This is a genomic window from Rhodococcus oryzae (assembly GCF_005049235.1).
In the GTDB taxonomy this organism is placed as follows: Bacteria; Actinomycetota; Actinomycetes; order Mycobacteriales; family Mycobacteriaceae; genus Rhodococcus_G; species Rhodococcus_G oryzae.
Genome location: NZ_SUMD01000001.1, coordinates 1 through 57,671 on the forward strand (window position 1 = coordinate 1; position 57,671 = coordinate 57,671).

The 57,671-nt window shown below is 69.1% G+C and carries 36 protein-coding genes and 1 pseudogene (1 of these 37 running past the window's edge); 10 read left to right on the forward strand and 27 right to left on the reverse strand.

Translation table 11 applies throughout. The features are described 5' to 3' along the window. The 4 genes from FCG67_RS00005 to rimP form a co-directional block, all read right to left on the reverse strand. On the reverse strand, nucleotides 1-352 hold a 352-nt coding region (locus FCG67_RS00005), incomplete at its 3' end, for a translation initiation factor IF-2 N-terminal domain-containing protein (protein ID WP_211243075.1). Nucleotides 353-487: 135 nt separating this feature from the next. Next, nucleotides 488-796, reverse strand: coding sequence for a YlxR family protein (locus FCG67_RS00010; protein ID WP_136906078.1), 309 nt, complete (start codon nucleotides 794-796; stop codon nucleotides 488-490). Between the two features lie 44 nt (nucleotides 797-840). Next, complete coding sequence (nusA, locus tag FCG67_RS00015) at nucleotides 841-1,872, reverse strand: transcription termination factor NusA (protein ID WP_136906080.1); 1,032 nt, start codon at nucleotides 1,870-1,872, stop codon at nucleotides 841-843. Between the two features lie 4 nt (nucleotides 1,873-1,876). After that, the gene (gene rimP / locus FCG67_RS00020; protein WP_136906083.1) at nucleotides 1,877-2,455 is read right to left on the reverse strand and encodes a ribosome maturation factor RimP; all 579 of its coding nucleotides are present in this window, start codon (nucleotides 2,453-2,455) and stop codon (nucleotides 1,877-1,879) included. A 163-nt stretch (nucleotides 2,456-2,618) separates the two neighbouring features. Here rimP and FCG67_RS00025 point away from each other — a divergent pair, with 163 nt between their 5' ends. Both FCG67_RS00025 and FCG67_RS00030 read left to right on the forward strand, forming a co-directional pair. After that, the gene (locus tag FCG67_RS00025; RefSeq protein WP_136906085.1) at nucleotides 2,619-3,134 is read left to right on the forward strand and encodes a hypothetical protein; all 516 of its coding nucleotides are present in this window, start codon (nucleotides 2,619-2,621) and stop codon (nucleotides 3,132-3,134) included. Beyond that, complete coding sequence (locus FCG67_RS00030; protein ID WP_136906086.1) at nucleotides 3,131-3,589, forward strand: ferritin-like domain-containing protein; 459 nt, start codon at nucleotides 3,131-3,133, stop codon at nucleotides 3,587-3,589. Before FCG67_RS00025 ends, FCG67_RS00030 begins: the two co-directional genes overlap by 4 nt. Nucleotides 3,590-3,600: 11 nt before the next feature. Here the strand turns inward: FCG67_RS00030 and FCG67_RS00035 are convergent, their stop codons facing one another. Beyond that, nucleotides 3,601-5,034, reverse strand: coding sequence for a DHA2 family efflux MFS transporter permease subunit (locus FCG67_RS00035; protein WP_136906088.1), 1,434 nt, complete (start codon nucleotides 5,032-5,034; stop codon nucleotides 3,601-3,603). A 146-nt stretch (nucleotides 5,035-5,180) separates the two neighbouring features. Here FCG67_RS00035 and FCG67_RS00040 point away from each other — a divergent pair, with 146 nt between their 5' ends. The 4 genes from FCG67_RS00040 to FCG67_RS00055 all read left to right on the forward strand — a co-directional run bounded on the left by FCG67_RS00040 (nucleotide 5,181) and on the right by FCG67_RS00055 (nucleotide 8,724). Beyond that, nucleotides 5,181-5,804 carry a TetR/AcrR family transcriptional regulator gene (locus FCG67_RS00040; protein WP_136907064.1) on the forward strand — a complete coding sequence of 208 codons (624 nt, stop codon included), beginning with the start codon at nucleotides 5,181-5,183 and terminating at the stop codon, nucleotides 5,802-5,804. Between the two features lie 115 nt (nucleotides 5,805-5,919). Next, the gene (locus tag FCG67_RS00045) at nucleotides 5,920-6,420 is read left to right on the forward strand and encodes a nuclear transport factor 2 family protein (RefSeq protein WP_136906090.1); all 501 of its coding nucleotides are present in this window, start codon (nucleotides 5,920-5,922) and stop codon (nucleotides 6,418-6,420) included. Continuing rightward, a complete protein-coding gene (locus FCG67_RS00050) occupies nucleotides 6,417-7,265 on the forward strand; it encodes an SDR family NAD(P)-dependent oxidoreductase (protein ID WP_425467775.1) in 849 nt (282 codons plus the stop codon). The genes FCG67_RS00045 and FCG67_RS00050 overlap by 4 nt, the downstream gene beginning before the upstream one ends. Nucleotides 7,266-7,413: 148 nt before the next feature. Next, the gene (locus FCG67_RS00055) at nucleotides 7,414-8,724 is read left to right on the forward strand and encodes a condensation domain-containing protein (RefSeq protein WP_136906092.1); all 1,311 of its coding nucleotides are present in this window, start codon (nucleotides 7,414-7,416) and stop codon (nucleotides 8,722-8,724) included. A 65-nt stretch (nucleotides 8,725-8,789) separates the two neighbouring features. Here FCG67_RS00055 and FCG67_RS00060 read toward each other — a convergent pair whose 3' ends face one another. From FCG67_RS00060 to FCG67_RS24850, 3 genes are read right to left on the reverse strand one after another with little or no spacing between them, the layout of a single operon-like run. After that, complete coding sequence (locus tag FCG67_RS00060) at nucleotides 8,790-35,564, reverse strand: non-ribosomal peptide synthase/polyketide synthase (protein WP_281282306.1); 26,775 nt, start codon at nucleotides 35,562-35,564, stop codon at nucleotides 8,790-8,792. A gap of 12 nt (nucleotides 35,565-35,576) precedes the next feature. Beyond that, a complete protein-coding gene (locus FCG67_RS00065; protein ID WP_246044686.1) occupies nucleotides 35,577-36,017 on the reverse strand; it encodes a tail fiber domain-containing protein in 441 nt (146 codons plus the stop codon). 14 nt (nucleotides 36,018-36,031) lie between these two features. Next, nucleotides 36,032-36,172: a hypothetical protein gene (locus FCG67_RS24850; protein WP_169310410.1), complete on the reverse strand. Its 141-nt coding sequence runs from the start codon at nucleotides 36,170-36,172 to the stop codon at nucleotides 36,032-36,034. A gap of 576 nt (nucleotides 36,173-36,748) precedes the next feature. On the opposite strand from FCG67_RS24850, the gene FCG67_RS00070 reads away from it, so the two are divergent. After that, entirely contained in the window at nucleotides 36,749-37,393 is a 645-nt protein-coding gene (locus tag FCG67_RS00070) for an FHA domain-containing protein (RefSeq protein ID WP_136907072.1), read from the forward strand. Here the strand turns inward: FCG67_RS00070 and FCG67_RS00075 are convergent, their stop codons facing one another. The 5 genes and pseudogenes from FCG67_RS00075 to FCG67_RS25125 all read right to left on the reverse strand — a co-directional run bounded on the left by FCG67_RS00075 (nucleotide 37,394) and on the right by FCG67_RS25125 (nucleotide 41,103). Further along, nucleotides 37,394-38,362 carry an alpha/beta fold hydrolase gene (locus FCG67_RS00075; RefSeq protein ID WP_136906094.1) on the reverse strand — a complete coding sequence of 323 codons (969 nt, stop codon included), beginning with the start codon at nucleotides 38,360-38,362 and terminating at the stop codon, nucleotides 37,394-37,396. 1,237 nt (nucleotides 38,363-39,599) lie between these two features. Beyond that, nucleotides 39,600-40,010, reverse strand: coding sequence for a hypothetical protein (locus FCG67_RS25520; protein ID WP_136906096.1), 411 nt, complete (start codon nucleotides 40,008-40,010; stop codon nucleotides 39,600-39,602). Nucleotides 40,011-40,093: 83 nt separating this feature from the next. After that, a pseudogene (locus FCG67_RS25650) lies at nucleotides 40,094-40,243 on the reverse strand (hypothetical protein); the annotation flags it as partial. 26 nt (nucleotides 40,244-40,269) lie between these two features. Beyond that, entirely contained in the window at nucleotides 40,270-40,734 is a 465-nt protein-coding gene (locus FCG67_RS25525; RefSeq protein ID WP_136906098.1) for a DUF222 domain-containing protein, read from the reverse strand. A 33-nt stretch (nucleotides 40,735-40,767) separates the two neighbouring features. Continuing rightward, nucleotides 40,768-41,103, reverse strand: coding sequence for a dihydrofolate reductase family protein (locus tag FCG67_RS25125; RefSeq protein WP_246044690.1), 336 nt, complete (start codon nucleotides 41,101-41,103; stop codon nucleotides 40,768-40,770). A gap of 282 nt (nucleotides 41,104-41,385) precedes the next feature. Between FCG67_RS25125 and FCG67_RS00100 the strand changes: the two genes are divergently transcribed. Then, entirely contained in the window at nucleotides 41,386-41,880 is a 495-nt protein-coding gene (locus tag FCG67_RS00100; protein WP_136906100.1) for a DUF1877 family protein, read from the forward strand. Nucleotides 41,881-41,988: 108 nt separating this feature from the next. Here FCG67_RS00100 and FCG67_RS00105 read toward each other — a convergent pair whose 3' ends face one another. Next, nucleotides 41,989-42,309, reverse strand: a complete 321-nt coding sequence (locus FCG67_RS00105) for a hypothetical protein (RefSeq protein WP_136906102.1) — start codon at nucleotides 42,307-42,309, stop codon at nucleotides 41,989-41,991. A 973-nt stretch (nucleotides 42,310-43,282) separates the two neighbouring features. Here FCG67_RS00105 and FCG67_RS00115 point away from each other — a divergent pair. Further along, complete coding sequence (locus tag FCG67_RS00115) at nucleotides 43,283-43,855, forward strand: carboxymuconolactone decarboxylase family protein (protein ID WP_136906106.1); 573 nt, start codon at nucleotides 43,283-43,285, stop codon at nucleotides 43,853-43,855. After that, complete coding sequence (locus tag FCG67_RS00120; RefSeq protein ID WP_136906107.1) at nucleotides 43,852-44,715, forward strand: RNA polymerase sigma-70 factor; 864 nt, start codon at nucleotides 43,852-43,854, stop codon at nucleotides 44,713-44,715. The genes FCG67_RS00115 and FCG67_RS00120 overlap by 4 nt, the downstream gene beginning before the upstream one ends. A gap of 10 nt (nucleotides 44,716-44,725) precedes the next feature. Here the strand turns inward: FCG67_RS00120 and FCG67_RS00125 are convergent, their stop codons facing one another. The 13 genes in view from FCG67_RS00125 to FCG67_RS00185 are tightly spaced (at most 51 nt apart) and all read right to left on the reverse strand, a layout consistent with a single transcriptional unit that may run on beyond the window. Continuing rightward, nucleotides 44,726-45,574, reverse strand: a complete 849-nt coding sequence (locus FCG67_RS00125) for a hypothetical protein (protein ID WP_136906109.1) — start codon at nucleotides 45,572-45,574, stop codon at nucleotides 44,726-44,728. A gap of 47 nt (nucleotides 45,575-45,621) precedes the next feature. Continuing rightward, nucleotides 45,622-46,110, reverse strand: a complete 489-nt coding sequence (locus tag FCG67_RS00130; protein WP_246044691.1) for a hypothetical protein — start codon at nucleotides 46,108-46,110, stop codon at nucleotides 45,622-45,624. Further along, nucleotides 46,107-46,685, reverse strand: coding sequence for a hypothetical protein (locus tag FCG67_RS00135; RefSeq protein WP_246044692.1), 579 nt, complete (start codon nucleotides 46,683-46,685; stop codon nucleotides 46,107-46,109). Before FCG67_RS00135 ends, FCG67_RS00130 begins: the two co-directional genes overlap by 4 nt. Next, nucleotides 46,652-47,977, reverse strand: coding sequence for an MCE family protein (locus FCG67_RS00140; RefSeq protein ID WP_136906111.1), 1,326 nt, complete (start codon nucleotides 47,975-47,977; stop codon nucleotides 46,652-46,654). Before FCG67_RS00140 ends, FCG67_RS00135 begins: the two co-directional genes overlap by 34 nt. Further along, on the reverse strand, nucleotides 47,974-49,080 hold the full coding sequence (locus tag FCG67_RS00145; protein ID WP_136906113.1) for an MCE family protein: 1,107 nt from the start codon (nucleotides 49,078-49,080) through the stop codon (nucleotides 47,974-47,976). The genes FCG67_RS00140 and FCG67_RS00145 overlap by 4 nt, the downstream gene beginning before the upstream one ends. Continuing rightward, entirely contained in the window at nucleotides 49,077-50,336 is a 1,260-nt protein-coding gene (locus tag FCG67_RS00150) for an MCE family protein (RefSeq protein ID WP_136906114.1), read from the reverse strand. The genes FCG67_RS00145 and FCG67_RS00150 overlap by 4 nt, the downstream gene beginning before the upstream one ends. Continuing rightward, entirely contained in the window at nucleotides 50,336-51,358 is a 1,023-nt protein-coding gene (locus FCG67_RS00155; protein WP_246044693.1) for an MCE family protein, read from the reverse strand. The genes FCG67_RS00150 and FCG67_RS00155 overlap by 1 nt, the downstream gene beginning before the upstream one ends. Next, a complete protein-coding gene (locus FCG67_RS00160; protein ID WP_136906116.1) occupies nucleotides 51,355-52,377 on the reverse strand; it encodes an MCE family protein in 1,023 nt (340 codons plus the stop codon). The genes FCG67_RS00155 and FCG67_RS00160 overlap by 4 nt, the downstream gene beginning before the upstream one ends. Beyond that, the gene (locus FCG67_RS00165; RefSeq protein WP_136906117.1) at nucleotides 52,374-53,543 is read right to left on the reverse strand and encodes an MCE family protein; all 1,170 of its coding nucleotides are present in this window, start codon (nucleotides 53,541-53,543) and stop codon (nucleotides 52,374-52,376) included. Before FCG67_RS00165 ends, FCG67_RS00160 begins: the two co-directional genes overlap by 4 nt. A gap of 8 nt (nucleotides 53,544-53,551) precedes the next feature. Beyond that, nucleotides 53,552-54,403, reverse strand: coding sequence for an MlaE family ABC transporter permease (locus FCG67_RS00170; RefSeq protein ID WP_097212777.1), 852 nt, complete (start codon nucleotides 54,401-54,403; stop codon nucleotides 53,552-53,554). Nucleotides 54,404-54,407: 4 nt separating this feature from the next. Next, nucleotides 54,408-55,148 (reverse strand): MlaE family ABC transporter permease, encoded by a 741-nt coding sequence (locus FCG67_RS00175; protein ID WP_037175188.1) that lies wholly within the window; start codon nucleotides 55,146-55,148, stop codon nucleotides 54,408-54,410. A 51-nt stretch (nucleotides 55,149-55,199) separates the two neighbouring features. Continuing rightward, nucleotides 55,200-56,471: a cytochrome P450 gene (locus FCG67_RS00180; protein WP_136906119.1), complete on the reverse strand. Its 1,272-nt coding sequence runs from the start codon at nucleotides 56,469-56,471 to the stop codon at nucleotides 55,200-55,202. A 20-nt stretch (nucleotides 56,472-56,491) separates the two neighbouring features. Next, nucleotides 56,492-57,671, reverse strand: partial view of an acyl-CoA synthetase gene (locus FCG67_RS00185; protein ID WP_136906121.1) — the 3' portion only. The gene runs 479 nt beyond the window's last position; 1,180 of the gene's 1,659 nt are visible here — the last part of the coding sequence; its start codon lies beyond the right edge, outside the window; its stop codon occupies nucleotides 56,492-56,494.

Below are 57,671 nucleotides of genomic sequence, written 5' to 3' on the forward strand. Positions count from 1 at the left end.
CGGCCGGACGCGGTGCCGGCTGCTGGGCGACGGGGGCCGGGGTCGGCGCGGCCGGGGCCGCGGGGGCGACCGGCTGAGCCGGAGCTGCCGGTGCGGGTGCAGCCGGCTTCGGGCCGGGGCGCGGGGCACCGGGCTTCGCCGCGCTGGGCGACGGGGTCTTGGGCTTTGCTGCCTCGGCATCCGCCGACTGTGCGCCGGGGAATGACTCCCTGACACGCCGTGCAACCGGGGCCTCCACGGTGGAGGACGCCGACTTCACGAACTCGCCTTGCTCCTTGAGCCTCGCGAGTAGTTCCTTGCTTGTGACACCGAGTTCTTTAGCCAACTCGTGCACGCGGGCCTTGCCTGCCACTGCTCTCCTCACTGAGAGGTCGAGCGCGGCTGGGTGCCCGCACGACCTCGGGTTATCTCCGATGGACGATCATCGCTGGTGCTTCACGGTGTGCTCATGATGTGTTTGCCTGACTTCTCGAGAGGTACTGCTCTGTTATGGGAGCGATTCGATCATGTGATCGAGGGCCGCCGTGTCCAGGCTTCCGGACACTCGCAGTGCTCTGCCGAATGCTCGGCGCTTCTCGGCCTGACTCAGACACTGCGGGTCGGGGTGCAACCAGGCACCTCGCCCCGGGAGTCTGCGTCGCGGGTCGGGCACCAGCGTCCAGCCTTCAGGCTGCACCTCTTGCGCAACGATCCTCAGCAGATCAGCGGCCAACGCTTGTCTACGGCATCCGATGCATGTGCGGACCGGTTTCCCGGGTTTCGCACGCGCCTGTACCGAAAGCTCACGCTGAGCCATTGACCACTCTACCGCTGTTCGGGCCAGTTTCCCGCATGCCGCCCCTAGACACGCGAGGAAGCGGGTCCGGCAGGCCGATCCTGGGAGGGTTCGGCGTCACTGCGGATGTCGATTCGCCACCCGGTCAACCGCGCTGCCAGGCGGGCATTTTGCCCTTCCTTGCCGATGGCAAGGGACAACTGGAAATCGGGGACGACCACCCGGGCAGCACGCGCATCCGCGTCCACGACTGTGACCGACACCACTTTCGACGGGGAGAGTGCGTTTCCGACGAACCGGGCCGGATCCGGGTCGTAATCGATGATGTCGATCTTCTCGCCTGCGAGTTCGCTCATCACATTGCGCACCCGCTGACCCATCGGACCGATGCACGCACCCTTGGCGTTGAGACCCTGGACGCGCGACTGCACCGCGATCTTCGACCGGTGACCGGCCTCGCGGGCGACGGCGATGATCTCGACCGAGCCGTCCGCGATCTCCGGGACCTCGAGCGCGAACAGCTTGCGGACGAGGTTCGGATGCGTCCGGGACAGGGTGATCTGCGGGCCACGCTGGCCGCGGGTGACGCCGACCACGTAGCACTTGATCCGCTCGCCGTGCTCGTAGGTCTCCCCCGGCACCTGCTCGGCGGCCGGGATGATGCCCTCGGCGCCGCTGGTCTCGCTGCCGATGTGCACGACGACCATGCCGCGGGCGTTGGCCCTGGTGTCGCGCTGGATGACGCCGCCGACGATTTCGCCTTCGTGCGTGGAGAATTCACCGAAGCTGCGCTCGTGCTCGGCGTCGCGCAGACGCTGCAGGATCACCTGGCGAGCGGTGGTCGCGGCGATCCGCCCGAAGCCCTCAGGGGTGTCGTCGATCTCTTCGCCGATCATGTTCCCGTCGGCGTCGACGTCATGGGTCATGACCCGGACGACACCGGTCTTGGTGTCCACGTCGATCCGCGCGTGCGCGTGGTGGCCCTCGGTGTGCCGGTACGCGGTCAGCAGCGCGGTCTGGATCGCCGCGATGATGGTGCCTGCGGAGATTCCCTTCTCCACCTCGATCGCGCGCAGCGCGGCAATGTCGATATTCACTTGTCTACCCCTCTACCTCTTCATCAACTTCATCAACCTGAAAATCTGTCTCATCGATCTGCGCCGAGGCCACCCGACCCTCGGCCACGCCACCGGCCAGTTCGAGCTCGCGCTCGTTCGGGGGCGAGAACTCCACCTGCACGACCGCCTTGTCGATGTCAGCGAGCGCGATCTCGCGCACCGACGGACCGCCCTTGCCGGGCAGCACGATCGCGATCACGCCGTCACCGAGCAGACCGATGCGACCGGTCACGCTCTCGTCGGCGAGGTCGATCTTGACCTTGCGGCCCCGCGCCCGGCGCCAGTGCCGGTCCTCGGTCAAAGGCCGGTCGATCCCGGGCGAGGTGACCTCTAGCGTGTAGGGAGCCTCCCCGAATTCGGGTGTCGCGTCGAAGGTCTCGGAGATCGTCCGACTGAGCTCCGCGACGTCGTCGAGGTCGAGTCCGGTGTCGCTGTCGATCATCACCCGGACCACACTGTGCTTGCCCGCGAGAGTGACCGCCACATCCTCCAGGTCGTATCCCTGGCGATGAACCAGATCGGAGAGAAGCTCGATCACCCTCTCCTTCGGCGGAACCGGCATCAGTGGAGCTCCCTCGTTCAGTTGTGGTCGGCAGGCCTCGTGTGCACAAGTCGGGCGCGCCCGAAATGGTTTCCGGCGCGATGATCAAGGATATCGCGCATTTGACCGCTCCGTGACCAGCCTCGGTCGTCGCGATCGACGGGGCACCTGCCAAGATGGTCGAGTGCCTGTAGCCGTCACCCCGTCACCGATCTCCCGGCGTTCGGCCTTCCGGATCGCGGGCGCCGCGTCGGTCGGACTGACCGCGCTCGCGCTGTCCACCGGGTGCACATCCGACTCCTCAGACCGGGACTCCGCCGAACCCGATCCGTTGATCTCCGCGGCGGAATCGGCGCGCAGGGACGCCGCGACCGCGACCGCCGCGACCGCCCTCGCGCCCGAGCGAGCCGGGGCACTGAGCGTCATCGCGAGCGAGCGCGGCGCGCACGCCGACGCGCTCTCGGCCGAGGTCGCGCGCGCGGCCGGGGTCGATCCGACCGCGATGCCCTCACCCAGCCCGACGGGCTCCCCCACGGAACCGGCACCGCCCCCACCGACCGTCGACGAGTTGCGCACCCAGCTGGCCACTTCCCAGCGCGATGCCGCGGGCCTGGCCCGTCGCCTGTCCGGTTACCGGGCCGGCCTACTCGGTTCGATCAGCGCCGCCATCGCGGCAGAGCAGGCGGTGTTGCTGCTATGACCTCACCCAGCCCCACATCGTCACTCGGGCCGGAGCAGCAGGCCCTGTCCGATGCGCTGCGCGCCGAGCACGCCGCCGTCTACGCCTACGGCCTGATCGCCGCCTTCTCGAACCCCGCCCGGATCGGCGACATCACGACCGATGCAGCGGCCCACCGGGCCAGGCGCGACGCCACCATCGATGCGCTCACCGCCGCCGGGGTCCGTGCGCCCGCGGCCGACTCGGGCTACACCATGCCCTTCCCTGTCGTCGATCCGATCTCCGCGATCCAGTTGGCGGCGGCAGTCGAGGCCGATACCGCGGTCGCGTGGCGATCGGTGATCGAGCGGGCCGAGTCCGAGCACACCCGGCAGGCGGCGGTCGACGCACTGACGGAAACGGCTCTGCGCACGGCGAATTGGCGCGCGATCCTGGGAACGGCACCGCCGACGGTGCCGTTCCCTGGCCAGCCCTGACCGTCCTCCGGCTAGACCTGCTGCGCCTGCCGGCTCGGCATGAACAGTGCCGCGATGATGGCGACCCCGACGGCGCCCGCGCCGACGAGCAGCGCCGGCTGCAGTCCCTCCGCGTAGCCTGCCGGGGTGAGGCTGCCGCCGTTGCCGAGGAACACCGCCGTGAGGATCGCGATGCCGAGCGCCACGCCGATCTCCCGGATGGTGGAGTTCGCGGAGCTGGCGGTCGCGTGGTCCACCTCCGCCATGTCCGCCAGCACCGCGGTGGCGCTCGGGGCGAAGGTCAGCCCCATGCCGACGCCTGCCATCACGAACGCGGGCACCATCTCGCCGTAGGCGGCGCCCGGCTCGAGCAGCTGGGACATCCACACCAGTGACGCCGCCTGCAGGGCGAGACCGGCGATCAGCAGGGGCCGCAGGCCCACCCGCGGCGCCAGGATGCCCGCGATGGGCGCCACCACCATCGGCGCGGCCGTCCACGGCAGGGTTCGCAGTCCCGCCTCGAAGGGGCTGTACCCCATCACGATCTGGAGGTACTGGGCCAGCAGGAACACCGCCCCGAACATGCCTAGCGTGAACGCGAGACCGATGATGTTGGCCATCGAGAAGCTGCGCGAACGGAACAGCCGCAGCGGCATCACCGGGTTCGACGTCCGCGCCTCGCGGAACACGAACGCGGCGAGCGTGACCACGGAGCCTGCCAGCGCGCCCAGAACGCTAACGGAGGTCCAGCCGTCGTCGTTGCCGTGCACGATTCCCCAGACACCGAGGAAGACGCCCGCGCCCGCCAGCACAACGCCGAGGACGTCGAGTCGCTCACGCCTGCCGCGGGATTCGCTGAGCGCGTAGAGCGCGAGCGGCACCGCGACCAGCGCGACCGGGACGTTGAGCCAGAAGATCGCCTGCCAGGAGACGCCGTCGACCACGGCCCCACCGACCACCGGGCCGAGCGCGACGCCGAGGCCGGACACCCCGCCCCAGACACCGATGGCGAGCGCTCGCTTGGAGGCGGGCACCGCACCCGCGAGCAGGGTCAGCGACAGCGGCATGATCGCGGCCGCGCCTGCTCCTTGCAGGGCGCGCGAGGCGATCAGCAGCTCCGGCGTGGTGGACAGCGCGGAGGCGATCGAGGCGACCGTGAACAGCCCGATGCCGAACAGGAACATGCGCCGCCTGCCCCACCGGTCCCCGAGCGTCGCTGCCGAGAGCATCAGCGTCGCGAAGCACAGCGTGTACGCGTTCATGAACCACTGCAACTGCCCGACCGAGGCACCGAGATCCGCCTGGATCACGGGCAGCGCGCTGGTCATCACCAGGTTGTCCAGGGTCGCCATGAACATCGGCAGCGAGGCCGCGAGCATCGCCAGCCAGATCGGCACCCGGCGCCCGGCCTGCGTTCGAGGCGGGCTCTCGATCAGGACATCGAGTTCATCGGTCGTTGCGGTCATCACCACTCCTCGAAGCGAACATCAGACTTGTAAGCATCGAATGATTACTTAAATGAGAACGCTAAGGCATCGAGTGATAACCTGTCAACATGGCAGTGCAAGGCGGCTCCGCTGAGTCGACGAAGTCCCCCCGTCCCGCGACCAGGATGAGCGCACCGGAGCGCCGCGAGCTCGTGCTGGCCGCGGCCTCGCGGGCCTTCGCGCGCGGCGGCTACGCCGGCACCAGCACGGACGCGGTCGCCAAGGAGGCAGGCGTGTCGCAGCCCTACGTGGTCCGGATGTTCGGCTCCAAGGCCGAACTCTTCCGCGAGGTGTTCGCCCGCGCGCTGACGAGCATCGTGGCGGCCTTCGACGAGGAACTGGACCGGATCGCGGCCGAGCCGGGCGGCATCGATCCCCAGAGCGAGGATTTCTGGTCCCGGCTCGGGGCCTCGTACGGCGAGCTCGTGTCCGACGGCGACCTGCTGCTGGTGATGATGCACGGGTTCTCCGCGGGCGGAACCCCCGAGATCGGCGCGCAGGCGCGGGCCGCGATGTCGGAGATCTACACCCAGATCCGGACCCGCACCGGGTGCACCCCGGAGGAGGCGCGGGAGTTCATCGCGAAGGGGATGCTGCTCAACGTCCTGCTCGCCATGCAGGCCCCCGAGCATTTCGACGAGGACCCGGCGCTCGCCGAGCTCTCCGAGTGCGCCTTCGGCCAGACCCTGGACGCCGCGATCTCGGGGACGGCGGCCATCCTGAAAGCCGCCGCGGCCGCTCGGGAGTAGCTCCCGCGCACGCTCAGCTTTTGCCCGCAGTGTGGGAAGGGTTGCTGCGCGGTGTGACCAGGGCCACCTATCGTCCAGGTCACAGAAGATCAGTGACCAGAGAACGGGACACACCTTGGACCTCGCGCAACGGATCGCCGCCCTCGAAGAGATCGAAGCGATCAAGAACCTCAAGCACCGATACTGGCGGGCGTGCGACGGCAAGGACCCGAAGTCCTTCCGCGCCTGCTTCATCCGCTCCGGCGCGAACATCGACTACGGCCGGCTCGGCGCGTTCGACGACATCGAGCCGATGGCCGAGATCTTCGAGAAGATCGCCCTGCACCGGGTCGGCGGCAAGCACGTCATCCTCGACATGCACCACGGCATGCACCCCGACATCACCATCACGGGCGAGGGCACCGCGACGGGGCGGTGGACTCTGCGCTTTCGTCAGTTGAACCTGCTCGAGAACACCGAGACCGTCTCGACCGGCGAATACGACGACGAGTACGTGCTCGAGGACGGCGAGTGGCGCATGTCGAAGTGCCACTTCACCGAGACCTGGTCGCTGACCCGCCCGCTCTCCCCCGACGCCGTGGTGTCCGAGGGCCAGTTCGCGGGGGTGTCGCAGTGAATATTCATGAAGCAACGAGTGAGCGGCGGGTCGCCGTCGTCACCGGTGCCAGCCGCAGCGTCGGCAAGGGCATCGCGCTCGCCCTCGGCTCGGACGGCTGGACGGTCTATGTCACGGCCCGTGGCGAGGTCGGGACCGACGGCCCGCTCGACGCGACGGCGGCCGAGGTCACCGCGCGCGGCGGCACCGGGATCGCCGTGCAGTGCGACCACACCGACGACGCGCAGATCGAGGCGCTGTTCGCCCGCATCGCCAACGAGCAGTCCGGACGACTGGACCTGCTGGTCAACAACGTCTGGGCGCACCCAAAGGGCTTCGCCGGCTTCTCCGACCCGTTCTGGAAGCGTCCCATCAGCGACTGGGACACGCTCATCGGTGTCGGACTGCGCGCGCACTACGTCGCCAGCGTCGAGGCCGCCAAGCTCATGGTCCCGCGCGGTTCCGGACTCATCGGCAACATCTCATCCTTCGGCACCCGCGGCTACCTGCACTCGGTGCTGTACGGGATGTCCAAGGCCGGCCTCGACAAGATGGCGGCGGACATGGCGGTCGAACTCAAGGGCACCGGCGTCTCGGCTCTGTCCTTCTGGCCGGGACTGGTGCGCAACGAGGCGATGCTGGCGAGCGGGATGGAGAGCTTCGCCGGGTTCCCCCTCTCCGAGGCGGAGACCCCCGAGTTCATCGGCCGGGTGATCGTCGCCCTCGCCAACGACCCTGAGGTCGGCAAGCTCAGCGGGAGCACCCAGATCACCGCGGAGACCGCGCTCGAGTACGGGATCACCGACGTGGACGGCGCCCAGCCGGCCTCGCACCGCGCCGCGTTCGGTGGCGGTCCCCTGTTCTGACACCGACGCCACCCAGGGGTGGTGAATCCATCACCCTGGGTGGCGCCCGCCCCACCGCTTGGGGGCCTGTCCGCACCCTCCCCCTCCGACGAGACTTTGAGACCAGAGCAGTTCCCGGTCACCGAAGTCCGAGTCGAGGGAGAGTTTCGTGAACCAGCCAGTGCAGCCCACCAGCATCTCCGGTTGTGGTACCCCGGCGCGGGTCCTCGCGCTCTCCGCCGCCGCGCACTCGGTCTGGTTCTCCCAGCGCGTCTCCTGTGACGCGCCGATCTCCGTCGCGCAGTACGTCGACATCCGCGGCGCGCTCGACGTCGACCTGCTCATGGACTCGGTCCGGTGGGCGGGAAGGGAATTCGGGGCTGGGCGCCTGCACGTCGTCGAGGTCGACGGATTCCCCTATCAGACCCTCGCCGCAGCCGACGACGACTTCGTCGCCGCGATCGACTTCCGCGGCCGGATGAACCCGGTTGCCGCCGCACAGGAATGGATGCGCGACGAACAGTCCCGACCGGTCGACATGTCGGCCGACCAGCTCATCGTCGCTGCCGTGCTGCGGATCAGCGAGGAGCACACCTACTGGTACGTGCGGGCACACCAGGTTGCCCTCGACGCGTACGGACTGCGAACGCTGATCGAACGTTCCGCCGAGCTCTATACCCATGCGTTCGTCGGCGCCGCCGTCAGCCCGTCCGAGGCCCTCGACCTCGAGGCGGTGGTGGCATCCGACGCGACCTACCGGGCATCCGACCGTTTCGAGCGCGACCGCGACTCCTGGGTGGAGCATCTCGTCGGCGTCGCGGACCCGGTCACGTTCGCAGGCGCGGCGGCACCGGCACAGTCCGAGCCCCTGGTGATCGGCGGCGAGCTGGCGCCCGCCGGCCCCGACGCCGCCCTGTCGGCGCCGACGGTGATCGCCGCGTTCGGGGCCTTCCTCGCGCAGCACACCGGACGGGACGAGGTCACCGTCACGCTCCCGACCCCCGCCAGGGGCACCGCGGCACTGCGTCGCTCGGGTGGATCGCTCGCCAATGTGATCCCGCTGCGCCTGTCCTCGGGCGCGGGGATGACGGTCGGTGACGCGAGCATGGCGGCAGGCCGGGAGCTAGCGGGAGCACTGAGCCGTCAGCGGTACCGCCAGGAGGACATCGCACGCGAGGTCGGCGTGATCGGCGACCGCGCGGCCTCCTTCGGCCCCACCATCGAGCTGATGCTCGCCGACAGCGAGGTCCCGCTCGGACCGCTGGACGGCGCGCTCCACGTCCTGACCACGGGCCGGGTCGACGACCTGACCGTCCGGGTCCGCCCGGGCGCGGTCGAGGGCGCCACCCGGATCGACTTCCTGGCGAACCGGGACCTGTACTCGGAGACCGAACTCCGCCGGCTGCACCAGCGGTTCCTGGTCTTCGTCGAGGGCTTCCTCGCCGCGGACGCGGACAGCCCGCTGTCGACGATCGCCTGACCTGACGCACCGGGAGTGCGGTCGGCGCCGGCGGATCAGGCCGCGAGTTCACCGGAAGACCTTCCTCAGAATACGCCCCCCACCGGCACATCGAGGTGCTCCGCCAGCACCGGACCGATCACCGCGACCGCCTCGGGCTCGATCATCTGATTGTGTTCGCAGTCCACCTCGATCTCCCGGAGCTCGCCGGTGATCGCCTGCCGCCATTCCTGGGCGGAGTGCCCACTCTCCGACCTCACCGCGGAGAAGAACAGCAGGTCGCCGTCGAAGAGAGCCGGGCTGAACCGGGACATGTTCTCAGCGGAATCGGCGAAGCCGTCGGCGATCCGCTCGAGGTGCGCCGCGGTCAGTCCCAGGTCCTGGCCCAGCGAATCGCCCAGCAGCTCGGCGGCGCGCTCGTAGGTCAGGCCGCCGTCGCCCGTTTCCTCGACCTCGAGGCCGAGGCCGGCGAGCAGGTCCTCGGCACTGAGCCGCGGTTGGACCGGCTCCCCGGCCACCGCGTAACTGTCCATGAGGGCGAGGGTCGCCACCTCATTGCCTGCGCCGCGCAGTTCGACCGCCATCGCGTGCGCCACACACCCGCCCAGTGACCAGCCCAGCAGGTGGTACGGGCCCTGCGGCTGGATCGAGCGCAATTCCTCGACGTAGCGATGCGCGAGCTGCTCGACCGAATCGAAGTGCACGCCTTCGCTGATGGTCGGCAGCTGCAGTCCGTAAACGGGCCGGTCCGCGGCGAGCTGCGCGGCCAGGCCGGCATACCCCCAGGACAGACCGATTCCGGGGTGCACGCAGAACAGCGGCGCCTTGCTACCGGTCGCGCGTAGGGAGATCACCACCGACAGCGCCTCCTCGAGGCCCGAGGCCCCGACCCCGGTGACCTCACCGTCCAGGTCCGCGATGCGCCGGGCGAGACCTGCGGGTGTCGGATCGAAGAACATCAGTTGCAGCGGGATCCGCCTGCCGAGCCGCTCGTGCAGCTCCGCCATCACCCGGGTGGCGACCAGAGAATTCCCGCCGAGGTCGAAGAAGCTGTCGTCGACACCGACCCGCTCGAGGCCGAGGATCGCCTCGAAGGCGCCGACGACGGCCTCCTCGAGCGGATTGCCCGGCGCCCGGAATCCCTCCGCCCGCGCACCGAATTCGGGTGCGGGCAACGCATTTCGGTCGAGCTTTCCGACCGGCGTCAACGGGACCTCGCTCAGCACGCGGATGGACGAGGGCACCATGTACGCGGGGAGGAACGCCGCCGCATGGGCCTTGACCTCCCCCGGCTCGAGGGTGACGCCCTCGTGTGGCAGCACGTACGACACCAGGACGGTGTCGCCGGTGGGACCGGCGTGCCCGATCGTGGTCGCGAAGCTGACCCCCTGGTGACCCATCAGCACGGCGTCGATCTCGCCCAGCTCGATCCGGAACCCGCGCACCTTGACCTGGAAGTCGCTGCGACCGAGGTAGTCGAGAGTGTGGTCGGGCAGCCATCGCACGAGATCCCCGGTCCGGTACATCCTCGACCCGTTCGGTGCGAACGGATTGGCCACGAATCGCTGTGCGGTCAGGCCTCCCTTGCCGTTGTAGCCGCGAGCGAGGGCGGGACCGAACACGTACAACTCGCCGGACACCCCCATCGGCACGGGCCGCAGCCGGGAGTCGAGCACCGCCACACCGAAACCGATTGCGGGCCCACCGATGTCCACCGGCTTCCCCGAGATCATCGGCCCGCCGACGGCCGCCTGCACCGTCGTCTCGGTGGGGCCGTACCCGTTGTACATCCGGCGTCCCGGCGCCCAGCGCGCGACGAGTTCCGGCGGGCATGCCTCCCCGGCGACGACGAGGACCTCCACGTCGTCGAGTCCGCGGTGGTCGATCGACGAGAGCGCGGTCGGGGTGACCAGCGCGTGGGTGACGCCCTCGTCGCGCAGCAGGTCGGCGAGCTCGGCGCCGCCGAAGACGGTGGGCGGGACGATCACCAGGCGCGCGGCCGCCCCGAACGCCATCAGCAGCTCGTACACCGACGCATCGAAACTGGGCGACGCCAGGTGCGAGACCCGCGACTCGTGCGTCACCTCGAAGAGCTCGCGCTCCTGCCGCGCGAGGTTCGCCAGCCCGCCGTGGGTGACAACGACGCCCTTGGGCACGCCGGTCGAGCCCGAGGTGTAGATCAGGTAGGCGGGGTGCACGTGCCGCAGCGGGGAGATCCGGTCGTGGTCGGTCAGTGGCGCGGCCGAGTACCCCTGAACCCAGGCCTGCACCTCGGCCGCATCGAGCGCCAGCCACGGCACGAGGTCCGGCAGGTTCGCCCTGCTGCCGCTCGCCGTCAGGCCCAGCAGCGCCCCGGAATCGGTCAGCATGTGGCCGATTCGCATCGCGGGATGGTTCGGGTCCACCGGCACGAAGGCGGCGCCCGCCTTGGTCACGGCCCACACCGAGAGCACCGATTCGACGGATCTCGGCAGCCCGAGCGCCACCACGGACTCGGGTCCGACGCCCCGATCGACCAGGGCACGCGCCAACCGGTTCGAGCGCTCGTCCAGCTCGCGGTAGGTCATCGAGGATCCTCGGTAGGTCAGCGCCACCGAGTCGGGCCTGGCGGCCACCGAGTCGGCGAGCAACTCCGGCCAGGTCCGCGGCGGCTCGCCCGGCAGTCCCATCGCGGGCGCCAGCGCGGTCCGTTCCCTGCCGTCGAGGATCTCGATGTCACCGACCGGCCGGGCCGGGTCCATCGTGACGGACTCGAGGATGCGCAGGAACCGCTCGGCGAAGCCGCGCACCGTGCCGGGGTCGAACAGGTCCGTCGCGAAGTCGAAGCCTGCCGTCATCCCCGCGGGCGTGCCGTCGGCGCCGAACTCCTCGGACAGCAGCAGTTCCAGATCCTCCTTCGCCACGTTCACCTCGAGGTCGACGCCGGACACGGTCAGTCCGGGCAGTTCCAGCCGGGGACGGAGGTTGTTCTGGAACTCCAGCGACACCTGGAAGATCGGCGAGTAGGAGGTGGACCGGATCGGGTTGAGCGCCTCGACGATCCGCTCGAACGGGACGTCGGCATTACCGAACGCCGCCAGGTCGATCTCGCGCGCCCCGGCGAGCAGTTCGGTGAACGACGCGGCCCCGTCGACGCGGCTGCGGAGCACCAGCGTGTTGACGAACATCCCGACGAGGTCGTCGAGTTCCTCCTCCCCCCGGCCCGCGACCGGCGTGCCGATCGCGACGTCATCGGTGCCGCCGAGCCTGCTGAGCAGCACGGCCAGCGCGGCGTGGACGACCATGAACACGCTCGTGTTGTTCTCCCGCGCCAGTGCGACCAGCCGGCGGTGCAGGTCGGGTTCGACTGTGAAGTCGACCCGGTCGCCGTGGAAGGACTGCTGAACGGGCCGGGGCCGATCGGCCGGCAGCTGCAACACGTCGGGCAGTCCCGCCAGCGTCTCCGTCCAGAAGTCGAGCTGGCGCGACGCCAGGCTGCCCGGATCGTCCGTGGAGCCGAGCAGTTCATGCTGCCAGAGCGCGTAGTCGGCGTACTGGATCTCCAGCGGCGCCCAGTCCGGCGCTCGGCCGTCGATCCGGCAGGTGTATGCGGTCATCACGTCGCGGGCCAACGGCGCCATCGAGAACCCGTCGGCGCAGATGTGGTGGACCACCATCGCAAGCACGTGCTCGTCCGGCGCCAGCCGGAACAGGGCGATGCGGTGCGGGATGGCGGTGGTCACATCGAATCCGGTGGCCATGAAGCGGCCGAGGCGATCCGGCAGATCGGTCTCGTCGCCGAGATCGATGGGGGTGAGATCGGGCACGACCCCGGTCACCGGATGGATCACCTGGCGCGGTCCCTCTGTCGACTCCGGGAAGGTGGTCCGCAACGACTCGTGCCGGGCCACGACATCGGCGAGCGCTGTCTGCAGCGCAGGCAGGTCGAGGTCGCCGGAGAGACGGACCGCGAGCGGGATGTTGTACGCGGCCGAGGACGGGTCGAACTGGTTGATGAACCACATCCGCTGCTGGGCAAGGGAGAGCGGGATGTCCGCGGGGCGCGGTCCAGCGGTCAGCGCGGGCCGTGTGGTGCCGACCCCCGCGTGCCGCTCGACACGGTTGGCCAGCTCCCACACGGTGGGGGCCTCGAACAGCGCGCGCACACCGATCTCGGTGTGCAGCGCCGCATTCAGGCGGGCCATCACCCGGGTGGCGGTCAGCGAATTGCCGCCCAGATCGAAGAAGTTGTCGTCGAGGCCCGCGCGATCGCAACCGATGACCGCGGTGAAGACGTCCGCGACGGTCTCCTCGATCGGCGTCGTCGGGGCGCGGAACTCGGTGGTGGCGAAGACGAAGTCGGGTTCCGGCAACGCTTTTCGGTCGAGCTTGCCGACCGGGTTCAACGGGATCTCGTCGAGCACGGTGATCGCCGATGGCACCATGTGCGCGGGCAGCCGGCTCGCGAGGTGCTCGGTGAGCTCGCGGGTGGCCACCGGCGCGCCGCCTGCAGGCAGCACGTACGAGACCAGCACGGTGTCGCCCGATCGTCCCGTGTGCCCGAGGGTCGCGGCGAAGGCGACGTCGGGATGATCGGTGAGCGCCGTGTCGATCTCGCCGAGCTCGACACGGAACCCGCGGACCTTGACCTGGAAGTCGCTGCGGCCCACATACTCGATCGCCAGGTCGCCGCTCTCGGTATCCCTCGTCCAGCGGACGATGTCCCCGGTCCGGTACATCCGGGCGCCCGGCTCGAACGGGTTGGCCACGAAGCGGCCCGCGGTCAGCGCCGCCCGCCGGTGGTACCCGCGCGCCAGCCCGACGCCTGCGAGGTACAGCTCCCCCGCGACGCCGACCGGCACCGGTTGCAGCCTGGAGTCCAGCACCAACTCCGCGACGCCGCGGAGCGGACCGCCGATGGTGATCGGCTCCCCCGAGGTCATCGCCGCGCTGATGTTCGACATGACGGTGGTCTCGGTCGGGCCGTACGCGTTGAACAGCCGGCGCCCCGGCGCCCACCTCGCAACCAGGTCCGGCGGGCAGGCCTCGCCGCCGAAGACCACGAACTGGAAGTCGTCGAGGCCGGCGGGATCCATGGTGGAGAACGCCGCGGTGGTGATGAACCCGTGCGTGACGCGTTCCGCCGCCAGCAGCCGGGTCAGCTCGACGCCGCCGTAGACGGTCGGCGGAACCACCACCATGGTCGCGCCCGCCCCACAGGCCTGCAGGTATTCGTAGATCGACCCGTCGAAACTCGGCGACGAGAAGTGCAGTGTCCGCGACGCGGGCGTGGCGTGGAACCGCTCGGTCTGCATGGCCGCGAAGTTGTCGAGCCCGCGGTGGGTGACGACGACGCCCTTGGGCACGCCGGTCGACCCCGAGGTGTAGACGATGTACGCGGCGGAGTCGAGCGTGATCGGCGAGGTCCGGTCGGTGTCGGTCAGGTCCGCGCAGGAGGTTCCGGCACAGTCCGACTCGAACGCGGGGTCGTCGAGCGCGATCCAGTGCGCAGCGGCGGGGAGTCGATCCCGCTCGGCCGCCGTCGTCAGACCGAGGGTGGCGCCTGCGTCGGTGAGCATGTGCTCGATCCGCTCGGCCGGGTAGTTCGGGTCGACCGGCACGAAGGCGGCCCCGGTCTTGGCCACCGCCCAGACCCCGAGTACCGACTCCACCGATCGTGGGATGCCCAGCGCGACAAAGGTCTCCGGCCCGGCGCCCCGTGCGATCAGCTGTCGGGCGATCCGGTTCGAGCGCTCGTCGAGTTCGCGGTAGCTGACCTGCCTGCCCTGGAAGCTCAGCGCGATCGCCTCGGGGTCCGTCGCCGCGGCGTCCGAGAAGATCTGCGGCAGTGTGCGGATCGACCCGCCGGGGTGCCCGCGCACCGGTGCCAGCTCGCGGCGCTCGCGCTCGTCGAGCACCTGTATCCGGGCCACCGGCAGGTCGAGGTCTAGGAGGTCGAGCACGCGCTCGACCCGCCGGGCGATGGACTCGACGCTGTCGCGGTCGAACAGATCGGGGAGGTACTCGAGCTTGAGGTGCATGCGGGAGTCGACGGATACGACGAGGCACAGCGGGTAGTGCGCGGAGTCCGAACCCTCCACGTCGACCACCCGCATGCCCGCGATGTCCGTCTCCTCGGACAGTCCGGAGCGGTCGACGGGGTAGGACTCGAACACGGCGAGCGTGTCGAAACCGAGCCCCTCCCCGACCGCGCGCTTGATCTCGGGCAGGCCCATGTAGTGGTGATCGAGCACGGCGGCCTGTTCGGTCTGGACCCGGTCCAGCAGTTCGCCGAGGGTCTCCCCCGGCACCAACCGGACCCGCACCGGGATCGTGTTGATGAACAGCCCGATCATCGATTCGATCCCGGAGATCTGCGGCGGGCGGCCGGACACCGTTGCGCCGAAGACGATATCGTCGCGGCCGGTCATGGCGCCGAGCACGATGGCCCACACGGCCTGCACGACGGTGTTGAGAGTCAATCCGCGTTCGCGGGCCAACGCCCGCAGGCGGTCGGTCTGCTGCTCGGTGAGCGAGAGCTGCACCTCGTTCGAGACCGTGGACACCTCCCGGCCCGGATCGGCGGGGACGAGCAGGGTCGGATCGGTGACCCCGGCGAGGGCGGTCGTCCACGCCGCGGTGGACTCGGCGGCATCGCGCTCCGACAGCCATTCGAGGTAGTCGCGGTACGAGCGGACCCGCGGCAGGACCTCCGGGTCGCCGTCCGTCGCGTAGAGGACCAGCAGTTCGCGCAGCAGCAGCGGGGTGGACCAGCCGTCGAGCAGGACGTGGTGGTTGGTCATCACCAGGCGGTAGTGCTCCGGCGCCGTCCTGATCATCGTGAACCGCAGCAGTGGCGCCCGCGCCATGTCGAAGCTGGTGACCCGGTCCGCGGCGAGTCGCGCCGTCAGCTCGGCCTCGCGCACCACCGGATCCAGGGCCGAGAGGTCGACCTCGGTCCACGGCAGTGTCACCCGGTCCTGGATGACCTGTACCGACCGGCCCTCCTCGTCCTGGACGAAGGCCGCCCGCAGGTTCGCGTGCCGGTCCAGCAGCGCCTGCCCCGCCCGGCGCATCCGCTGTGGGTCGACGGCACCGCGCAGTTCCAGCCCGAGCTGGACCAGATAGGAGTCGACGCTCTCGTCGGACAGCAAGGCGTGGAACAGCATTCCGGATTGGAGCGGCGACATCGACCAGACGTCGGTCAGGTCGGGGTACCGGCTCTCGAGGCGATCGATCGCGGACTGGTCGAGGTCCACGAGGTCCAGGTCCGAGGGGGTCAGCCCGCCCGCGCGGGGACCGGCGGCGTGTGTCGCCAGTGCCCGGAGTGCGCGGATCCACATCGCCGCGACGTCCTCCACCTCGGCCACGGTGAGCACGCCGCCGGGGAACGACCACGTCGCCCGCAGCTGCGGACCGTTCTCGGTGGTCCTCGTCATGGCGTTGATGTCCAGTACCGCCGCGACCGGCATCTCCGGGTTGTGTGGGTCGCCCAGACCCGCGTAGTCGACCGGCAGCCATGCCGCCTCACCGGAACCGCCCGCTGTGGCCGTCGCGAACCGGCCCAGGTAGTTGAAGCTGACCTGCGGCACCGGCAGCTCCCGGAGCACGGCCGCCGACGCGTCGTCGAGATACCTCAGCATGCCGAAACCGATGCCGTGGTCCGGGATCGCCAGCAGCTGCTCCTTGACTGCCTTCACCGCCGCGCCCGCCGCAGGCCCGCCCGCGAACGCATCGTCGAGATCAATGCCCGAGAGATCAAGGCGGACAGGGAATATCGTGGTGAACCAACCGAGGGTCCGGGCGAGGTCGGCGCCGGGAACGACCTGTTCCTCGCGACCGTGACCCTCGAGGTTGACCAGCGCACTGTCGGCCCACACTCCCCGCTCCCGCCGCCACCGGGTGATCGCCATCGCCAGCGCCGCGAGCAGCGCGTCGTTGACGCTGCCGTGGAACGCCTGCGGCAAGGAGGTCAGGACTGCCTCGGTCACGTCGGTCGGCACCGAGACCTGAACCTTCTGCACGGTCGCGTTGAGATCGAGGGCACGGTCCCGCGGCCTGCTGCCCAGCACCGGGTCCTCGCCCGCCAGCATCTCCCGCCACAGGTCCAGCTCCGCGATGCGCTCCTCAAGGTGCACCGCCTCGGTCAGGCCGTGCGACCACCGCCGCAGGGATGTCCCGATCGGCGCGAGCACGGGCTCGGCACCGGAGGCGACCTGCGCCCAGGCGGCGGCCAGATCCGGGACCAGGATGCGCCAGGACACCCCGTCGATCGCGACGTGGTGCGCGAGCACCAGCAGCCGGCCCTGCCCCTCGGGCGGGTCGAACCAGACGGCCTGCAGCATGATCCCGGCCGCGGGGTCCAGCCGGTCGGCCGCCGCGTCCAGCTCGGCCGCGGCGATCGCGGTGAACTCCTCGCCCACCACGGACGGCACGGCGACCCGGCGGACCATCCGGTCCCCGTGCTCCGAGCCGACGGGCTGCACCTCCAGGAACCAGTCGCCCCGGTCCGACCGCAACCGCGCGCGCAGCGCGTCGTGCTGGTCGACGACGGCCTGCACGGTCCGCCGCAACGAGATCTCGTCGATGTCGGGCGGCAGGGCCAGCACCGCCGCCTGTGCGTAGCGGTGGAACTCGCCGCCGCGTTCGAGCATCCAGCGCACGATCGGAGTGAGCGGAACCGTCCCGACGCCACCGTCCGGGAGCTCCTCCAGTACCGCGGCCCCGGCGGCCTCCGCGACGCGGGCCACCTCGGCGAGCGCGGCGACTGTCTTGCGCTCGAAGACATCCCGGGGCGTGATGACGACCCCGGCGGACTTCGCCCTCGCCACCAGCTGGATCGACATGATGCTGTCGCCGCCGAGCGCGAAGAACGAGTCATCGACGCCGACCGACTCGAGCCCGAGCGCCTCCGCGAACAGTCCGGCCAGCACCCGTTCCGCCTCGCTGACCGGCGCCCGGCTCGCCGTCACCCGCGCCCCGAAGTCCGGCGCGGGCAGCGCCTTCCGGTCCAGCTTGCCGTTCGCGGTCAGCGGCAACTCGTCGAGGACCACCAGCGCGGCGGGCACCATGTGCGCGGCCAGCACCTCCGCCGCGAAATCGGAGGCGGCGCCGACGTCGAGGACCGTGCCCGCCTCCGGCACGAGGTACCCGACGAGGCGGACTCCACCGCTGCCGTCGTCGCGGGCCAGCACCACGGTCTGTGCGACGCCCGGGCAGCGCAGCAGCGCGGATTCGATCTCGCCGAGCTCGATCCGGAACCCGCGGACCTTCACCTGGAAGTCGCTGCGGCCCAAATACTCCAGCTCGCCATCGGTGTTCCACCTGGCCACGTCGCCGGACCGGTACATCCGCGCGCCGTCGGCACGGAACGGATCGGCCACGAAACGACCGGAGGTGAGCGCGGCCCGGCCGAGGTAGCCGCGGGCGGCCTGGGCACCCGAGACGTACATCTCGCCCGAGACGCCGGGCGGGACCGGGTGCAGTCGCTCGTCGAGCACGTACACCCGGAGGCCGGGCAGACCCCGGCCGATGACGGACGCGGACGCCTCGGCCGCGAACTCCCGGTCCAGGGGGATGTGGCTGACGTGCACCGTGGTCTCGGTGATGCCGTACATGTTGACCAGAGCGGGGGCCCGGTCGCTGTGTCTGCCGTACCAGCGGCCGAGCTGACCGAGGTCGAGCGCCTCGCCGCCGAAGATCACGTACCGCAGGCTGAGTCCGGCCGGGTCTCCGCGCTCCGCCGCCACCCGGTCGGCCTCGGCCAACTGGTAGAACGCGGTCGGCGTCTGGTTGAGCACCGTCACCCGCTCGCGCCGCAACAGCTCCAGGAACATCTCCGGCGCTCGGGCGGTGAAGTAGTCGACGACCACCAGCGTGCCGCCGTACACGAGCGGGCCCCACAGCTCCCACACCGAGAAATCGAAGGCGTAGGAGTGGAACATCGTCCACACGTCCGTGTGGTCGAATCCGAACCTGTCCTCGGTGTTGGCCATCAGTGTCGCCACGTTCCGATGCGAGACGACGACGCCCTTGGGCCTGCCGGTGGACCCCGAGGTGTAGATCACGTACGCCAACGACGCCGGTTCCAGCACAGCGCGACGATCCGCGTCGGTGATCGGGGCGGAGGGCAGGGCGTCGAGCCGGCTGACGACCGCCGGCTCGTCGAGCCGGACGGTCGGGATCGCCGACCCGGGAACCGACTCGGCGTCGGCCACCGTGGTCAGGACGCACACGGGCCGTGAGTCCTCGAGCATGAACACAAGCCGTTCCGCGGGATAGGTCACGTCGACCGGCAGATAGCCGCCGCCCGCCTTGATCACCGCGAGGAGCGCGACGACCAGCTCGGCGGAGCGCGGCATCGCCACGGCCACCAGGTCCTCCGGCCCCACGCCCAGGGAGATCAGGTGCCGCGCCAGGCGGTTGGCGCGGTCGTCGAGTTCCGCATAGGTCAGGGAGGTGTTCTCGTAGGTGACCGCGACGGCTCCGGGATGCTCCGCGGCGCTGCGCGCGAACAGGTCCGCGAGCGTGACAGAGGGGACGGCGACGCCCTCCTCGCCTACGAGCATCCGATCCCGCTCCGCGGGGTCCACGATGTCGATGTCGCCGATGGTGCGGTCCGGGTCGGCGGTGACCGCTTCGAGGATGCGCAGGTACCGCTGGGCGAAGGTCGCGGCGGTGCCCCGGTTGAAAAGGTCGGTGGCGAAGGTGAACCCGGCGCTCATGCCAGCGGGCTCGCCGTGGTCGTCGTGTCGTTCGCCGAGGGTGAGCTGCAGATCGAACTTCGACACGCCCAGGTCGTGGTCGACCGCGTCGACGGCGAGTCCGGGCAGCTCGAGGTGGGCGGACAGGTTGTTCTGGTACTCGATCAACACCTGGAACAGCGGCGAGTGGGCGGTGGAGCGTTCGGGCGCAAGCACGTCGACCAGTCGCTCGAACGGCAGGTCCGCGTTCCCGAACGCCGCCAGGTCGGTCTCGCGAACCTGGGTCAGCAGGTCGGCGAAGGTCGCCGCCGCCTCGACGTCGCTGCGCAGGACGAGGGTGTTGACGAACATCCCGACCATGTCGTCGAGCTCCGCCTCGCCCCGTCCGGCGACCGGGGTGCCGATGGCGATGTCGGCGGTCCCGGACAGGCGGGCGAGCAGCACCGCGAGGGCGGCGTGCGCCACCATGAACATCGTCGAGTTGTGCTGCCGGGCAATCGTTGCCAGCTCCCGGTGGACACGCGGGCCGATGTCGAAATCGACCACCTCGCCGCGGAAGGAGCGGGCGAGCGGGCGCGGGCGGTCCGCCGGTAGCTGCAGCAGATCGGGCAGCCCGGCGAGGTTCGACGTCCAGTAGGCCAGTTGCTGGGAGATCACCGAGTCGGGGTCGTCCTCCGATCCGAGCAGTTCGTGCTGCCAGAGTGTGAAGTCGGCGTACTGCACGGCCAGCGGGGCCCACTCGGGTTCCCGCCCCTCCACCCGGGAGCTGTACGCGGTCATGACGTCTCGGGCCAACGGCGCCATCGAGAAGCCGTCCGCGGCGATGTGGTGCACGACGACCGTGAGGACGTGCTCGGCCTCACCGAGTTCGAAAAGGCCCGCGCGCAACGGGACCTCACGCGTGACATCGAATCCGGCCGAGACGAAGGAGGCGATCCGGTCCGCCAGGTCCGCCTCGGCCACCTCCACCGGAACCAGATCCGGCCCGGCCTCCGCGGCGTCCACGATCCGCTGGACCGGCTGCCCGTCGATGGTCGGGAACTCGGTGCGCAGCGACTCGTGCCTGGTCAGCACGTCGCGGATCGCGGCGCGCAGGGCGACCACGTCCAGGCGGCCGGTGAGCCGGATGGCGAGGGGGATGTTGTACGCCGACGAGGCGGTGTCGAACTGGTTGATGAACCACATCCGCTGCTGCGCCAGCGAGAGCGGGATGCGGTCGGGGCGAGGGACCGGACGCAGCACGGGGCGGTCCCGCCGGTCGGCGGTGTGGTGCTCGATGGAGGTCGCCAGGCGGTGCACGGTGGGCGCCTCGAACAGCACGCGCACGCCGATGTCCGAGCCGAGCGCCTCGTTGACCCGGGCGATGACGCGCGTGGCGGTCAGCGAGTTGCCGCCGAGATCGAAGAAGTCGTCGTCGACACCGATCCGATCGGCGCCGAGGACCGCGACGAACACGTCCGCGATGGCTTCCTCCGCCGGGGTCGCCGGCGCCCGGAACTCCGCGGTGGACAGCACGTACTCCGGTGCGGGCAGCGCCTTTCGATCGAGCTTCCCGACCGGGGTCAGGGGGATCTCCTCGATCATCACGATCGAGGACGGCACCATGTGCCCGGGCAGCCGGGTGGCGGCGTGCGCGGTGAGCCGGGCCGCGAGGTCGGCCGCGGATCCGTTCGCGGCGGCGGCATCGAGGACGGGCAGCACGTAGGCGACCAGCCTGGTGTCCCCGGACGGACCGGTGTGACCGACCGTCGTCGCGAAGTCGACCTCCGGGTGATCGGTGAGAACGGCGTCGATCTCGCCGAGCTCGATCCGGAACCCGCGGACCTTCACCTGAGAGTCGGCGCGCCCCAGGTACTCGAGCCTGCCGTCGTCCGTCCACCGGGCGAGGTCGCCGGTTCGGTACATCCGCGAACCGGGCTCACCGTGCGGGCTCGCGACGAACCGCTCCGCGGTCAGCGGACCGCGGCGGTGATAGCCCCTGGCCAGGCCGGCTCCGGCGACGTACAACTCGCCCGGCACACCCACCGGCACCGGCTGCAGCCGGGAGTCGAGGACGACCTCGGCGACGCCACGGATCGGGCCACCGATGGTGACGGACTCACCCGCCGACATCGCGTCGCTCATGTTCGTCGCGACGGTGGCCTCGGTGGGGCCGTACGCGTTGAACAGCCGTCGCGGCGGTGTCGCCCACTCGCCGACCAGCTCCCGCGGGACGGCCTCGCCGCCGACGACAACGGAGGTGAACTCGTCCAGGCCGTCGGGTTCGATCGAGGCCAGGGCGGACGGGGTGAGGAAGCCGTGCGTGACGCGATGGGCGCGCAGCAGTTCCGCGAGTTCGGCGCCGCCGTAGACGGTCGGCGGCGCGATCACCATCGTCGCGCCCGGCCCGAACACCAGCAGGTACTCGAGGACCGAGGCGTCGAAGCTGGGCGAGGAGAAGTGCAGCACCCGTGAGGTCGCCTCGGTCCGGCAGCGGGCCCGCTCCTCGGCGGCGAAGTTGTCCAGCCCCCGATGCGTGACCACGACGCCCTTCGGCATGCCCGTCGATCCCGAGGTGTAGATCAGGTAGGCCGGATGGTCGAAGCGCAGCGCGGTGCGCCGGTCGGCATCGGTGACGGGGGCCGAGGACATGCGCGCACAGTCGCGCTCGAGATCGGGATCGTCGATCGCCATCCAGTCGACCCGGCCCGGCAACGAGTCGCGTTCGGTCGTGACCGTCAGCCCCTCGGTCACGCCGGCGTCGGTGAGCATGTGCACGATGCGCTCCGACGGGTAGTTCGGGTCGACCGGCACGAAGGCCGCACCGCTCTTGGCAACCGCCCACACGGCGAGCACGGACTCGATCGATCGGGAGATCGCCACCGCCACAAAGGTCTCGGCACATGCTCCGCGTTCGATCAGGACGCGGGCCATCCGATTGGAGCGTTCGTCGAGTTCACGGTATGTCACCGAGTCGTGGGCGCAGATCACCGCGATCGCGTCGGCCCGGCGGGCCGCCGCGTCGGCGAGCAACTGTGGCAGCAGCCGGATGGACAGTCCCCTCGGCCCGTACACGGGCGCGAGGCGATCACGCTCGGCGGTGCTGAGCAGGTCGAGACCGGCCAGCGCCGTGCCTGGATCGGCGGCGACCGCCGCCAGTACCCGGACCACCCGATCCGCGATGGATTCCACCGCGGCTCGATCCAGCAGGTCCGGCAGGTACGTGAGCCGCAGCCGCAGTTCCGCATCGGCGGAGGCGATGACGGTCAGCGGATAGTGCGTCGCGTCGCCACCCTCGATCACATCCGCGATCCGCATCCCGGCGATGTCGGTGACCTGGGACAGCCCGGCCCGGTCGACGGGATACGACTCGAACACGGTGAGGGTGTCGAAGCCGAGCCCGGATCCGACCGCCTGGGCGATCTCCGGCAGCCCGAGGTGGTGGTGGTCGAGCAGGGCGGCCTGTTCGGTCTGGACGCGGCTCAACAACTCACCGAGAGTCTCGTTGGGGTCCAGGGTGATTCGAACCGGCAGTGTGTTGATGAACAATCCGACCATCGTCTCGACGCCCGCGATCTGCGGTGGCCTGCCGGAGACCGTTGCCCCGAACACCACGTCGTCGCGGCCGGTCAGCATCCCGAGCACGATGCCCCAGGCCGCCTGCACCATGGTGTTCAGCGTGACCCCGTGCGTCCGGGCCACCTCGCGCAACGCGTCGGTCTGCTCCTCGCTGACCGAGGCGTACACCTCCCCCGGGATGGTGCTGACCTCGCGTCCCGGCTCTGCCGGGACGAGCAGCGTCGGGTCCTCGACGTCCGCGAACGCGCGCACCCACACGTCCGTCGACTCCGCAATATCTTGGCGCGCAAGCCATTCCAGATAGTTCCGGTAGGGCGCCACCCGCGGGAGCACGCCGGCATCGCCATCGGTGGCGTACAGGACGAGCAGCTCCTTGAGCAGCAACGGTGTCGACCAGCCGTCGAGCAGGATGTGATGGTTGGTCATGTAGATCCGGTGCCGATTCGGTGCCGTCTTGATCAGCATGAACCGCATCAGCGGCGGCGTCGCCATGTCGAAGCTGGTGGCGCGGTCCGCCGCGAGGATCGTCGCGAGCCGTGCCTCGAGCACCGCCGGAACCTCCTCGGACAGGTCCAGTTCGACCCACGGCACCTCGACGCGCTCGGCGATCAGCTGGACGGGCTCGGCGTCGCCGTCCTGATGGAAGGCGGCACGCAGATTGGGGTGCCGATCAAGCAGTGCCTGCGCGGCACGACGCATCCGCTCCGCGTCGACGACGCCGTCCAGCTCCAGTCCGAGCTGGACGAGGTAGGCGTCGACCGACCGATCCGACAGCAGCGCGTGGAACAGCAGACCCTTCTGCAGCGGGGCCATCGTCCACACGTCGGTCAGGTCCGGGTACCGGATCTCGAGCCGGTCGATCGCGGCCTGGTCCAGCGACACCAATCCGAGGTCCGAGGGCGTCAGGCCACCCGCTCCGGGGGATTGGGCGTACCCGGCGAGCGCCGTGAGCGCCGTGACCCACAGCTCGGCGAGCTCCTCGACCTCGTCCTCGGCGAGCACTCCGGTGGGGAACGCCCAGGTGGCCCGCAGCTGGGGGCCTGCGGCGGTCGTCGCGGTCACCGCGTTGACGTCGACGGCCGCCGCGACGGGCAGCCGAGGATCCGTGACGCCGCCGAGGTCCCCCGCGTCCTCGACCGGAAGCCAGGCGGTGTCACCGTGATCGGATGTGGCCGTGGCGAACCGGCCGAGGTAGTTGAAGCTGATCTGGGGTGTGGCCAGCTCGCCGAGCACCGAGGAGGCGGCGTGGTCGAGGTGGCGCAGCATCCCGTACCCGATGCCGTGGTCCGGGATCGCCAGCAGTTGCTCCTTCACGGACTTGATCGCCGCACCGGCGGCCGGTCCGCCTGCGAACGCGTCGTCGAGGTCGATGCCGGACAGGTCGAGGCGCACCGGGAACACCGCGGTGAACCAGCCGACCGTGCGGGTCAGGTCCGCGCCCGGCACCACCTGCGCCTCACGACCGTGGCCCTCGAGGGTGACGAGCGCGCCGTTCGCGCGCACGCCCCTGTTCTGACGCCACCGGGTCAACGCCAGAGCCAGGGCGGTGAGCAGGCCGTCGTTCACGCTGCCGTGGAACGCCGAAGGCAGCGCGGTGAGCACCGCCTCGGTCACCGCGGGCGGGAGCTCGATCTCGACCCTGGCCACCGTGGCATTGACGTCGACGGCCGGATCGAGCGGCCGCGACCCGAGCAGCGGGTCCGGTTCGGCGAGCATCCGGGTCCAGGTGTCCAGCTCATCGGAGCGGTCGCGCGCGGCGTCGACCAGCGCGTGCGCCCAGCGGCGCATCGAGGTACCGACGGCGGCGAGGTCCGGCCGCTCGCCCGCCTCCAGCTGTGCCCATGCGGTCGCGAGGTCGGGTATCAGGACCCGCCAGGACACCCCGTCCACCACGAGGTGATGCGCGACCACGAGCAGCCGTCCGACCCCGGCGGGGGTCTCGAACCACACCGCCTGCACCATGTTCCCCACGGAAGGGTCGAGTCGGCCCTGTGTCTGCGCGAGGGTGTCTGCCACCACGGCCGCGAACTCCTGGCCGGTGACCGCGTCGACCGGGATCCGGCGCAGCACTGTCTCCGACGACACCGATCCGGTCGGCAGTACCTCGAGCCCCCAGCCTCCTGGCCCGCCGTGCAATCGGGAACGGAGCATGTCGTGGCGGTCCAGCACCGCTTGCAACGCGCGTTCGAGCACGTCGCGGTCCATGCCAGGCGGGAGTGTGAGCAGCACGGACTGGGAGTAGCGGTCGAAGTCGCCCCCGCGATCGAGCAGCCAGCGCACGATCGGCGTGAGCGGGACCTCGCCCACCCCGCCGCCGGGGAGCTCGTCGAGGGCCGGCACCTCGGCCGTCTCGCCGACCACTGCCACCTCGGCGAGCGCGGCGACGGTCTTGTGCTCGAAGACATCCCGCGGCGACAGGAACACCCCGGCGGTCTTGGCCCGCGAGACCAGCTGGATCGACATGATGCTGTCGCCGCCAAGGGCGAAGAAGGAATCGTCGACGCCGATCGACTCCACCCCGAGCACCTCGGCGAACAGCTCGGCCAGCAGGCGTTCGGTCTCGGTGACCGGAGCCCGGCTCTCGGTCGTGCGGGCGCCGAAGTCGGGCGCGGGCAGCACCTTCCGATCGATCTTGCCCGCGGGCGTCAGCGGCAGCTCGTCGAGCATCACCAGCGCGGCAGGCACCATGTGCGGCGCCAGCACCTCCCCGACCGAGGCCAGGATCTCCGTGGCAGCGAGCTCGGCGCCCTCCTCGGGCACCACGTAGCCGACCAGTCGCCCGACGCCGCGGCCGTCATCCCGGACGGTGGCTACCGCGTCGGCCACCCCCGCGCAGCCCCGCAAGGCGGATTCGACCTCGCCGAGTTCGATCCGGAATCCGCGAACCTTGACCTGGAAGTCGCTGCGGCCCAGGTAGGCCAGTTGGCCGTCGGGACGCCAGCGGACCACGTCGCCGGTGCGGTACATCCGGGATCCGGGGTCACCGAAGGGATTCGCCAGGAACCGGTCCGCGGTCGCCCTCGCCCTGCGGTGGTACCCGCGGGCAAGCCCGGGTCCCATGACATAGAGCTCACCCGCGACACCCACCGGAACCGGGTGCAGGCGCTCGTCGAGGACCGCAACGCCGCACCCGACCGGGGGCCGCCCGATCGCGACCGCCGTGCCAGGGACCATCGGGTCGCTGACGGCGGCGACGACGGTGGCCTCGGTCGGGCCGTAGGCGTTGAACATCGTCACAGCGGCCCACTGGCGCACCAGTTCCGGCGGGCAGGTGTCGCCACCGGTCACCACGCACTCGAGGGCATCGAGCCCGGCCGGGTCAACGGAGGCCAGCGCGGCGGGGGTGACGAAGGCGTGGGTGACCCGCTCGCGGGCGAGCAGTTCGGCCAGTTCCGCGCCGCCGTAGATGGTGGGCGGCGCGATCACCATCGCGGCACCCGCGCCGAAGGCCAGCAGCAACTCCAGCACGGATGCGTCGAAGCTCGGCGAGGAGAAGTGCAGTGTCCGCGCGGACGGGCCGACGCCGAACCGGATTCGCTCGTCGGCAGCGAAGTTCGCGAGGCCGCGGTGCGTCAGCACCACGCCCTTGGGGACCCCGGTCGAGCCGGAGGTGTAGATCAGGTAGGCGGGGTGCCCGAGCAGCAGCGGCGCACGCCGGTCGGCGTCGGTGACCGCCGTTCCCGGCTGCCCGTCGATCTCGGCGGCGAATCCCGGGTCGTCGAGGACCAGCCACTCCGTCGTGTCCGGTAGGTGCGTACGCGACCGCGAGACCGTGAGTCCCAGCGCGGTCCCGGAATCGGTCAGCATGTGCTCGATGCGCTCGGCCGGATAGCTCGGATCCACCGGCACATAGGCGGCCCCCGCTTTCGCCACGGCCCACACCGACAGCACCGACTCGATCGACCGCGCCATCCCGAGCGCCACGATCGATTCCGGGCCGACGTCCCGGCCGATGAGCACCCGCGCCAACCTGTTCGCGCGTTCGTCCAGCTCGCGGTACGTCAGACTGTTGCCCTCGCATATCACCGCGACGGCATCGGGATCGCTGGCGGCGGCGTCCGAGAGCAATTCGGGCAGGGTGCGCGGCGCCGCCCCTGCGGGTCCGGTGACCGGCGTCAGCGACCGGCGCTCGCTCGGATCGAGCAGCTCGATGTCCCCCACCGCGATCGACGGATCTGCGGTCGCGGTCTCGAGGACCCGGACGAACCGCGCGGCGAGGCCGTCGATCGTCGCCGCGTCGAAGAGGTCGGTGGCGAAGGTGAACGCGGCCGCCACCCCCGCGGGGGCGCCGTCCCCGTCATAGCGCTCGTCGAGGGTCAGCTGCAGATCGAAGTTCGCTGTGACGGAATCGAGTTCGACGGGCTCGATGACGAGCCCTGGCAGCTCCAGCCGCGCCCGTTCGGTGTTCTTGAACTCGAGCATCACCTGGAACAACGGGGAGTGCGCGGTCGACCGTTGCGGGGCCAGGACGTCCACCAGGCGCTCGAACGGGAGGTCGGCGTGACCGAACGCGCCGAGATCCGTCTCGCGCACGGAGTCGAGCAACTCGGCGAAGGTGGTCGAGCGATCGACGCGGGTGCGCAGGACGAGGGTGTTGACGAACATGCCGACGAGGTCGTCGAGTGCGGCCTCGCCGCGGCCTGCGATCGGCGTGCCGACCGCGACATCGTCGGTGTCCGCCAGTCTGCTCAGCAGCACAGCCAGGACGGCGTGCATCGCCATGAACACGCTCGAGCTGCGCTCCCTCGCGGTCGCGACGAGCCTGCGATGGGTATCGGCGTCGATCGAGAACTCCACCCGGTCGCCGCGCAGCGAGCGTTCCGCGGGCCGCTGCCGGTCGACCGGCAGGGCCAGCGCCTCGGGCAGGCCGGACAGTGTCCGCGTCCAGTAGTCCAGCTGCCGCGCGATCAGGGACTCGGGGTCATCCTCGGAGCCGAGCATCTCGCGCTGCCAGAGTGCGTAGTCGGCATACTGCACCGGCAGCGGTGCCCACTGCGGTGACTCGCCCGCCATCCGGGAGCTGTACGCCGCCATGACATCCCGGGCCAGCGGGACCAGCGAGAAGCCGTCGGCCGAGATGTGGTGGACGACGACGACCAGGACGTGCTCGGTCTCGCTCAGTCCGAACAGCGCCGCCCGCAGCGGAGCCCACGCGGTCACGTCGAAGCCGGCGGCGACGAACCGGGCGAGTTCCCCTGACATCGCTTCCGGTGGCACCGCGATCGGTGACAGGTCCCCCACCACGTCGTCGGCGTCGACGATCACCTGCATGGGTTCCCCGTCGACGAGCGGGAACATCGTGCGCAGTGCCTCGTGCCGGTCGACGACGTCGAGGATCGCCTTGGCCATGGCGTCCGCGTCGAGCGCACCGGAGAGCCGGACCGGCAGTGCCACGTTGTAGGCGGCGGAGGACGTGTCGAACTGGTTCATGAACCACATCCGTCGCTGCGCGAGCGAGACGGACACCCGCGGCGCACGAGCGGCCGCCAGCAACGCGGGGCGCGGAACCGCCCGTGAACTCTCGGTCTCGGCGCACACGGCGAGCGCGGCCACCGTCGGGGAGTCGAAGAGTTCGCGCACCCCGATCCGGGTGTCGACCGCCGCGTTCACCCTGGCCACCAGCCTGGTTGCCACCAGCGAGTTCCCACCGAGGTCGAAGAAGTTGTCGTACACGCCGATCCGGCCGAGGCCGAGCAGGTCCCCGAAGATCGACGCGATGATCTCCTCGATCGGGTTCCGCGGCGCCACGAACTCGGAGGTCTTGGCCGCGAACACCGGTTCCGGCAGCGCGGAACGGTTGAGCTTGCCGGTCGAACCGAGGGGGAATTCCTCCAGCACCATCAGCTGCGCGGGAACCATGTAGCCGGGCAGCCGCGAGGCGACGCCCTCGAGCACGCCGTCGGTGTCGATCTCCTGGCCGCGCTCGGCGACCAGGTAGCCGATCAGCGAGTCGCCCGTGAGCGCGTCGCTGTGCATCGTCACCGCCGCCTGCGCCACCGCCGGGTGTTCGAGCAATGCCAGCTCGATCTCGGACAGCTCGATGCGCAGGCCCCGCAGCTTGACCTGGAAGTCGGTGCGGCCGATGTACTCGATGTTCCCGGTCTCGTTCCACCGCACCAGGTCACCGGTGCGGTACATCCGCTCACCCGGTGCGAAGGGATCCGCCACGAAACGGTCCGCGGTGAGGTCCGCGCGACCGACGTAGCCGCGCGCCAGCTGGACACCGCTCAGATACAGCTCGCCCGCGACACCGACCGGGACCGGGTTCAACCGGCCGTCGAGCACGTACACCCGGGTGTTCCACACCGGCGCGCCGATGGGCACGACCACCTCGTCCGCGGCGCTGCACGCCCAGTGCGTCACGTCGACCGAGGCCTCGGTAGGCCCGTACAGGTTGTGCAGTTCCGCGACGCTGAACTCACGGAACGCCTCGGCCGCCGACGGCGCGAGCGCCTCGCCGCTGCAGAACACCCGGCGTAGCGACCGGCATCGGGCCGGATGCGCGCCCGCGGTGAAGGTCGACAGCATCGAGGGCACGAAGTGGATCGTGGTGACCCGCTCGCTCTCGATCAGCCGCGACAGGTAGTCCGGATCCCGGTGACCGTCCGGGGCGGCGACCACCAGCCGGGCACCGGTCTGCAGCGGCCAGAAGAACTCCCACACCGAGACGTCGAAAGTGGCCGGGGTCTTCTGCACCACCACGTCCTCGGAGGTGAGGGGGTACCGGTGCTGCATCCACGACAACCTGTTGGCGATCCCGGCGTGCGTGACCGCGACGCCCTTCGGCCTGCCGGTCGAGCCCGAGGTGTAGATCACGTACGCGACGTCGTCGGGGCGCAGGCAGCCGAGCCGGTCGGCGTCCACGATCGGCGACGGGTCCTGCGCGCCGAGGTCGAGCCGGTCGATCTCCAACGCCTGCAACGACTCCGGGAGTGCGCCGCGATCGGCGTGGGTGGTGAGCACGCACACCGGCCGGGCGCTGCCCAGCACGTACTCGGTCCGGTCCGCCGGATGATCGGGATCGATCGGCACGTAGGCGCCGCCCGCCTTGACCACCGCGTACATGCCGATCACCAGCTCCAGGGAGCGGCGCATGGCGAGGCCGACGGTCGACTCCGGTCCGACCCCCAGCGAGATCAGGTGACGGGCCAGCCGATTGGCCGCAGCGTCGAGTTCGGCGTAGGTCAGCCGGTCCTCCCCGAACACGAGGGCGACCGCGTCGGGCGTGCGTGCGACCTGTGCATCGAAGAGGTTGCCGAGGGTGGTCGCGGGCAACTCCTGCTCGGTGGCGTTCCACTCGGTCAGCACCTGCGAACGCTCGCTCCCGGCGAGGAGGTCGACATCACCGACCGTCACCGCGACGTCCTCGGTGACCGATTCGAGCACCCGGACGAAACGCTGCGCGAACCGGCGGACGCTCGGCGCGTCGAACAGGTCGGTGGCGTAGGAGAACGCCGCCTTGATCCGGCCGGGCGCGCCCTGGTCGTCATAGGTCTCGGTCAGGGTGAGCTGCAGGTCGAACTTGGCGGTTCCGTTGTCCAGCGCCTCGACGTCCACGATCAGGTCGGGTAGTTCGAGTCTCGTGTGGCCGGTGTTCTGGAGCACCAACAGCACCTGGAACAGCGGGGAGTAGGCGGTGGATCGCGTCGGGTTGAGCACCTCCACAACCCGCTCGAACGGGACGTCGGTGTGACCGAACGCGTTCAGGTCCACCGTGCGGGTCTGCCTGACCATCTCCGAGAAGGTCATCCCGGCATCGACGGGTGTGCGGAGCACCAGCGTGTTGACGAACATGCCGACCAGGTCGTCGAGCGCGGCCTCACCCCTGCCCGCGATCGGCGTCCCGATGGAGATGTCGGATGACCCGCTCAGCCGCGCCAGCAGCACCGCCAAGGCGGAGTGCAGCACCATGAACAGGCTCGAATCCATCTGCCCTGCACGCGAGATCAGCTTGTTGTGCAGCTCGGCGGGGATCGTGAACTCCTCGACCGCGCCCCGGAACGACTGCTCGGGCGGGCGCGGATGATCTGTGGGCAGCTCGAGCACGTCGGGGGCGCCCGACAGCGCCCTCGTCCAGTAGTCGAGCTGGCGAGCGATCAGGCTGCCGGGGTCGTGTTCGTCACCGAGCAGCTCGCGCTGCCACAGGGAGTAATCCGCGTACTGCACCTCGAGCGGAGCCCAGTCCGGGGCGCCGCCGAGCCTGCGGGAGTTGTACGCGGTCATGACGTCCCGCGCCAGCGGTGCCATGGAGAAGCCGTCGGCGGCGATGTGGTGCACGACCAGGACCAATACGTGTTCGGTCGGTCCGAGGCGAAGCAGCTCGGTCCGCACCGGGAACTCGGTGGTGACATCGAAGCCGGTCGACGCCAGCCCGGTGACCATGTCGCGCAGACCGGTCTCGGACACGGGCACGGGCGTGAGGTCCGGCACCACCTCGGAGGCGGGCCGGATCAGCTGGAAGGGACCGTCGGGAGAGTCGGGGAAGAGGGTGCGCAGCGACTCGTGCCGTTCGACGACATCTGCCAGCGCCCTGGCCAACGCGTCGGGGTCCAGTTCACCAGCGAGCCGCACGGCGATCGGGATGTTGTACGCGGCCGAGGACGGATCGAACCGGTTGATGAACCACATCCGTTGCTGCGCGAGGGATACCGGGATACGGTCCGGCCGCTCCCCCGCCACCAGCACGGGCCGGTCCGAGTCCCGCCGACCGATCGAGTCGATCCGCGCGGCAAGCGTCTCGACCGTCGGCGCCTCGAACAGATCCAGCACCCCGATGTCGCTGTCGAGGACGGCGTTGATGCGCGCGACGACCCGGGTCGCGATCAGTGAGTTGCCACCGAGGTCGAAGAAGCTGTCCCTTGTGCTGATCCGCTCGACGCTGAGAACCGTCGCGAAGACTCCGGCGACCGCCTCTTCGCTGTGGGTTTCCGGGGCCAGGAACTCGGCGGTCGAGGTGACGAAGTCCGGTGCGGGCAGTGCTTTCCTGTCGAACTTCCCCGCGGGCGTCATCGGGATCTCGTCGAGCAGGACGATGCTGGACGGCACCATGTGCCCCGGCAGCCGGGCAGCCAGATGCGCGGTCAGCTCGGCGGCGGCGATCGCGGCGTCGTTGGTCGGGTGCACGTACGACACCAGCACGGTGTCCCCGAACGGGCCGGGGTGGCCGACGGTGGCGGCGAAGCTGACGTCGGGGTGGGTGGTCAGGGTGGCGTCGATCTCGCCGAGCTCGATCCGGAAGCCTCTGATCTTCACCTGGAAGTCGCTTCGTCCGAGGTACTCGAGGGTGTAGCCACTCCCGTCGTCGGTCCTGGTCCAGCGCGCGAGGTCCCCCGTTCGGTACATCCGGGTGCCGGGCCCACCGAACGGGCTGGCCACGAAGCGATCCGCCGTGGGGACCGGCCGCCTGTGATAGCCACGGGCGAGACCGGTGCCGGTGACATAGAGCTCACCGGGCACCCCCGCGGGCACCGGGTGCAGCCTGCCGTCGAGCACCACCTCACCGCACCCGAGCGGCGGCCTGCCGATGGTGACCTGTTCACCGGGGGTCATCCGGTGGCTGATCGACGAGACGATCGTCGTCTCGGTCGGTCCGTACGCGTTGAACATCCGATGGCCGGGCGCCCACTGCTGCACCAGTTCCGGCGGGCAGGTGTCGCCGCCGGTGACGAGGCACTCGATGTCATCGAGGCCGGCTGGGTCCACGGAGGCCAGCGCGGCCGGGGTGACGAAGGCATGGGTGACCCGGCGTCGGCCGAGTAGTTCGGCCAGTTCCGCGCCGCCGTACACGCTCGGCGGGGCGACCACCATCGTCGCGCCCGCGCCGAAGGCCATCAGCAGTTCGAGGACGGAGGCGTCGAAACTCGGCGACGAGAAGTGCAGGGTTCGCGACGCCGGGGTCACGGCGAAACGGTCGCGCTCCTCGGCCGCGAGGCTGGCGAGGCCGCGGTGGCTCAGCACCACGCCCTTGGGCACACCCGTCGAGCCCGAGGTGTAGATCAGGTAGGCCGGGTGCGTGAGCAGCAGCGCGGCGCGACGGTCCTCGTCCGTCACCTGCGCCGGGGAGTAGCGCTCGAGTTCTGCCTCCAGGTCGGGTGCGTCGAGGACCAGCCACGGCACCGCGTCGGGAAGTCGATTCCTGCGTTCGTCCACGGTCAGGCCGAGGGCGGCACCGGAATCGGTGAGCATGTGCTCGATGCGCTCGGCCGGATAGTTCGGGTCGACCGGCACGAACGCGGCGCCTGCCTTGGCCACCGCCCACACCGACAGTACGGACTCGACGGACCGGGCCATCCCCAGCGCCACAATCGATTCCGGGCCCGCTCCCCGATCGATCAACAGCCGAGCCAGCCGATTCGAGCGCTCGTCGAGTTCGCGGTACGTCAGGCTCACGTCCTGGAACACGAGCGCCGCCGAATCGGGGTCGATGTGCGCGGCGTCGGCGAACAGCTCCGGCAACGTCCGCGGCGGCGCCTCCGGGCCCCCGAACACCGGTGCCAGGGCCTCGCGTTCCTCGGGGTCGAGTAGTTCGATGTCCCCCACCGCGATCGACGGGTCCGCGGTCGCGGCATCGAGTATCCGGATGAACCGGGTCGCGAAGCGCTCGACCGTCCCCGGATCGAACAGGTCGGTGGCGTAGGTGAACGCGGCCGACATGCCAGCAAGGGCGCCGTCCGCGTCGTGCCGCTCGGCGATGGTCAGGCACAGATCCACCTCGCCTGCGATACCGTCGGCATCGGCATATTCGACTGTGAGCCCTGGCAGTTCGAGATGTGGTCGCCGCGCATTGCGCACCTCGAGCAGCACCTGGACCAGGGGCGCGTAGGCCGTCGAGCGGACCGGACAGACCGTCTCGACGAGACGCTCGAAGGACTGCTCGGCGTGGTTGAAGGCGCTGAGCTCGCCGAGGCACGCCTCGTGCAGGAGTTTGCCGAACGAGTCGCCGCCGTCGACCCGCGTGCGCAGGACGACCGTGTTGTCGGAGGGTTCGACGGTGCCGTCCACGGTCGCGGCGTGAACCGTGACCTGGGTGCCGATGGCCACGTCGTCGGTGTCGCCGAGCCTGCTCAGCAGCACCCCCAACGCCGCGTGCACCGCGGTGAACACACTCGAGCTCCGGTCCCGGGTCAGCGCGATCAACCGCTCCTGGAGATCGACGCCGATGTCGAACTCCACACGATGGCGTCGGTCCGACAGCACAATCGGGCGGGGTCGATCCGCAGGCAGCGTCAGCACCTCGGGTATCCCCGAGAGGACTCGCGACCAGTGCGCCAGCAGCGACGCGGCCTTGTGCTTGCGCCCGGCCATCCGGAAGCTCCGCGCGTGGATCTCCATCAGCCTGGTATCGGGATCGGCCGCGACGAACCCCTCGAGCATCTCGACGAAGGCGTGGTGCCGCGAGCGCAGGTCGTCGTCCTCGTAGAGGTTCGGATTGCCCCGGAAGTCGATGACGGTGCTCGGCGGGCTGCCGCTCTGATAGATGTTGACCAGCAGGTCATCGACCGGGCCCGAGGTCATGATGCGGTTCTCGCCGACGACGGGGCCGAGCGTGACCTGTTGGCTGAACAGCATCACGTTGACCATCGGCGCATGCAGGGAGCGTTCGCCGCTGCGCCCGGCGTCCCTGCGGATGTCCTCGAGGCTGCAACGCTGATGCCGCAGCGCACCCATCAACTCGAGGTTGACCCGCTGCACCAGTTCGGCGACGGTGTCGCCCGGCCGCACGCTCAGCCGCAGCGGCACCACATTGACCAGCATCCCGCCAGATCGGTGCAGAACCGAGGTGGTCCGCGCCGAGACGGGGATGTTGACCAGGACGTCCTCGGTACCGGTCATCTGGGACAGGTAGCAGGCGAATCCCGCGATCACCACGGCCGCCGACGTCGCGCCGCGCCGGAGGTCGGAATCCTCGAGCAGCCGGACGGCGTCCTCGGTCAGGGGCGCGCTCGCGAGCCGGCTACGGGCGGCGGCGGGCGCCACCTCCGTCACCAGGCTCGAGCCCTCCTCGATTCCACGGATCCGATCGGCCCAGAACTTGCGGTCCGACTCGAACCGGCTGGATGTCCGGTACTTCGCGTCGAGCTCGTACAGATCCGTCAGCGGAGAGCATTTGGCCGGACCGGCGTCCCCGCCCTCCACCGCGGCGGTGTACAGCGCGGCGATCCGGTTCATCACGGTCGCGCCGCCGTAGCCGTCGAGGGCGACGTGGTGAATTCGGCTGTACCAGAGGTAGTCCCGGTCGCCGACCTGCAGGATGGTGATGTCGAACAGGCGGTCGTTCGAGAGGTTCACCGGGGTCGCATAGTCCCGGTGCATCCACTCCTCGGCCGCCGCGGCCGGATCGTCCTCGCCCCGGAAGTCCACGAAGCCGAGCGGTAGGCCGATGGATTCGTCGACGAGCTGGAACGGTTCACCGTCGACCTCGATCACCCGGAGATAGGGCGACTGGAACTCGTGTGCCGCGGTCTTCGCCGCCTGGTGAAGCACCTCGAAATCGAGGTCCCCGTGCAACTCGACGTACTGGGCGATGGTGATCGGGACCGTCGGGGTGAGCTGCTGGGCGAACCACATGGCTCGTTGCGCGGCGGAGAGGGGGAACGCTCCGGCTGGAATGTTGGTAGCCACCGCGGGCCCCTTTCAGAGTTCCTCACGGGCCGAGCGCAGCTGCGCCACCTCGGTCTCGAGTTCGACGAGGCGCCGATGGAGTGCCTGGATGGCGGCCATGCACACCCCGTTCGCGTCGGCGACGGAGATCCGCCGGTCCGTGGATCCCAGCCCGAACGCCGCGGCGAAGTCCTGTGCCATCGGACCCATGTGGCGCACCGACGGGTGATCGAACCCGTATGTCCACACGCTGAGCGGCATCTCGGCGAGGCGTTGCAGGACCTCGTCGGCGCCTCCAGGCACGGACCGGTCGGTCTGAACCCCGCGCCGGTGGCTCAGGGCCGAATTCAGCCAGGCCAGCGGGTGCCGGGTTCGGGCGGAAAGGCGCGCACGCGCTCGCCCCTGGCCGGTGTCCACCCACTGGCCAGGGGCGTCCTGCGCGCGCTCGGTGCTCGCTTTCATGGCTTCGGTCACCGAATCGCCTCGGTTCAGTCCGTGAGTTCTGTGACGTCGTGCTTGATGGTCGCGTCGCTGAGCAAGAGCCCGAGCCCGAGCCCGATCGCTCCGAGTCCGAGTCCGAGCCCGATACTGAGCGCCGCGCCGCCGAGTCCGATTACAAGTCCGAGCATGATTCCTCCTGATTGTCGTCTGGTGTCGGAAGTCGGCCGATATGCCGAACTCCCTGTTGTGAACACCTACAACCCTGATTCATCGATGCGGGCGCCGAAACCAACCCAAGGGGTGGTGACGCCCACCCTTCCCGAAACCCGTGCGGCGGAACTCAACGACTGGAACAGCTGTGCCACAAGAGAGTTGATGCCTCTACCTTGGTCAGGGCGTCATCAGATCATCACCAGAAATCCTGTGCATGAGCATGCTGGGGCGACCATCCCCGACTCTTGGCTCGGTCCCCGATCGGGACCGACTCCGGGGCGTGATGTGCGTCTGCCGCCCGCCGCTCGAATAGGCGGGCGCCGCGCCGGCGGGTCTGCCGGCCTGCACGTACGCGTTCATCACAACCACCTTTGACGCAGGTCTTTCACGATACGCCGAAGCCCCTCTGCGCGGTCGGCGGCGAGTTTCCCGATTCGACCCTCACGAAAAAGTATTCGACGTGGTCGAGGCGGGCGTCAAGGCGATCAAGGTTGTTCCTTACCGCAGCTATCGAGAATTCGATCTTGCTGCGCGCACCTCCGGAGGGCACGATGGAACCGTGCCCTGGGGTTGTCGTGGACCGAGCAACTGAGTCTCGCCTGATCTACTCGGACAGGGAAGGTCGCCAGCACAAGCTGGACCTCTCCCCCGATAACCCACGCCTGACGGTCGGGCGCTCACCCGATTCCGGGCTTCCGTTGACCGCCGACGAGGAAGTGTCGCGGCTGCACGCGGTCATCGAATGCGTGGGCAGCCACTGGACCGTCGTCGACGACGGCATGTCCCGCAACGGCACCTTCGTCAACGGCGAGCGGATCACCGGGCGCCGACGTCTGCGCCAGGGCGACAGCATCAGAATCGGCGGAACCCTGTTGACCTACAACGAGTTCGGCGGTGTGATCGACGACGCGACCATGGTCGCCGCGAACATGCCGAACGTGCGGTCGTTGACCGAAACGCAACGCGCGGTGCTGACCGGGCTGTGCAGGCCGTACAAGCACGGTGCGACGTTCGCCAATCCGGCGTCGAATCAGCAGATCGCCGCGGAGCTGTTCCTCAGCGTCGATGCGATCAAGACGCATCTGCGGGCACTGTTCGCCAAGTTCGATGTCGAGGACCTCCCTCAGAACCAGAAACGGGTACGGCTGGCCGAGCTGGCCATGCAGAGCGGCATCATCAACGAGCGCGACCTGTGATCAGCCGGCGTTGGCGAGGATCTCCTTGTCCGCCGAGGTAGGCGACCCACCGTGACCTGCGCGGGCGACGAGCGCGGCCACCGCGTGCGCGACCTCGGCCGCGCGCTCCAGGATCACCGAGTGACCGGCCCCGCTGATGCGCACCAGCTCGGAGGCAGGCAGCCGGGACGCGATGGCTGCGGAGTGCTCGAACGGGGTCATCACGTCCGCGTCGCCGCACAGGACCAACGAGGGGATCCCCACCAGGGAGGACAGCGACTCCGACTCATCGAAGCCGATCAGTGATTCCAGGAAGCTGGACATCGTGACCACCGAGGTGTCGTTGACCATCGCCGCCGCGAGCGCGACGACCCTCGAATCCACCCGGCGGCTGCCGCACCCGATCACTCGGACGATGCCGGCGCACAGCATGCGGCTGAGCTGCTTGGAGCCCTGCATCACCCGCGGCGCCCTGCGGACGGCCTTTCGGAAGGCGGAGACCATCGGGGAGTGCAGGAGGCGGCCGAGACCGGCGTCCGTGAGCCCGTTTGCGGCCGATGCGATGAACGCCATCCCGACGATCCGCGAGCCGATCGAGTCCGGGTACTGCCGCGCATAGGCCAGGGCCGTCATCCCGCCCATCGAGTGGCCGATCAGCACCACCGGGCCCTCGGGTACCACCGTGCGGATGACGGCTTCCAGGTCGTGTCCGAGCTGGTCGATCGTGTAGGTGTCGACGGGGCCGTGGCCGGAGTCGCCGTGCCCGCGGTGATCGTAGAAGACCATGCGGACGTCGGCGCCCCAGGAGTAGGACAGGTATTCGCGGATGAAGGACCACGATTCCGTGCGTAGGCAGTGACCGTGCACGAATACGGCGGTGATCGGGGCATCTACCCGGCCGAACTCCTGGACGGCGAGGGGGACGCCATCGTCGGCGAGCACCGTGATGCGGCGACCGGAATGATCTCGTGCGCTCGGCGTGCTCAACATTGCGTCCTCCGTACCTGGGTTCGTCCTGTTCCGCCCTCGTCTGCGGGTACTTACCAATCTGCTATCTGCGGTGATACGGAGCCAGCTACCCAAGTACTCGCTATATCGACCTGAGGGTGGAGTTTCTTACACCTGGGGTGGCATCCGTGGAAAATTTGCTCGACTGGAGCCATTCAAGGATGACTCGCGCGGGGCCCGTCGGACCATCACCACAGGGGTGGAAAGCCCTCACCCTCAGAACGGCGGGGGTTGGTGGCGGAGACGTTCGCTCAGGATCGCGAGGTGTTCGGTGTGGTGGGTGCGGAGTTGTGCGCATCGGGCGAGGTGGGCGGGGTCGGTGATGGTGGCGAGTTCTGGGAGTGTCGGGGGTAGGTCGGTGGGGTGCATGTGGGTTTCCCACCAGGTCGGTTCGTAGATTCCGAGGTCGGGCGGTTCGGGTTGTGGTGCCGGGCTCGGCTTCGGCTTCTGGATCGGTCGGGGCCGTGGTTTCTTGATGCGGGCGCTTGGTCGTTGGTCGACGGGCAGCGGCGCGGTGATGCCGACTGCGCCGTGCGCGCCGATCCAGGCGATGACGTCGCCGTCGAGGCGGACGACGCGGAAGAGGCGGTCTGTTTTGGCTTAGTGGTGCCAGATGCAGGCGGGTTTGCCGTTGCTCTCGATGGTCCAGCCGCCCGCGTGGGGGTTGTCGGGGTCGAATTCGACGATGTGGTCGAACTGGCAGTCGCGGGCTTTGACGGTGCAGCCGGGGAAGGTGCAGGTGTCGTATTTGTCGAAGACGGCGGCGCGGACGGCGTTGCTGGGCCGGTAGGTCAGTGCGCCGCGGGGCGGGTGGTCGTATCCGCCGTGCCCGTCGGGGTATTGGCCGTCGAGCAGGGCCGGGTTCGCGGCGATAGCGTCGAGGATGTCGGTGACCCGAGGCTCGCGCGGGCCGGCCCCAGGTGGCTGCGTCGGTGGGTCCTTCCGTGGCGGAAGTTGCCCTGCGGTCCTGCCTCGGAGGCGGTAGCGGGTCGGAACTCCAGGTGTCGGGATCGAGACAGAGCTATCCCCTGGGGCGGGTTCCCCTGATCCACTGTCGGCCTTCGGTTCTCGTGGCAGTTCGCCGATCGAAGGGTCGGTCGGTTCGGGGTCAATCGGGCCGCCGCGCCCACGCAGGTCGCGGCGTGAGACCCGCGCTGGGTCCTCGTGCGTCGTCTCGCCCGACTCGACCTCGCTATCGCCGTCAGTGTCAGTGTCAGTGTCAGTGTGTGCCGTTGTCGTCAGTGCCGTTGTTGCAGGCAATCTCACCGCCGTTGACTCCGCCATCAGCGCCGTCGCCAAGGCCGTTGGTGCCGCCGCCGTTGTAGCTGTCGGTCTCGCCCTCATCGCCCTCATCGCCGACAGAGCCGTTTCGTTCGGCCTGGATGCGCCTTGCATCGGTGATCACCGCCTGCCACGTCGCGTCACCTGCGAGCAGCCTCGCAAGCTCCGGATCGATCGGCCCGTGCCCCTCCACATGCCCGGGACGATCGGCCAACCGCAGCAGACTCTCCAAGTCGATGTGGATGTGCACCTCGGGCTTTGGTCGTTCCGGCCGCGGCAAATGCGCAGTCGGACAATCATCGCGCCCGCACAGGCAATGCAGATAGGTCTCGCCGTGCACCAACGCCATGAACGCATCTGTCCGCAGATTGTGTCGACCGTCCGCGGATCCTCCCGACAGACCGTGCCCGCCATCTCCTGGACGAGCGAATCGAGGGTCCGACCCTCCGCGGCGGTCAGCGTCGCGTACACCTGCGCCATGCCATGCACGTCCGCGGTCACCGACACCCGACGGGAGTGCCGCTCGCGTCGCTTGCGGAGTTCCTCCGCCTCGGCCGGGTTGATGCGGATCAACTCCCGCATCACCTCCGCTACAAGTTTCTTCGGCGTCAGATACAGCGCGGCGTCCGCGAGATGGCCTCCATCAGGGCGAGCGTGGCATCGGAGATCTCCGCGGTCGCGTCGACGATCGCGAACACCCGAGAAAAGTCCACCCGACCCGACACGAACACCTCACGAATCAACGGCAACCGCAGATCCAACGCATTACCCACCGCCACATACCGTTCCGCAGTGAACGCACTCACCCCCAACGCCAGAGAGGTCTCCATCTCCGCCGAACGCCCGGTCCGATAGGCGAACTCCTCGCCGAACAGATCCACCTCGTGCGCGAACTGCCGCCGCGCAAACGCCGCCGCCGTCAACACCTTGTGGGCGGCGGCGATGTTCTCCGCCCGGCCGAACTCCCGTAACGCCGACAACGCCGCAGCACCGTCCTCGAAATCCACCCGGCGCTCGTCACCGCAGGTGCCCTCACCTGCGGCGCAACCTCGAAACCCCCCGGCATCGAACATGCGTACGAGTCTACGCTCGACCACCGACAACCGTCAGTCCGCGTCATCGCGAACGCCCCGGTAGCGCTCGTAGATCACGCGCGAGCCGAACGTCATGGTCTCGATCAGGCCGAGCGGGACGTCATCAGTGACCGGCGGCAGGAACGGCGTGCCGCCACCGATGATGACCGGATTACGGAACATGCGCAGCTCATCGACAAGGCCGAGCTCGATGGCCGCCGCGGCCAAGCCGGCGCCGCCGATCGAGACATCCTTGTCGGTCGCGTCGAGCCAGAAGCGGCCTCCTCGGCCAGTGATGTCTCGACGAGCCGGGCGTTGCCCTGGACGCTGTCGAGCGTGCGACTGAAGACGACCTGCGGGGTCGTGCACCAGGCATCGGCGAACGGGGCTCCGAGCTCGTGTCACGCATCGAGGCGATGAAGCCGTCCACGGGACGCTCATCGAGTAGATCAGCATGGCTGCGGACCGTCGGGCCGGAGCTACCGACGATGATCGGTGATGAGGCCAACCCTCAAGCTCGACATCGGGATCTCCATCCTTACTGCGGTGCCTCGCCGTTGACCGATCGCGAGACGAGAACTCATGGCACGACGGTCGCGGGAGTCTGCCGTGGCGTCTGGGATCCGCAGGCTCAGCCGTTAGCGTGACACCATGGAACTTGGGGTACATTTCGCGCTTTCTGACCGCGTAGCAGCGGAACTTCTCGACGCGCGTGGCGACGACGGCAGGCTCGGTGCGGTGGTCGAGGACATCGAGGAGACGGGGCGCTCCGAGTTCTCGTGCGACACGGACAAGGCGTGGGACCCGATCCTGTGCTCCCTCTCCAGTGCCGGGTATGAGCGCGCGCCCGAGAACTGGCCGGCATATGGCGTAATCCTGGGGGACGAGGACCTCAACACGGATACCGACGACCAACTGATCACCTACCTGACGCCCGACCGGGTCGCCGAAGTCGCCGAGTATTTGGCCGGCATCACCGAATCCGGGTTCGGCGCAGGCTACGGCGCGATGCCGCTCGACGATCGCAACCCCGAGTACGGCGCGGACGAGCGCTCATACGCCTGGGGTTGGCTACAGGAGGTGATGGAGTTCTTCCAACGCGCAACCCGCAACGATCGACACGTGGTGTTCACCGTGCGGTTCTGACTACCCGCTGTTCGCGATCGCCATACTCGGCGTACCGCCAATCCAACGACCAACGAGTCGGCAATAGACGCCACAGCCACGGCGGTTGAAACAGGGCGACACTCCCCGCTAGTCGCCGAGATATCCAGTCTCAGGGTTGATCTGGCTGAGGAAGTCGCGGATCGACTCGCGATGCTCGTCAACCGCCATCGGCTGAACTGCGGACGGGGTGCCTGCTCGATCTTGAATGCTGGGGTAGGCCACCTGTTGAAAGCTCGAAAATCCGTACCCTTTGTTCGATCCGGATACCCATTCGTAGTCGCAGGCGCCTGGTTCCTTCGGGCGCAGCCTCACAGTGAAGACCTCCCCGTCGACTGTCAGGGTAAACGGCCCATCGGTTGCGGTCGGGCGCCGGTCGCCTGGTGGCTCGTCGTGTTCGCCAGTATTCATGCTTCCCTCCTGTCATTCGAGTGAAGATCGGTCCTCTGAACTCTCAAACCTTCATCGTCTCTTGATGATCCGCGAGCGAGAACTCCAGGCTCATACGCCAGGCTTCAGCGCACGTCCGACGCGATCTCTTCCCATTGGCACCACTCAAGGAGAATCTGTGGCAGTAGACCCATTCCCTGACTTTCCTCGGCGCGGTGCGACCTGCTGGACCGTGGCAGCGACCAAGCCAAGGGCCGCCATGGGAGCAGCGAAAAGCAGCGCCATCCAGTGTGAAGACCAGTTCGCCAGCCCTACGATCGACAAACCGACGAGTACTGCGACCGCCAACCAGGAAACCCACCTTTGCATCGCTAGCGCCGCAACCACAGGTGGAGTGACGAGCAACAGTCCGAGCCAGACCAGCGGCCGTACCCCCAACACGTGGACGATCGAGTCATCGCATTGCAGGGAGTATCGGCCACCACCGAGGTACAGCTCACCGCTCTTCGAGCACGACAACGACACGTCAGCCATCGGCCGAGTACCGACCCACGCGGCAAATCCCAACGCAACAACAGCTGAGGCCCACCACACTGCTCTCGGTATCGACACGTCCGGAGCCTAGACCGGTGCATGCCCTAACAGCCGGTCACCGCCGCTGTTCCCATGGCGGCAGGCACCCGAACTCGGCAATTATCCTGTTTGCCGCTGTACTTGTCGTCCGCACAATCGTCGACTTGGTCGCTCCACCTGAACGTCGCGACCCGAACAGTTGGGCAGGACCGCTCTCGCTTCTCAGAACAGCGCTCTTCGTCGTCCCCCCACCCAATAGTTGCGGCAAACTCGTTCGTGCTCGTGTGCCTCCAGAAGCGACCCCTGGCGAACGGTTCCGCGCTTGACTGCAGACAGGCTTCGTAGGCGGCTCCGCCCGGGTGTCACATTCGATCCTCCGCCGGTGTCTTCATGCCGAGAGCACGTAATCGGAGGAGGAATGATGACTACCAGGATCCCCAAGGCCGAGCTGACCGGCATCTACGGCGCGATCGTCAAGCGGATGTCCCGCAAGATGCTCGGTGACGTGGCCGAACCGGTCGAGGTGGCGTGGCACAACCGCAAGGTACTGAACTTCAGCTTCACCATCGGCCGCAAGGCGCAGAAGTGGGATCTGTGCGACGAGAATCTGAAGTCGTTCGCGCACATGGCGGTCGCCAGCATGGTCGGCTGCAGCTTCTGCCTGGACTTCGGCTACTTCCAAGCCAACAACGACGGGCTCGATCTGACCAAGGCACGCGAGGTGCCGCGCTGGCGCGAGTCGGACGCGTTCACCCCGTTGGAGCGCGACGTCATGGAGTACGCCGAGGCGATGACCCAGACCCCGCCGACGGTGACCGACGAGATGTCGGCGCGACTGCTCGAGCAGATCGGTGCACCCGCGCTGGTGGAGTTGACCGCGTACATCGCGGTGGCGAACCTCGTCACCCGCACCAACACCGCCTTCGGCATCGAATCGCAAGGCTTCTCGGCTGCCTGTGGCCTCAAGCCCCTCGCCGTACGCTCGACGACATGACCGACGACCCGTTCGTCACTCATCGCAGCCTGCTCTTCACCGTCGCCTACGAGATGCTCGGCTCCGCCGCAGACGCAGAGGACGTCGTCCAGGAGACCTGGCTGCGGTGGGCCGACGTCGACCGGGCCGAGGTTCACGACCCGCGGGCTTTTCTGGTCCGGATCGTCACCCGGCAGGCACTGAACAGGCTCCGATCGGTGTCGCGCCGCCGGGAGGAGTACGTCGGGGAATGGCTGCCCGAACCGCTGCTCACCAGTCCCGATGTGGCCGAGGACATCGAGCTCGCCGAGAGCGTCTCGATCGCGATGCTCACCGTGCTCGAGACCCTCGGTCCGGTCGAGCGGGCGGTGTTCGTGTTGCACGAGGTGTTCGAGACGCCGTACCAGGAGATCGCCGAGGTGGTGGGCAAGACGCCTGCCGCGGTCCGGCAGATCGCGCACCGTGCCCGCGAACACGTCGCCGCGCGGCGGCCACGGATGCAGGTGGACCGAGCTCAACAGCAGGCGGCCGTAGAGAAACTGATGGCCGCACTCTCCACCGGTGACATACAGGGCCTGATGGAAGTGATCGCCCCGGACGTGGTGGTGATCGCAGACGGCGGCGGCATCGCGACGGCGGCGCGCAAGCCCATCGTCGGGGTCGAACGGGTGGCGGCGTTCCTGGCCCGCGCGGCACAGTTCCCGGACTTCGCGATCATTCCGACGTGCTTCAACGGCATGCCGGGAGTTCGGATCGACGTCGGTGGCGAGGCCACCGCGGTGAGTCTGGTGGTCGAGGACGGCCTGATCACCCGGGTATACGCAATCCGCAACCCGCACAAGCTGGGATGGCTGGACAAGGAGGCGAAACTGCGGCGCTGAGGATCGGCACCTACCCGAGCTCGCCGAGTCGCTGCTCGGCCTCCTCGAGACGCCTGCGGGCGCCGTGGAGGTCGCTCTCGCTCCGCTCCGCTGCTTCGGCCGCCGCGGTCTCGGCGCTGCGCGCGAACTGCCGTTCCTGTTCGGCCCGCTCGAGTTCGCCCCTGAGCGTGGCGATCCGGACATCGATCCCCGCCGTACCCTCCGATGCTCGTTCGAGTTCCGCCCGTGCGCGCTCGGCGGCCGCGGTCGCCTGCTCCACGTCCGCGGTCGCCTCGGCTAGCTCGGTTCGGGCGCCGACCAGCAGGTCCGCGTCGACCTCCGCAGTCTCAGGCGTCGGCTCCGGCTTCGTCGCGGCAGGCTTCTGATCGGCGACCACGCTCAGCCCCGCAGGCCCGAACCCGCTGTAACTGGCCGCGGTGACCACGTGGCCCGTACGGACCCGGTCCGCGACCTCGGGATCCGCGAGCGCCGCGTGCAGGGTCTGCCCGACCTCCCGCAGCGAACCCTCGCCGACCTTCCGCCCGTGCTCAGCCGCGAGCCGACCCGCCCGCCGGGCGAGCGCACGGACGACCTGCTGCCGCTGCGAGGACAGCTGCCTCAGGTCCTCGCCGGACAGCTGCCGCTGGGCGGCGCGTAGCTCCTCGCCCAATCGGATCAGCGCCGCGACCTCGTCCGGCGACTCGCGGGCCAGGAGATTGACCAACCATCCGACCGTCGTCGGCCTCCGCAGGGCGGTGATCGCGGTCGCGAGCGCCCGGTCACCGCCCTCGCGGGCCTCGGCGGCGCGAGCCGTCCTCTTCTCGACGAACTCGCTGGGGTCGAGGGCGTAGAGCTCGTCGGTGACATCGTCAAGATCCACCTCTCGATCCTGTCACCGTCGCCACCGCGGCGCGGTCGACCCACCGATCAGATCGGGGTCATCTCGGCGATCAACCACTCGTCGCCGACGCGCTCCATCGTCACGATCACCCGACTCGACGTCGAGGTCGGCGCCGGCGACAGCGTGCTGGTGGTGATCTGGTCGACGAAGGCGAGCAGTCGCGCATGGTCCGCTTCCCCGCTGAGATAGCCGGTCTCCGCGATCCGCGCCCTGGTGCTGATCCCCTCGCTCTTCGACTTCGGGGCGACGGTGTTCGCCGCGAAGTCGCGGAACCCCTCCGCGAACGTCCCGGTTGCGCCGCGCACCGCCTCGTCGAGGTCGGCGTCCACGGTCGCGGCGTCGTAGCTCAGCAGCGCCCCGATTCGCTCCGGCGCGGCGGCCAGCGCCTCGCTGCGGGCCGACTCCCGCTGCGCCGCCGTCCGGTTGGTCCACATCAGCGCCGCGGCCACGAGCAGCGATGCGACGAGCACCAGAACGGCCCCGCCTGCCGCGACCCGCCGCGTCCGCCCGCTCACGGCACGAACTCCACACCCGACATCAGCAGCCGGCCCTCGACCTCGTCGATCGTCACCCGCAGCCGGTAGCTGCGCGGCGTCGCGGTCGGACTGTCCACATTGCCGACCTGTGACGATGCCGCCACGATCACCACACCCGATTCTCCCGACTCGCTCACCAGCGCGGCCGAGTCGATCCGCCCGTCCGAGTTCACCGCCGCGTCCCGGATCGACGCCGCGAGTCCGTCGGAATTGTCGCCGAGCTCCTGCGCGAACGCACCGGTGCTCCGCTCACGCAGCTGCGCCAGGTCGTCCTCCGTGGTGTCGGTGTGCACGTCGATCAGCGCCAGCACCCCGTCGCCTGCGGCCTCGACCAGCGCCTCGCGGTGCGACTCGCGCGAGCGATCGCCGAGATAGGTGCTGGTCGCCACGACGGCGCAGGCAACCACTGCGATCGCCGCAACGCCTGCCAACGCGGACAACAGGATTCGACGTCGTGCCGACGGCGAGCGGGTGCCGTCATCCACGACGCGCGATTCGGGGACCTCCGTCTCGACCTCGGTCATGGCCGCGGTCCCGTCAGCAGCTGCTGCCATCCCGGCGCCCCCTCAGTGGGGGCTGAGGCGGGCGCCGACGCGGGGGCGAGATCGGTGTGTCGGGTTCCCGCTGGTCCCGTGTACAGCTCGTCCGGCGCATTGGTCCCGCTCGGAACGAACGGCTCGGGGCTGCGGCAGATCTGGGGGTTCGGCGCCCGCTTGCCCGGTACCTCCGTGCACGGGATGTTCCGGGATCCGCGCACCGCGAAGATCGAGTCCTGCGGCACCTTGCAGTACAGGTCCGGGGGTGTGTCGGGGACGCTCGTCTGGTTGGGATCACGACGCTCCGAGGCGGGCAGGTACCCGGTCGAGCAGGCCGCCGGGTCCTGGGCCTCCAGGTGGAAGTTGACGTTGGCGGCGCCGTCGGCCTGGCCGCGCTGCACCACCGTCTCCTGGGCCGCGATGAGCGGCGGGAGGATCACCAGGACCTGTTCGAGGGACGCGTTGTACGTGACCGCGACCTGCTCGGTGCTGGTCAGGTTCGCCAGCAGCAGCGGCAGGGTCGGGCGCAGGTCCTGGAACAGCGTGTCGGCCTCGTCGGCGAACCCCGGGCCCTTGTCGAGGATGCCGCGCACCGACCCGTCTGCGGTCGCCAACTCGCCGCTCAGGTGCGCCACATTCGTGGTCCACTGCCGGATCTGATCGCCGGTCACCACCTGGGTCTCGAGTAGCGGGGCGAGTTGCTGCACCAGCGTGGTCGCGGGAGTGGTCGCCGCCGACGCCTGGTCGATGAACGAAGTGGTCGAGTCCAGCAACCGCGCGAGGTCCGGAGCCCGGCCCGCAAAGGCGGCCGCGGATTCGTCGATCACCGCGCGCAACTTCTCCCGCGGAACCGATTCCAGCATCGCCTTCGCCTGGTCGAGAACCGGGCCGATCTCCTGCGGCACCGTCACCTGATCGGCCGCGATGACGTCGCCGTCGGCGAGGAACGGCCCCTCGGTACCGGTCGGCTGCAGATCCACGTACTGCTCACCGATCGCGGAGACGCTGCGTACTGCGACCGTCAGGTCGCTGCTCGGCACCGGCACCGCGCTCTCCAGCGTCAGGTCGGCGCGCACACTGTCCGGGTCGAGTCGCACCTCCCGCACCCGGCCCACGGTGTCACCGCGGTAGGTGACGTTCGCGTTGCGGTACAGGCCACCGGCATTCGGCAATTCCACGGTCACCGTGTAGCGGCCGATCCCGAGCGCCGTCGGGACCCTCAGGTAGGAGACCGCGGCCGCGGTCATGCCGATCACCGCGATGATCGCGAAGACGGTCAACTGCGTGCGGACCATGCGTGTCAGGATCATCGACCACTCCCGTCCTGGCCTGCCGCGGCCGTGAGCGGCGCGGTCATCGGGTTGGTTGGCTTGCCGCCGGACACGGACGGCGGTGGACCGAACGGCGTGCCGAAGCCGAGTCCGGTCCGCAACCGATCCGAGGTCAGGTCCATCAGCGCCCACAGATTCGTGTAGTCGCCGCGCATGCCCTGGTCGATCGCCGTCTGCGGGAACGGGAAGGTGCTGAGGTTACCCAGGTTGTTGATCAGGTCCGGCCCCGCCTCGACGACCTTGGCCAGGGTCGGCTCCAGTGCCGCGAGATCGGCCTTGAGATCCTCGCGGCTCCTGTTCACGAGGTCGGTGCCCACGTCGCCGAATCTCCCGACCGCGTCCAGGGCCGCCGTCAGGTCGGCGCGCTGCGCGGCCAGCACCGCCATCGCCGGGTCCAGGGTCTCGATGGCCTGACCGAGAACCTCTCGCTGAGAGCTGATCTCGCCCGCGAACAGGTCGAGGTTCGCCATCGTGGTCACCATCGCCTCCCGCTGCCGGTCCAGGATCTCGGTGAGCGAGTCCAGCTGCGGCAGCAGGTCCCGCACCGCATCCTGCCTGCCGTCGAGCGCCTTGTTCAGTTCGGTGGTGATGGTCTGCACCTGGGCGAGCCCGCCGCCGTTGAGGACGACGGACAGCGCGGTCAGCGCCTCCTCCGTGGTCGGGTACACCCCCGCCGAGGCCAGCGGGATCACGGACCCCTCTTCGAGCCTGCCCTCCGGCGCGACATCGGTCGGCGGCGCCAGCGCGATGTGCTTGGAGCCGAGCAGGCTGGTCTGGCCGATCTTCGCGGTCGCGTTGGCCGGGAGCTGCACCGAATCCTCCAGCGACACGGTCACTCTCGCATGCCAGTTCTGCGTCTCGATGGAGCTGATGCTGCCGACCGTGACGTCGTCGACGAGCACCGGCGAGTTCGGGCTGATCGTGGTGACGTCGGGCATCTCGATCACCACGGTGTAGCTCCCCTCGCCCCTGCCGGCCGCGCCGGGCAGGGCCACCGAGTTCAGCCCGCTCCACTGGCAGCCGGACAGCAGCGTCGCGGCGGCCACCACCGCGCCGCCGATCCCCCACGCGCGCTTCGTCATCGGGTCGACCTCCCTGGTGTCATCAGATCGGCCAGGCTCGGCGGCACCGGAACCGTCGGCATGGTCAGCGCAGGCATCGACGTGGCGGCAGGCGCCGGCTTCAGCTGCGGTTCGCTGTACACCAACTGGTCGGGGGTGGCGCCGAGCGCCCGCGTCGGATTGAGGCTCAGGTCCGGGTAGTTGGCCCGGACGGTGTTCAGCAGCGGACCGAGATACTGGGCGCACAGTTCCGCGCCCTGCTCCGAGGTCTCGTTCGCCAGACCGGCGATGCCGCCGCAGATCAGGTCGATCGGGTTGCCGATGTTCTGGAAGGCGGGCACCCCGACCATCGCGCCCTGTGCCGGTCGGTAGACGTTGTAGTAGTTCGACAGTGCGGTCGGCCCCAGGTGCAGCACCTTCTCGAGGCCGTCCTTCTTGTCCACCAACACCTGCGACACGTCCGCGAGTGTGCGCACCTGCTCGGTCAACCCGGCCCGGTTCTGCGCGACGAAACGCTGCACATCGGCGATCGCGGTGTCCAGCTGGGCCAGTGCGGGCGCCAATTGTGTTCGGCTGTCGGCCAGTACCCCCGTCACGGTCGCGAGGCGGCCCTGGAACTGCACGATCTGCTCGTTGCTGGCCGCCAGCGCGGTGGTGAACGCCTGCAGACCGCGAATCGTGCCGAACAGGTCGCCGCCGCTGCCTGCGAGGGTGCTCATCGCCCGCGACAGCTCCACCACGGACTCCCCCAGCGCGGCGCCGTTGCCCTGCAACGCGGTTCCCGCCCCGTCGAGCAGGTTCGCCGCGGGACCGGGGTCGTCCCCGTTCGGCCCCAACGCCTCCGCCGCCCGGCCCAGTTCCTGCTTGACCCGGTCCCACTCGACCGGAACGGCGGTGCGATCGAGTCCGATCTCGGCGCCGTCGGCCAGAGCCGGCGTCGACTCCTCCGTCACCGCGGGCGTCAGCTGAACGAAGCGCGCGGAGACGAGGGACTGCGCCACGATCACCGCCTTCGCGTCCGCCGACACGGGCACCGAGCGATCCAGTTCGAGGCGCACCCGCATCCGGTCGCCATCCGGGTCGATACCGGTCACCTTGCCGACGTCGACCCCGACCACGCGCACGTCGTCGCCGACGTACAAGCCGGTGACGGAGGTGAAGTAGGCGGTCACCCGGTAGTGCCGGAAATGGTCCACCGCAAGGTAACCGGACACCACGACCGCGGCAGCCAGTGCGAGTCCCACCCCGCCAACGGCAATCTTGCGCCAGGTGATCATCAGCGGACCTCCGGAATCGGCAGCGGGGCGGGCGGTAGCCCGAACATCGCATTGATCAGCGGCTGGTTGTACTGGGCGGGCAACAGGTTCTGGATGTACGCGTAGTAGAACGGGCCGCTGGCCACGGTGTCACCGAGGGTGCCGACGTAGGTTCCCAACCCGTCGATGCCCTGCGCAAGGTTGTCCCGGTTCTTCTGCAGGATCCCCACCACGGTGTTGAGCTCGTCGAGGACCGGGCTCAACTGCGCCTCGTTGTCCTGCACCAGCCCGCTCAACTGTGTCGAGACCGCGGAGACGTTCGTGATCACCTCGGACAGGGCGCCCTGGCGACTGACGAGCTCTCCGAGCAGCGCATTGCCGTCCACGAGAAGGGAATTCACCTGCGGACCACGCTCGGCAAGCAGGCCGGCCACATTGTTCGCGTCGGCGAGCAGCGCCCGCAGGGTCTCGTCACGGCTGCTGAGACTGGTCGAGATCCGGCTGACGCCGTCGAGGGCGGGCCGCAGGTTCGGCGCGCTGTCCGCCATCACCTTCCCCACCTCGTCGAGCGAAGCCGACAACTGGTCGAGGTCGATGTCCTCCACGGTCGTGGTGAGGTCCCCCAGGACATCCGGCAAGGAGTACGCCGACCTGGTGCGTTCGAGGGATATCTGCCCGCCAACCGGCATCCGGCCGTCGTCCGCCAGGTCGAGGGTGACCGCCCGCTTGCCGAGCAGCGACATGGTGGTGATGGCGGCGGCGGTGCTCTCCCCCACACCGATCGATCCGTCGAGGGTGAAGCTCACCACGGCTCGCCCACCCTCGACACCGATCTCCTCGACGGTGCCGATCTTCACTCCCGCGGCGTTGACCTCGTCGCCGACGGCCAGCCCGCTGGCATCGTCGAACACCGCGCTGTACCCCACACCGGACTTCAGGAACTGAAGGTCCTGATACTGCAGCGCGGTCAGCACCACCGCCGCCGTGACGGCGAGGCCGATCACCCCGACCCGCACCGCGTGGCTCTCCACCATGTTCCTCATCGCGGCGCACACCTTCCGGTCTTCTGGTCGACCAGGTCGACCGTGATCGGCCTGCCGTCGGCACCGTCGACCTTCATCGCGATCCCGCACAGGTAGAAGTTGAAGAAGGAGCCGTACGCTCCCACCCGGATCAGCTGCCGGTAGTTCGCGGGCATCGATTCCACGATCCGGTTCAGCTCGCCCTGCTGCTCGATCAGTGGATCCAGGCTCGTGTTCAGCTCGGTCAGGGTGCCCGCGATGTTCGGCCGGGTGTCGGTCAGGAGGTCGGCGAACGTGCCGGTCGCGGTGTTCACGCTCGTCACCGCGTCGCCGATCAGTTGGCGGTCCGCATCCAGACCGCTGACCAGCTGCTGCAGGTGGTCCAGGGTGCCGCTGAACTGCCCACCGCGAGCGCGTAGTTCGCTCAGCACCCCGTCGAGATTGTCGATCACGCGGCCGATCAGCTCGTCGCGGTCCGCCAGGGTGTTGGTGAGCGAGCCCGTGTGCGCGAGCACCGACGAGACGGTCCCCGACTGCCCCTGGAACACCTCCAGCAACGACATCGACAGCGCGTTCACCTGCTCCGGGTCCAGAGCCTGGAAAAGGGGCTTGAAGCCGCCGAGCAGTGCGTCGAGATCCAGCGCGGGCGCGGTGCGTTCGACCGGGATGGTCGCGTCCTCGACGAGCGGCTCGGCGGTGCCCGGGCTGTCGAGCAGCTCGAGGTACCGGTTGCCCACCAGATCCTGGTACCGCACCGCCGCTCTGGTCTCGACGGTCACCGTGTTGGCTGCGTCGACGGTGAACTCCACCTGTGCCCGCCGGTTCTCGCCGAGCTCGACCGTGCTGACCGCGCCAACCGGCACCCCCGCGATCCGCACCTTGTCGCCGGGCTTGAGGCCGGACACGCTGGTGAACTCGGCGCCGTACGAGGTCGCGCCACCGCTACGCAACTGACCGAAAACGAGGATCAGTCCCGCGTTCACCAGCAGCATCACCAGGACGAAGATCCCGAACTTGACGGTGTACCCGCGCACTTTCATCGGACCGCCGTTCCGAACAGGTAGGTCATCAGGTTCGCCGTCGCACCGCTCGGCAGGCCGCCGTTCGGCTGACGCTCGGGGGCAAAGGGATTCACTCCGATATCGGTGACCAGGAAGGGTGCGTTGACGTTCGGGTCACGCAGTGGCAGTCCCATGCAGTGCGGGCCGCCGGTCGCCGCGACCTTGGGCAGGTCGTCGGGGTAGTGGTATGGCTCGGTGCCCGCGATCAGGCCGATGGACATCTTGATCCCCGGCTGGCCGTTGTACGCGCCGTCACCGATCTTCTTGCTCTCCTGCAGTCCGGTGAACATGCAGGGGATCACCGGCGAGTACTCCTCGAGGAGCACCGCGGTGGGGCGCAGCAGCGAGACCACGTCGACGGCTGCGTTGCTGTTCTGCGTCAACACCTCGTCCCCCGTGTTCGCGAGCCCGGTCACCTCGAGCAGCAACAGGTCCAGGTCCGCCTGCCGGTCCACCACGGTGTTCCCTGTGGTGGTCAGCGCGGCGAGCGAACGCATCAGATCCGGGGCCACCGCGGCGTAGGTGTCGCTCACGGGCGGCAGCTCGGTCAGCACCTGGTCGAGCGCGCCGTGGGCCGCCCCGAATTCCACCAGCGACGAGTCCGCCTGTCCGAGTGCGACGCCGAGCCGGTCACCACGACCCTGCAGCGCGCTCGACAGGGCAGCCAGTGTGGCGTCGAGCTTCTCGGGCTGGACGGTGCGCAGCACCTCGGTCAGGTTCTCGAAGACAGTGTTCATCTCCACCGTCACGTGTGAGGCGTCGATGGTCGAACCGGCGGCGAGCCGCTCCGTGCTCGGCTGCTCGGGCGCGGACATGCTGACGAACTTGGCTCCGAACGCCGTGTTCGACGTGACCTGCACGTCGACGTTCGCCGGGATCGCGTCGAGCGCCTCAGGATCGATCAGCAGCGACAGGAGTGCGGTGGACTCGCCGGACGGGTCGATCGAATCGACAGTGCCGATCGTGACGCCGGCCATCTTCACCCTGGCTCCCGGATCCATCACCAGGCCCGCGCGCTGCGCGACCACGGTCACCGGAACCCGGTCGGAGAAGGACTGATCGAACATCGCCACGGCCAGTGCGACGACGCCGCCGATCGCGACGACCAGCGCGAGTGCGGCCAGCTTGTACCCGTTCGTGCGCATCTGCCTCCCTAACCCGACAGGTTGAAGTTGCCGGACCCGCCGTAGATGGCGAGCGAGACGAGCAGGGTCACCGCGACCACACAGATCAGTGACAACCGGACCGCACGACCGACCGCGGTGCCGACCCCGGAGGGCCCACCCGTCGCGTTGTAGCCGTAATAGGTGTGGATCAGCATGACCAGCATCGCCATCACGAGGACCTGCACGAACGACCACATGACGTCGATCGGGTCGAGGAAGGTCGAGAAGTAGTGGTCGTAGAGCCCGGACGACTGGCCGAACAGCACCACGGTGGTGAACCGGCCCGCCAGGAACGAGGCGACCAGCGCCAGCGAGTAGAGCGGCAGGATCGAGATCATGCCCGCCACCACCCGGGTACTGACCACGTACGGAACGGAACTGATCGCCATCGATTCGAGCGCGTCGATCTCCTCGCTGATCCGCATCGCACCGAGCTGCGCCGTCGAACCGGCGCCGATGGTGGCGGACAGCCCGATGCCCGCGATCACCGGCGCCGCGATCCGCACGTTGATGAAGGCGGAGAAGAACCCGGTCAGCGCCTCGACCCCGATGTTGCCCAGCGAGCTGAAACCCTGGATCGCGATCGTGCCACCGGAGGCAAGGGTGAGAAATCCGACGACGGCCACGGTCCCGCCGATCAGGGCCAATGCGCCTGTGCCCATACTGATCTCGGCGATCAGCCGGAGCACCTCCTTGGGATGTTTACGCAGCGCCCACGGCACGTGCGCGAGCGCGCGGACGAAGAAGACCGCCTGGCGGCCGATGTCGTCAACGGTTCGGGACAGGCCAGCCGCACGATTGCGGGTACGGCCGAACTTGCCGGTCGTCGCCAATGCCATCGCGTCAGCCCGCCGTCAGCCGGATGCCGACCGCGGTGACGATGGTGTTGACCACGAAGAGCGCCATGAAGGCGTACACCACGGTCTCGTTGACCGCCTCCCCCACACCCTTGGGCCCACCCCGCACCGTCAGCCCCCGATAGCAGGCGACCAGGCCCGCGAGCAGGCCGAACAGCGCCGCCTTCACCATCGAGATCGCCACCTCCGGCAGGCCGGTCAGCAGCGTGATGCCGTCCGCGAACGCGCCAGGGTTGACACCCTGCAGGAACACCGAGAACACGAACCCGCCCGCGATGCCGATCACACAGACCAACCCGTTGAGCAGCAGCGCGACCACCGTCGACGCCACCACCCGCGGGATCACCAGCCGGGTCACCGGATCGATGCCGAGCACCTCCATCGCATCGATCTCCTCGCGGATGGTGCGCGAGCCGAGGTCGGCGCAGATCGCGGTGGCCCCGGCACCCGCGACGATCAGCACCGTCACCACCGGGCCCACCTGGGTGACCGCGCCGAGGGCGGCGCCCGCCCCGCTGAGGTCGGCCGCCCCGATCTCACGGAGCAGGATGTTGAGTGTGAAGCTGACCAGCACGGTGAACGGCACCGCGACCAGCACCGTCGGCACGATCGACACCCGCGCGATCATCCAGCTCTGTTCCAGGAACTCCTGGAGCTGGAATCGGGTGCGCACCAACCCGACCGCGACATCCGCCCCCATCCGGTAGAAGTGGCCGAGCTCGCGCATCGGCCCCTTCAATGTCGTACTCCCCACGAGCCCTCCCTCGTCGTGTGCCTGTCAGTGCGCTACGGGACACCCAGACGTGCGGGTTCCGTAGTCGACCTCGAAACTCGTGACCCCGTTGATCCATCCGGACTGCAGGCGGCGAGGGTCACCGAGCTTCGAGATGTCGGGCATGTGGTCTGCGATCTTGTTGAAGATCAAATCCAGTTCCATTCGGGCCAAGTTGGCCCCGATGCAGTAGTGCGGCCCGGTCCCGCCGAAGGCGAGGTGCGGGTTCGGATCCCTGGTGATGTCGAAGGTGCGTGGGTTGTCGAACACGTCTTCGTCGAAATTCGCTGACCCGTACAGCAGTACCACTCGCTGTCCCGCCTTGATGGCAGTTCCACCGATTTCCGTGTCCACCAGCGCCGTTCGCTGCAGCGAGGTCAGCGGCGACGCCCAGCGGATGATCTCGTCCGCCGCGGTGCGGGGACGCTCACGTTTGTAGTGCTCCCACTGCTCGGGGTGCTCCATGAACGCCATCATGCCGAGCGTCGTCGCGTTTCGGGTCGTTTCGTTGCCTGCAACCGCGAGCATGATCACGAAGAAGCCGAACTGCTCGGGGGTCAGGGCCTCCCCGTCGACGTCGGCGTGCACCAGCGTGGAGATGATGTCCTCGAGCGGCTCCGTGCGGCGTGCCTCCGCGAGCTGGTAGGCGTAACCGAGAATCTGCGCCGACGCCATCCGCGACGCGCCCTCGAGGGTCTCGTCGTCGTATCCGGTCATCTGGTTGGACCACTCGAAGAGCTGCTTCCTCGCGTCCTCCGGGACCCCGAGCAGTTCCGAGATCGCCTGCATCGGGAGTTCACTGGCGACCTCGGAGACGAAGTCCCCGCTCGGGTTCGCCACCGCGGTGCGGGCGATGAGGTCCGCGCGCTCGTCGAGGGCGGCCCGCATCGACTCGACCGCACGCGGGGTGAACAGCCGGGAGACCAGTTTGCGCAGCTGGGTGTGTTCGGGCGCGTCCTTGTTGATCAGGACGTGCTTGGTCACCTCCAGCTCCTCGGCGGAGATGTCGTCCTGGTGCCGCGGGATCGACCCGTTCACGTGGTTCGAGAAGTGCTCGGGGCGGCGCGAGATCTCGCGCACGTCGGCGTGCCGCGAAACCACCCAGCAGCCGCCGTCGTGGAAGCCGCCGGTGCCCGGTTCCTGCTCGTTCCACCACACCGGGGCGCAGCGGCGCAGTTGCGCGAACTCGGCGAGCGGCACGCGGTCGCCGTACAGCTTGGGATCGGTGACGTCGAAGCCCTTCGGGAGGTCGAGCGCCGGGACGTGCAGATCGGTCATGGCAGGCCTTTCAGGCAGGGTCAGTCGATTCGGTGATCGGGCGCGCGGCCGGCGGCGTGGTCCTTGGCCCAGCGGTAGTCCGGCTTGCCGCTCGGCGTCCGCTCGACCTCGGCGGCGATCCAGAAGTCTCGCGGGATCTTGTACCCGGCGAGGTGGCTGCGGGCGTGCTTCTCGAGACTCTCGAAGTCGGGCGCGCCGTCGCGGGGGCACAGCACCGTGGCCACCCGGTATCCCCAGCGCTCGTCGGGCACCCCGATCACGATGGCGTCGTACACGTCCGGATGGGCCTTGACGATCGCCTCGACCTCCTCGGCGAACACCTTCTCGCCGCCGGTGTTGATCACCATGTTTCCGCGACCGAGCAGCGTGACCGACCCGTCGTCCTCGATCCTGGCCCGATCGCCGGTCACCACGGCTCGTTGCGTGGAGCCTGCGGAATGCACATCGGCACAGCCGTCGATCTCCCGGAAGATCTCAGCCGATTTGACGGGGTCGTTGTAGTAGCCGAGGGGGACGTAGCCAAGCTTCGCCAGCCATCCCTCCCCGCCGGATCCCGGTGCGAGCACCCGGTTCTCGTCGTCGACCACCACGGTGTGCCGATGCGAGCCCACCTTCGGGCCGCCGTGCTGCTCGAAACCCTTCGTGGCGAATCCGATACCACCGAAGCCGGTTTCGGACGAACCCACCGAGTCCGAGATCATCAGGTTCGGGATGGCCTCGAAGAACGCATCCTTGACCGACGCAGAGAACAGCGCCGCACCCGAGGCCACCACGGCCAGGCTCGAGGTGTCCGCCTGGACGTTCCGGTAGGCCTCCACCAGCGGCCGACCCATCGCGTCGCCGGTGATGACCATCGCCGTCGGCCGGTGCCGGGCGACCAGGTCCCAGGTGCGTTCGGCATCGAACTTCGCGTCGTAGACCACCACATTGCCCGACAGCAGCGCGGTGAACGTCGGCATCAGCGCCGAGGTGTGGATCAGCGGCGGCAGGATCAGCATCCGGATCTGCTCACCCGCCGCCCCGGTACGGGACTGCTGGTACTCGTCGGCGATCGGTTCCCCGGTGAAGAAGTCGAGGCCGCCGCCGAGGACCCGCCACATGTCCTCCTGCCGCCACACCACCCCCTTGGGCCTGCCGGTGGTGCCGCCGGTGTACAGGATGTAGACGTCGTCGCCGCTGCGTTCGTCGAAGCCGCGGGCC

What these genes read in the sequence shown, in the direction of transcription:
- FCG67_RS00010 (WP_136906078.1), bottom strand. Translation starts at nt 796, where the DNA reads ATGGCTCAGCGTGAGCTTTCGGTACAGGCGCGTGCGAAACCCGGGAAA.
- rimP (WP_136906083.1), bottom strand. Translation starts at nt 2,455, where the DNA reads ATGCCGGTTCCGCCGAAGGAGAGGGTGATCGAGCTTCTCTCCGATCTG.
- FCG67_RS00030 (WP_136906086.1), top strand. Translation starts at nt 3,131, where the DNA reads ATGACCTCACCCAGCCCCACATCGTCACTCGGGCCGGAGCAGCAGGCC.
- FCG67_RS00035 (WP_136906088.1), bottom strand. Translation starts at nt 5,034, where the DNA reads ATGACCGCAACGACCGATGAACTCGATGTCCTGATCGAGAGCCCGCCT.
- FCG67_RS00040 (WP_136907064.1), top strand. Translation starts at nt 5,181, where the DNA reads ATGAGCGCACCGGAGCGCCGCGAGCTCGTGCTGGCCGCGGCCTCGCGG.
- FCG67_RS24850 (WP_169310410.1), bottom strand. Translation starts at nt 36,172, where the DNA reads ATGCTCGGACTTGTAATCGGACTCGGCGGCGCGGCGCTCAGTATCGGG.
- FCG67_RS00070 (WP_136907072.1), top strand. Translation starts at nt 36,749, where the DNA reads ATGGAACCGTGCCCTGGGGTTGTCGTGGACCGAGCAACTGAGTCTCGC.
- FCG67_RS00075 (WP_136906094.1), bottom strand. Translation starts at nt 38,362, where the DNA reads ATGTTGAGCACGCCGAGCGCACGAGATCATTCCGGTCGCCGCATCACG.
- FCG67_RS25520 (WP_136906096.1), bottom strand. Translation starts at nt 40,010, where the DNA reads ATGGCGTTGGTGCACGGCGAGACCTATCTGCATTGCCTGTGCGGGCGC.
- FCG67_RS25525 (WP_136906098.1), bottom strand. Translation starts at nt 40,734, where the DNA reads ATGTTCGATGCCGGGGGGTTTCGAGGTTGCGCCGCAGGTGAGGGCACC.
- FCG67_RS00100 (WP_136906100.1), top strand. Translation starts at nt 41,386, where the DNA reads ATGGAACTTGGGGTACATTTCGCGCTTTCTGACCGCGTAGCAGCGGAA.
- FCG67_RS00105 (WP_136906102.1), bottom strand. Translation starts at nt 42,309, where the DNA reads ATGAATACTGGCGAACACGACGAGCCACCAGGCGACCGGCGCCCGACC.
- FCG67_RS00115 (WP_136906106.1), top strand. Translation starts at nt 43,283, where the DNA reads ATGACTACCAGGATCCCCAAGGCCGAGCTGACCGGCATCTACGGCGCG.
- FCG67_RS00120 (WP_136906107.1), top strand. Translation starts at nt 43,852, where the DNA reads ATGACCGACGACCCGTTCGTCACTCATCGCAGCCTGCTCTTCACCGTC.
- FCG67_RS00135 (WP_246044692.1), bottom strand. Translation starts at nt 46,685, where the DNA reads ATGGCAGCAGCTGCTGACGGGACCGCGGCCATGACCGAGGTCGAGACG.
- FCG67_RS00140 (WP_136906111.1), bottom strand. Translation starts at nt 47,977, where the DNA reads ATGATCCTGACACGCATGGTCCGCACGCAGTTGACCGTCTTCGCGATC.
- FCG67_RS00145 (WP_136906113.1), bottom strand. Translation starts at nt 49,080, where the DNA reads ATGACGAAGCGCGCGTGGGGGATCGGCGGCGCGGTGGTGGCCGCCGCG.
- FCG67_RS00150 (WP_136906114.1), bottom strand. Translation starts at nt 50,336, where the DNA reads ATGATCACCTGGCGCAAGATTGCCGTTGGCGGGGTGGGACTCGCACTG.
- FCG67_RS00155 (WP_246044693.1), bottom strand. Translation starts at nt 51,358, where the DNA reads ATGAGGAACATGGTGGAGAGCCACGCGGTGCGGGTCGGGGTGATCGGC.
- FCG67_RS00160 (WP_136906116.1), bottom strand. Translation starts at nt 52,377, where the DNA reads ATGAAAGTGCGCGGGTACACCGTCAAGTTCGGGATCTTCGTCCTGGTG.
- FCG67_RS00165 (WP_136906117.1), bottom strand. Translation starts at nt 53,543, where the DNA reads ATGCGCACGAACGGGTACAAGCTGGCCGCACTCGCGCTGGTCGTCGCG.
- FCG67_RS00170 (WP_097212777.1), bottom strand. Translation starts at nt 54,403, where the DNA reads ATGGCATTGGCGACGACCGGCAAGTTCGGCCGTACCCGCAATCGTGCG.
- FCG67_RS00175 (WP_037175188.1), bottom strand. Translation starts at nt 55,148, where the DNA reads ATGCGCGAGCTCGGCCACTTCTACCGGATGGGGGCGGATGTCGCGGTC.
- FCG67_RS00180 (WP_136906119.1), bottom strand. Translation starts at nt 56,471, where the DNA reads ATGACCGATCTGCACGTCCCGGCGCTCGACCTCCCGAAGGGCTTCGAC.